General features: G+C 71.1%; 45 protein-coding genes, 10 tRNA genes and 1 other RNA gene (1 of these 56 running past the window's edge). 32 read left to right on the forward strand and 24 right to left on the reverse strand.

The genetic code is table 11. From position 1 onward, the window contains the following. Positions 1 to 9: 9 nt before the first annotated feature. From ACZ9QC_RS21980 to ACZ9QC_RS22000, 5 genes are all read left to right on the forward strand, one after another. A complete protein-coding gene (locus ACZ9QC_RS21980) occupies positions 10 to 918 on the forward strand; it encodes a bifunctional DNA primase/polymerase (protein WP_472914696.1) in 909 nt (302 codons plus the stop codon). Then, positions 915 to 1,265 (forward strand): hypothetical protein, encoded by a 351-nt coding sequence (locus tag ACZ9QC_RS21985; protein ID WP_472914697.1) that lies wholly within the window; start codon positions 915 to 917, stop codon positions 1,263 to 1,265. Before ACZ9QC_RS21980 ends, ACZ9QC_RS21985 begins: the two co-directional genes overlap by 4 nt. After that, positions 1,262 to 2,509 carry a DUF3631 domain-containing protein gene (locus ACZ9QC_RS21990; protein WP_472914698.1) on the forward strand — a complete coding sequence of 416 codons (1,248 nt, stop codon included), beginning with the start codon at positions 1,262 to 1,264 and terminating at the stop codon, positions 2,507 to 2,509. The genes ACZ9QC_RS21985 and ACZ9QC_RS21990 overlap by 4 nt, the downstream gene beginning before the upstream one ends. A 178-nt stretch (positions 2,510 to 2,687) precedes the next feature. Next, entirely contained in the window at positions 2,688 to 2,954 is a 267-nt protein-coding gene (locus tag ACZ9QC_RS21995) for a helix-turn-helix domain-containing protein (protein WP_472921760.1), read from the forward strand. An 8-nt stretch (positions 2,955 to 2,962) separates the two neighbouring features. Next, positions 2,963 to 4,222 (forward strand): tyrosine-type recombinase/integrase, encoded by a 1,260-nt coding sequence (locus tag ACZ9QC_RS22000; RefSeq protein WP_472914699.1) that lies wholly within the window; start codon positions 2,963 to 2,965, stop codon positions 4,220 to 4,222. A 79-nt stretch (positions 4,223 to 4,301) separates the two neighbouring features. Here ACZ9QC_RS22000 and ACZ9QC_RS22005 read toward each other — a convergent pair. Continuing rightward, a tRNA-Ser gene (locus tag ACZ9QC_RS22005) sits at positions 4,302 to 4,389 on the reverse strand. A 130-nt stretch (positions 4,390 to 4,519) separates the two neighbouring features. Here ACZ9QC_RS22005 and ffs point away from each other — a divergent pair. The 6 genes from ffs (at position 4,520) to ACZ9QC_RS22035 (ending at position 14,254) form a co-directional block, all read left to right on the forward strand. Then, positions 4,520 to 4,616: signal recognition particle sRNA small type (gene ffs, locus ACZ9QC_RS22010), an RNA gene on the forward strand. 46 nt (positions 4,617 to 4,662) lie between these two features. After that, the gene (locus ACZ9QC_RS22015; protein ID WP_472914700.1) at positions 4,663 to 7,230 is read left to right on the forward strand and encodes a DNA polymerase III subunit gamma and tau; all 2,568 of its coding nucleotides are present in this window, start codon (positions 4,663 to 4,665) and stop codon (positions 7,228 to 7,230) included. 110 nt (positions 7,231 to 7,340) lie between these two features. Continuing rightward, the gene (gene purD, locus ACZ9QC_RS22020; protein WP_472914701.1) at positions 7,341 to 8,594 is read left to right on the forward strand and encodes a phosphoribosylamine--glycine ligase; all 1,254 of its coding nucleotides are present in this window, start codon (positions 7,341 to 7,343) and stop codon (positions 8,592 to 8,594) included. A gap of 547 nt (positions 8,595 to 9,141) precedes the next feature. Then, a complete protein-coding gene (locus tag ACZ9QC_RS22025) occupies positions 9,142 to 11,391 on the forward strand; it encodes a hypothetical protein (protein WP_472914702.1) in 2,250 nt (749 codons plus the stop codon). Positions 11,392 to 11,704: 313 nt separating this feature from the next. Continuing rightward, on the forward strand, positions 11,705 to 13,234 hold the full coding sequence (locus ACZ9QC_RS22030; RefSeq protein WP_472914703.1) for a N,N-dimethylformamidase beta subunit family domain-containing protein: 1,530 nt from the start codon (positions 11,705 to 11,707) through the stop codon (positions 13,232 to 13,234). 120 nt (positions 13,235 to 13,354) lie between these two features. Continuing rightward, on the forward strand, positions 13,355 to 14,254 hold the full coding sequence (locus ACZ9QC_RS22035) for a phosphoribosylaminoimidazolesuccinocarboxamide synthase (protein ID WP_472914704.1): 900 nt from the start codon (positions 13,355 to 13,357) through the stop codon (positions 14,252 to 14,254). Between the two features lie 133 nt (positions 14,255 to 14,387). Here ACZ9QC_RS22035 and ACZ9QC_RS22040 read toward each other — a convergent pair. The 8 genes from ACZ9QC_RS22040 to ACZ9QC_RS22075 form a co-directional block, all read right to left on the reverse strand. Beyond that, positions 14,388 to 14,460, reverse strand: a tRNA-Gly gene (locus ACZ9QC_RS22040). 23 nt (positions 14,461 to 14,483) lie between these two features. Then, positions 14,484 to 15,116: a response regulator transcription factor gene (locus tag ACZ9QC_RS22045; RefSeq protein ID WP_230217225.1), complete on the reverse strand. Its 633-nt coding sequence runs from the start codon at positions 15,114 to 15,116 to the stop codon at positions 14,484 to 14,486. Further along, positions 15,113 to 16,519, reverse strand: a complete 1,407-nt coding sequence (locus tag ACZ9QC_RS22050; protein WP_472914705.1) for a sensor histidine kinase — start codon at positions 16,517 to 16,519, stop codon at positions 15,113 to 15,115. Before ACZ9QC_RS22050 ends, ACZ9QC_RS22045 begins: the two co-directional genes overlap by 4 nt. Before the next feature lie 13 nt (positions 16,520 to 16,532). Further along, entirely contained in the window at positions 16,533 to 17,327 is a 795-nt protein-coding gene (locus ACZ9QC_RS22055) for an ABC transporter permease (protein ID WP_472921761.1), read from the reverse strand. A 56-nt stretch (positions 17,328 to 17,383) separates the two neighbouring features. Further along, on the reverse strand, positions 17,384 to 18,502 hold the full coding sequence (locus tag ACZ9QC_RS22060; protein ID WP_472914706.1) for an ABC transporter ATP-binding protein: 1,119 nt from the start codon (positions 18,500 to 18,502) through the stop codon (positions 17,384 to 17,386). A gap of 147 nt (positions 18,503 to 18,649) precedes the next feature. After that, positions 18,650 to 18,722: transfer RNA gene (locus ACZ9QC_RS22065), tRNA-Gly, on the reverse strand. Between the two features lie 78 nt (positions 18,723 to 18,800). Next, positions 18,801 to 18,872 (reverse strand) — tRNA-Gly (locus tag ACZ9QC_RS22070). A 158-nt stretch (positions 18,873 to 19,030) separates the two neighbouring features. After that, positions 19,031 to 19,348 carry a histone-like nucleoid-structuring protein Lsr2 gene (locus ACZ9QC_RS22075; protein WP_215456724.1) on the reverse strand — a complete coding sequence of 106 codons (318 nt, stop codon included), beginning with the start codon at positions 19,346 to 19,348 and terminating at the stop codon, positions 19,031 to 19,033. 352 nt (positions 19,349 to 19,700) lie between these two features. Between ACZ9QC_RS22075 and purS the strand changes: the two genes are divergently transcribed. The 3 genes from purS to purL are packed head-to-tail and all read left to right on the forward strand — an operon-like array spanning position 19,701 to position 22,896. Beyond that, positions 19,701 to 19,964 carry a phosphoribosylformylglycinamidine synthase subunit PurS gene (gene purS / locus ACZ9QC_RS22080; protein WP_033526749.1) on the forward strand — a complete coding sequence of 88 codons (264 nt, stop codon included), beginning with the start codon at positions 19,701 to 19,703 and terminating at the stop codon, positions 19,962 to 19,964. Further along, the gene (purQ, locus tag ACZ9QC_RS22085; protein WP_184892151.1) at positions 19,961 to 20,641 is read left to right on the forward strand and encodes a phosphoribosylformylglycinamidine synthase subunit PurQ; all 681 of its coding nucleotides are present in this window, start codon (positions 19,961 to 19,963) and stop codon (positions 20,639 to 20,641) included. The genes purS and purQ overlap by 4 nt, the downstream gene beginning before the upstream one ends. Beyond that, entirely contained in the window at positions 20,638 to 22,896 is a 2,259-nt protein-coding gene (gene purL, locus ACZ9QC_RS22090) for a phosphoribosylformylglycinamidine synthase subunit PurL (RefSeq protein WP_472914707.1), read from the forward strand. The genes purQ and purL overlap by 4 nt, the downstream gene beginning before the upstream one ends. Before the next feature lie 109 nt (positions 22,897 to 23,005). On the opposite strand, the gene ACZ9QC_RS22095 is transcribed toward purL, so the two are convergent. Next, the gene (locus tag ACZ9QC_RS22095; protein WP_472914708.1) at positions 23,006 to 23,563 is read right to left on the reverse strand and encodes a L,D-transpeptidase family protein; all 558 of its coding nucleotides are present in this window, start codon (positions 23,561 to 23,563) and stop codon (positions 23,006 to 23,008) included. A gap of 60 nt (positions 23,564 to 23,623) precedes the next feature. Continuing rightward, the gene (locus ACZ9QC_RS22100; RefSeq protein WP_472914709.1) at positions 23,624 to 24,673 is read right to left on the reverse strand and encodes an ArsR/SmtB family transcription factor; all 1,050 of its coding nucleotides are present in this window, start codon (positions 24,671 to 24,673) and stop codon (positions 23,624 to 23,626) included. 144 nt (positions 24,674 to 24,817) lie between these two features. On the opposite strand from ACZ9QC_RS22100, the gene ACZ9QC_RS22105 reads away from it, so the two are divergent. The 4 genes from ACZ9QC_RS22105 (at position 24,818) to purM (ending at position 29,317) form a co-directional block, all read left to right on the forward strand. Beyond that, a complete protein-coding gene (locus ACZ9QC_RS22105; protein ID WP_472914710.1) occupies positions 24,818 to 25,615 on the forward strand; it encodes a maleylpyruvate isomerase family mycothiol-dependent enzyme in 798 nt (265 codons plus the stop codon). Between the two features lie 122 nt (positions 25,616 to 25,737). Continuing rightward, on the forward strand, positions 25,738 to 26,553 hold the full coding sequence (locus ACZ9QC_RS22110; protein ID WP_472914711.1) for an META domain-containing protein: 816 nt from the start codon (positions 25,738 to 25,740) through the stop codon (positions 26,551 to 26,553). A gap of 84 nt (positions 26,554 to 26,637) precedes the next feature. Continuing rightward, the gene (purF, locus tag ACZ9QC_RS22115) at positions 26,638 to 28,164 is read left to right on the forward strand and encodes an amidophosphoribosyltransferase (RefSeq protein ID WP_184892164.1); all 1,527 of its coding nucleotides are present in this window, start codon (positions 26,638 to 26,640) and stop codon (positions 28,162 to 28,164) included. Between the two features lie 67 nt (positions 28,165 to 28,231). Next, the gene (gene purM, locus ACZ9QC_RS22120; RefSeq protein WP_472914712.1) at positions 28,232 to 29,317 is read left to right on the forward strand and encodes a phosphoribosylformylglycinamidine cyclo-ligase; all 1,086 of its coding nucleotides are present in this window, start codon (positions 28,232 to 28,234) and stop codon (positions 29,315 to 29,317) included. Positions 29,318 to 29,549: 232 nt separating this feature from the next. Here the strand turns inward: purM and ACZ9QC_RS22125 are convergent, their stop codons facing one another. Together ACZ9QC_RS22125 and ACZ9QC_RS22130 are read right to left on the reverse strand one after the other, a co-directional pair. Further along, entirely contained in the window at positions 29,550 to 29,807 is a 258-nt protein-coding gene (locus ACZ9QC_RS22125; RefSeq protein WP_467330506.1) for a DUF3073 domain-containing protein, read from the reverse strand. A gap of 311 nt (positions 29,808 to 30,118) precedes the next feature. Then, entirely contained in the window at positions 30,119 to 31,213 is a 1,095-nt protein-coding gene (locus ACZ9QC_RS22130) for a Leu/Phe/Val dehydrogenase (protein WP_472914713.1), read from the reverse strand. Positions 31,214 to 31,436: 223 nt separating this feature from the next. Here ACZ9QC_RS22130 and ACZ9QC_RS22135 point away from each other — a divergent pair, with 223 nt between their 5' ends. Both ACZ9QC_RS22135 and bldC read left to right on the forward strand, forming a co-directional pair. Further along, the gene (locus tag ACZ9QC_RS22135) at positions 31,437 to 32,294 is read left to right on the forward strand and encodes a DUF8083 family protein (protein WP_472914714.1); all 858 of its coding nucleotides are present in this window, start codon (positions 31,437 to 31,439) and stop codon (positions 32,292 to 32,294) included. Between the two features lie 611 nt (positions 32,295 to 32,905). Continuing rightward, on the forward strand, positions 32,906 to 33,112 hold the full coding sequence (bldC, locus tag ACZ9QC_RS22140; protein WP_003949541.1) for a developmental transcriptional regulator BldC: 207 nt from the start codon (positions 32,906 to 32,908) through the stop codon (positions 33,110 to 33,112). 532 nt (positions 33,113 to 33,644) lie between these two features. On the opposite strand, the gene ACZ9QC_RS22145 is transcribed toward bldC, so the two are convergent. The 7 genes from ACZ9QC_RS22145 to ACZ9QC_RS22175 all read right to left on the reverse strand — a co-directional run bounded on the left by ACZ9QC_RS22145 (position 33,645) and on the right by ACZ9QC_RS22175 (position 40,396). Continuing rightward, positions 33,645 to 33,836, reverse strand: coding sequence for a DUF6274 family protein (locus ACZ9QC_RS22145; RefSeq protein ID WP_472914715.1), 192 nt, complete (start codon positions 33,834 to 33,836; stop codon positions 33,645 to 33,647). Positions 33,837 to 34,081: 245 nt separating this feature from the next. After that, positions 34,082 to 34,156: transfer RNA gene (locus ACZ9QC_RS22150), tRNA-Asp, on the reverse strand. A 100-nt stretch (positions 34,157 to 34,256) separates the two neighbouring features. Beyond that, entirely contained in the window at positions 34,257 to 38,234 is a 3,978-nt protein-coding gene (hrpA, locus tag ACZ9QC_RS22155; protein WP_472914716.1) for an ATP-dependent RNA helicase HrpA, read from the reverse strand. Positions 38,235 to 38,372: 138 nt separating this feature from the next. Further along, positions 38,373 to 38,446, reverse strand: a tRNA-Phe gene (locus ACZ9QC_RS22160). Positions 38,447 to 38,470: 24 nt separating this feature from the next. Then, positions 38,471 to 38,545: transfer RNA gene (locus tag ACZ9QC_RS22165), tRNA-Asp, on the reverse strand. Between the two features lie 36 nt (positions 38,546 to 38,581). Further along, positions 38,582 to 38,654: transfer RNA gene (locus ACZ9QC_RS22170), tRNA-Glu, on the reverse strand. 80 nt (positions 38,655 to 38,734) lie between these two features. Then, positions 38,735 to 40,396: a metallophosphoesterase family protein gene (locus ACZ9QC_RS22175; protein WP_472914717.1), complete on the reverse strand. Its 1,662-nt coding sequence runs from the start codon at positions 40,394 to 40,396 to the stop codon at positions 38,735 to 38,737. 74 nt (positions 40,397 to 40,470) lie between these two features. On the opposite strand from ACZ9QC_RS22175, the gene ACZ9QC_RS22180 reads away from it, so the two are divergent. The 6 genes from ACZ9QC_RS22180 (at position 40,471) to ACZ9QC_RS22205 (ending at position 47,460) form a co-directional block, all read left to right on the forward strand. After that, positions 40,471 to 40,821, forward strand: coding sequence for a metallopeptidase family protein (locus ACZ9QC_RS22180; protein WP_041819691.1), 351 nt, complete (start codon positions 40,471 to 40,473; stop codon positions 40,819 to 40,821). Between the two features lie 264 nt (positions 40,822 to 41,085). Continuing rightward, positions 41,086 to 41,613, forward strand: a complete 528-nt coding sequence (locus ACZ9QC_RS22185) for a hypothetical protein (RefSeq protein ID WP_472914718.1) — start codon at positions 41,086 to 41,088, stop codon at positions 41,611 to 41,613. 779 nt (positions 41,614 to 42,392) lie between these two features. Next, the gene (locus tag ACZ9QC_RS22190) at positions 42,393 to 44,621 is read left to right on the forward strand and encodes a DEAD/DEAH box helicase (protein WP_472914719.1); all 2,229 of its coding nucleotides are present in this window, start codon (positions 42,393 to 42,395) and stop codon (positions 44,619 to 44,621) included. A 159-nt stretch (positions 44,622 to 44,780) separates the two neighbouring features. Beyond that, entirely contained in the window at positions 44,781 to 46,358 is a 1,578-nt protein-coding gene (locus ACZ9QC_RS22195) for an amino acid permease (RefSeq protein WP_472914720.1), read from the forward strand. Positions 46,359 to 46,636: 278 nt separating this feature from the next. Further along, positions 46,637 to 46,709: transfer RNA gene (locus ACZ9QC_RS22200), tRNA-Lys, on the forward strand. 310 nt (positions 46,710 to 47,019) lie between these two features. After that, positions 47,020 to 47,460 (forward strand): hypothetical protein, encoded by a 441-nt coding sequence (locus tag ACZ9QC_RS22205; protein ID WP_472914721.1) that lies wholly within the window; start codon positions 47,020 to 47,022, stop codon positions 47,458 to 47,460. Between the two features lie 53 nt (positions 47,461 to 47,513). Here the strand turns inward: ACZ9QC_RS22205 and ACZ9QC_RS22210 are convergent, their stop codons facing one another. Together ACZ9QC_RS22210 and ACZ9QC_RS22215 are read right to left on the reverse strand one after the other, a co-directional pair. After that, the gene (locus ACZ9QC_RS22210) at positions 47,514 to 48,065 is read right to left on the reverse strand and encodes a DUF4232 domain-containing protein (protein ID WP_472914722.1); all 552 of its coding nucleotides are present in this window, start codon (positions 48,063 to 48,065) and stop codon (positions 47,514 to 47,516) included. A gap of 543 nt (positions 48,066 to 48,608) precedes the next feature. Then, complete coding sequence (locus ACZ9QC_RS22215) at positions 48,609 to 49,991, reverse strand: chloride channel protein (RefSeq protein WP_472914723.1); 1,383 nt, start codon at positions 49,989 to 49,991, stop codon at positions 48,609 to 48,611. A gap of 134 nt (positions 49,992 to 50,125) precedes the next feature. On the opposite strand from ACZ9QC_RS22215, the gene ACZ9QC_RS22220 reads away from it, so the two are divergent. The 3 genes from ACZ9QC_RS22220 to cyaB all read left to right on the forward strand — a co-directional run bounded on the left by ACZ9QC_RS22220 (position 50,126) and on the right by cyaB (position 53,549). Further along, positions 50,126 to 50,527 (forward strand): FtsX-like permease family protein, encoded by a 402-nt coding sequence (locus ACZ9QC_RS22220; protein WP_472914724.1) that lies wholly within the window; start codon positions 50,126 to 50,128, stop codon positions 50,525 to 50,527. Positions 50,528 to 50,683: 156 nt separating this feature from the next. Then, entirely contained in the window at positions 50,684 to 52,885 is a 2,202-nt protein-coding gene (locus ACZ9QC_RS22225; protein ID WP_472914725.1) for an outer membrane protein assembly factor BamB family protein, read from the forward strand. Between the two features lie 16 nt (positions 52,886 to 52,901). Then, positions 52,902 to 53,549 carry a class IV adenylate cyclase gene (gene cyaB / locus ACZ9QC_RS22230; RefSeq protein WP_472914726.1) on the forward strand — a complete coding sequence of 216 codons (648 nt, stop codon included), beginning with the start codon at positions 52,902 to 52,904 and terminating at the stop codon, positions 53,547 to 53,549. Positions 53,550 to 53,590: 41 nt separating this feature from the next. Here cyaB and ACZ9QC_RS22235 read toward each other — a convergent pair. Then, positions 53,591 to 53,664: transfer RNA gene (locus tag ACZ9QC_RS22235), tRNA-Met, on the reverse strand. 88 nt (positions 53,665 to 53,752) lie between these two features. Further along, on the reverse strand, positions 53,753 to 54,910 hold the full coding sequence (locus ACZ9QC_RS22240; RefSeq protein WP_472914727.1) for a dihydrofolate reductase family protein: 1,158 nt from the start codon (positions 54,908 to 54,910) through the stop codon (positions 53,753 to 53,755). Between the two features lie 48 nt (positions 54,911 to 54,958). Here ACZ9QC_RS22240 and ACZ9QC_RS22245 point away from each other — a divergent pair, with 48 nt between their 5' ends. From ACZ9QC_RS22245 to ACZ9QC_RS22255, 3 genes are all read left to right on the forward strand, one after another. Then, entirely contained in the window at positions 54,959 to 55,501 is a 543-nt protein-coding gene (locus tag ACZ9QC_RS22245) for a MarR family winged helix-turn-helix transcriptional regulator (protein ID WP_472914728.1), read from the forward strand. A 237-nt stretch (positions 55,502 to 55,738) separates the two neighbouring features. Further along, positions 55,739 to 56,398, forward strand: a complete 660-nt coding sequence (locus ACZ9QC_RS22250) for a GTP cyclohydrolase II (protein ID WP_472914729.1) — start codon at positions 55,739 to 55,741, stop codon at positions 56,396 to 56,398. A gap of 237 nt (positions 56,399 to 56,635) precedes the next feature. Continuing rightward, positions 56,636 to 57,425 carry the 5' portion of a PP2C family protein-serine/threonine phosphatase gene (locus ACZ9QC_RS22255; RefSeq protein WP_472921762.1) on the forward strand. Its footprint extends 314 nt past the window's final position, so 790 of the gene's 1,104 nt are visible here — the first part of the coding sequence; it begins with the start codon at positions 56,636 to 56,638; its stop codon lies off the right edge, out of view.

Genomic DNA, 57,425 nt, shown 5'->3' on the forward strand with positions numbered 1-57,425 from the left:
GTCTCTAGCATGACCCATGACCCCCGATCCGCGCTGCTACGCGCAGCGCTGGACGCCGCACAACGAGGGTGGCGCGTCTTCCCGCTGCGCCCCGGCACGAAGCGGCCCGCCCTTCACGGGGCCGACCGGTGCCGCACCACCGGCGACTGCGCTGGCGGTCACCTGAAGTGGCAGGAACGGGCGACCCTCGACCCGCACCGCATCACACAGTGCTGGGAGACCAGCCCTGCGAACATCGGCCTCGCCACCGGCCCCTCCGGGCTGGTCGTCGTCGACCTGGACGTACCCAAGGACCAGGACAACAGCAGTGCGGACGCGCCTGACGGCGCGACGACCTTCAAGGCGCTCTGCGAGCGCACCGGGCACACCGTCCCCGACACCTACCGCACCCGGACCGCGAGCGGCGGACAGCACCTGTACTTCACCGCCCCGGCCGGCGTCCGGCTGGGCAACACCGCGGGCACCCTCGCCCCGCTGGTCGACACCCGGGCATGGGGCGGATACGTCGTCGCCGCAGGCAGCGTGACCCCGGGCGGCTCGTACGAGACCGTCAACGACACCGCCCCGGCACCACTTCCGGGATGGCTGCTGGAGTTGCTGCGACCGGCCCCCGCACGCCCTGCGGCGCCCTTGCGGCTGCCTGCCGTCGATGGCAGCCGTGCTGCGCTGGCTGCGCTGGAAGCCGAATGCGCGGTCGTCACGGCGGCGCCGGACAAGCAGCGCAACATCACACTCAACCGGTGCGCGTTCAAGGTGGGGCGGTTCGTCGCGTGGGGCGACCTCCCCCGGCACGTGGCAGAAGACGCCTTCCAAGCGGCTGGAGAGGCCCGGGGACTCACCGCTGCGGAATGCCGCGCCACGATCCGCAGCGCCCTGGACAGCTCCCTGCGCAAGGCCCGCCCCCGGGAGACGGCATGAACACCCCTCCCCGCCGCCCCTTGGAAGGCCAACCGGCAACGAGCGGCCCGCGCCCCGCCGAACCGGCCGCTCCCGGACCGGCCGTAGGCGAGCCGAAAGGCGCCCGCAAGGGCGCCCCTACTGCTGTTCGCCCTGACCCTCGCCGCGGTGATGGCCGGTACCCCGTCGCGTGGCTGCACATCGTCGCGCCGCGCGGCGCCACGCCCACCGCCACCTCGAAGTGCCTGTGCGGCAGGGACCGCAGCGCCGTCGGCCGCGCCAAGGTGCTCGCCCTGATCGACGACCACGAAGCCCACCGCGACACCTGCCCGCTCCGCACTCCCCAGGAAGGAAGGGCCGCCGCATGACCGACCCGACCCCCACCACGACCGCCATCGACGGGGCCGCGCTGCTCGACGAGGTGGAAGCCTTCCACCGCCGCTTCAACATCTTCCCCACCGAAGCCGCCTACGTCGCCGTCGTGCTCTGGGACGCGCACGCCCACCTGATCGACTGCTTCGAGACCACGCCCCGGATCGCGTTCCTGTCCCCGGAGCCGGGATCGGGAAAGTCCCGCGCGCTGGAGATCGTGGAACTCCTCACCCCTCGCCCGGTCGCCACGGTGTCCGCATCCGCCAACGCCCTCTACCGGCTGGTCGACTCCGCCGAAGGACTGCCCACCGTGCTCTTCGACGAGGTGGACACCATCTTTGGCCCGAAGGCCGGCGCCGATGAGGCCCTGCGCGGATTCCTGAACGCCGGATACCGCCGTATCGGCGGTGCCCTGCGCTGCGTCGGAGACGGCTCCAACCAGAACGCGCAGGTCTTCGGTTCCTACTGCGCAGTCGCCATGGCCGGACTCGGTTCGCTGCCCGACACCGTGCTGACCCGCTCGGTCATCGTCCGTATGCGCAAGCGCGCCCCGAACGAAAAGGTCGAGCCCTACCGCCAGCGCATCCACGAGAAGCAGGGACACACCCTGCGCAAGCGGCTTGCCAAGTGGGCCGACACCGTCCGCGACCAAGTCGCCGATGCCTGGCCCGAAATGCCCGAGGGAGTCTCCGACCGACCCGCCGACGTATGGGAGCCCCTGCTCGCCGTCGCGGACGCGGCCGGCGGCGACTGGCCCAAGCGGGCCCGCGCCGCATGCCTGGAGCTGATCAGGACAGCCCACGACAACGACGAAGCCTCGCTCGGGGTCCGCCTGCTGACCGACCTGCGCGACAAGGTGTTCTGCGGCATCGACCGGATGCCGACCGGAGCCATCATCGAATGCCTGCTGCGCATGGACGAAAGCCCGTGGGGCGACCTCGACGACAAGCCGATCAACGCCCGCAGCCTCGCCCGGATGCTCGGTCAGTACGTCACCCCCGGCCTCAAGCCGATCAAGCCGCGCGGTATCCGCACCCCGTCCGGCTTCCCCAAGGGCTACTACGCGGAAGACCTCACGGACGCCTGGAACCGGTACTGCCCTCCGTCCCCCGGAGAATCCGCCACGTCCGCCACGTCCGCCACACCGCAGGTCAACGAGGGTGAACTCGTGGCGGATACCGCCACAGCCATCCGCCACACGCCTGCGGAAACCGCCACACAGCCCACCCTCGCCGGATAGCCCACCAGCACCTTCGAAGCCGCCACACCTGCCGGGTGTGGCGGCACCCATCCGCCACAAAACCGCTATCCGCCACACGATCAAGGCTCTGACCTGCGATGTGGCGGCGTGGCGGACGTGGCGGATTACCCAGAGGAGAGCCGGGAGGGCTCTCTTGGCCTTGAAGGAGTCGAGACCAGTGACAGGCGATCAGGCGCGCAAGCTCGCCGTAGTCCATTCCGAAGTGGCCCCCCCTGTAGACGACTTCGACCCCACTCTCCTCGCGGTGAGGGTGGAGGAAGCCGCTCGTCGGCTGAGCATTGGTCGAACCACGATGTACGCCCTCATTCGAGAGGGCGCCGTGCAGACCGTGCCGATCGGTCGGTCCCGTCGAGTTCCCGTCCAGGCGCTCAGCGACTACCTCGCTCAGCGCATGCAGTCGCGATCCACAAACGCAGTCGCGTAAGGAGTCCCATGGCCAAGCGCGCCAAGCGCCCCGACGGCGCATCGTCCATCTACTTCGGCAAAGACGGTTACTGGCACGGCCGCGTCACGGTCGGCGTTTGCGACGACGGAAAGCCCGACCGGCGCCACGTCAGCAGCAAGGTCAGCGAAGCCGAGGTCATCAAGAAAGTCCGTGCGCTGGAGAAACAGCGCGACGAGGGGAAGGTTCGTAAGCCCGGTCGACCGTGGACCGTCCAGGCATGGCTGCTGCACTGGGTGGAGGAGATCGCCAAGCCGTCAGTGCGGGAGAACACGTACGCCGGGTACGAGGTGGCCGTGCGGGTGCACTTGATCCCCGGTGTAGGTGCTCACCGGCTGGACAAATTGGAGCCTGAACACCTGGAACGCTTCTACACGAAGATGCAGGTCAACGGGAGCAAGGCCGCCACGGCTCACCAGGCGCACCGCACGATGCGGACGGCTCTGAACCATGCCCTTCGCCGCGGCCATGTGACCCGGAATGTCGCGACGCTCGCGGTGCCTCCGAGGATCGAGGAAGAGGAGGTGGAGCCGTACGACATCGAGGAAGTACAGCGCCTCCTCTCAGAGGCTGCCAAGCTGCGCAACAGTGCCCGTTGGTCCATCGCTCTCGCCCTGGGACTGCGGCAGGGCGAAGCCCTCGGACTGCGCTGGTCGGATGTCGACCTTCAGAACGGCATTCTCCGCGTGAGGAAAAACAGGCTGCGGCCGAAGTACCTCCACGGCTGCGGGGGAGACTGCGGCCGAAAGCCCGGGTACTGCAAACAGCGGGTCCGGAAGAACGAGGACACGGCCAACACCAAATCGCGGGCCGGCCGCCGGGTGATCGGTGTGCCCGGCGAATTGGTCCGGCTGCTGGAACTGCACCGCAAGGAGCAGGACAGGGAACGTCGGCTGGCCGCACAGGAGTGGCGCGAGACCGGTTTCGTCTTCACATCTCCCGTGGGTGAGCCGCTGGTACCCAGCACGGACTACGACGCATGGAAACAGCTACTCACCGATGCCAAGGTGCGGGACGGCCGGCTGCACGATGCCCGGCACACCGCGGCCACGGTCCTGCTCATCCTCGGCGTTCCGGAACGGGTCGTGATGCAGATCATGGGGTGGTCATCCACCGCGATGGCGGCCCGCTACCAGCACGTGACGGGAGGCATCCTGGCCGACGTGGCGCAGCGGGTCGGCGGTCTCATCTGGGAGGTGGCCAAGGCTGCCGACGAGAGCGGCCCGGAAGGCTCCGCAGAATCGCGTTGAGACTGTAGATGAGACTGCAACCGTCGAAGGGCCCCACCGCAAGCGGTGGGGCCCTTCGACATCGTGCCCGGTGAGGCACTGGCGGAGGATACGAGATTCGAACTCGTGAGGGGTTGCCCCCAACACGCTTTCCAAGCGTGCGCCCTAGGCCTCTAGGCGAATCCTCCGCCAGGAACATTACATGACGGCGGAGGGTGCTTGCGAACTCGTTCGACGGTCGGTGATCAAGGTGGGGGCGAGGCGGGAGCCAGGGGTGGGGAGGCGGGTCGGTGGCCCCCGGGGATCGGGTACGCTGGGGTCAGCCCCTCACGCGGCGCTATCTGACTGAACTCCCCCAGGGCCGGAAGGCAGCAAGGGTAGGTTGGCTCTGGTGGGTGCGTGAGGGGTCTTCGTCGTCTCGGGCGCCGGGTTTGTCAGTGGGCGCCTATAACCTCGTATGCGTGTCGTCTCTCGCGCTGTACCGCCGTTATCGCCCGGAGTCGTTCGCCGAGGTCATCGGGCAGGAGCATGTCACCGGCCCGCTGCAGCAGGCGTTGCGGAACAACCGGGTCAATCACGCGTACCTGTTCAGCGGGCCGCGCGGGTGCGGGAAGACGACCAGCGCGCGCATCCTGGCCCGCTGTCTGAACTGCGAGCAGGGCCCCACCCCCACGCCGTGCGGTGAGTGCCAGTCCTGCCAGGACCTCGCCCGCAACGGACCGGGGTCGATCGACGTCATCGAGATCGACGCCGCCTCGCACGGTGGCGTGGACGACGCCCGTGAGCTGCGGGAGAAGGCCTTCTTCGGACCTGCGAGCAGCCGGTACAAGATCTACATCATCGACGAGGCCCACATGGTCACGTCGGCCGGCTTCAACGCGCTGCTGAAGGTCGTCGAGGAGCCGCCGGAGCACCTCAAGTTCATCTTCGCGACCACCGAGCCCGAGAAGGTCATCGGGACCATCCGGTCGCGCACCCACCACTATCCGTTCCGGCTCGTCCCGCCCGGCACGCTCCGTGAGTACCTCGGCGAGGTCTGCGGCAAGGAGAAGATCCCGGTCGAGGAGGGGGTCCTCCCCCTGGTCGTGCGCGCCGGAGCCGGCTCCGTGCGTGACTCGATGTCCGTCATGGACCAGCTGCTGGCCGGCGCGACGGACGAGGGCGTGACCTACGCCATGGCCACATCGCTGCTCGGCTACACGGACGGCTCGTTGCTCGACTCGGTCGTCGAGGCCTTCGCCGCCGGGGACGGGGCCGCGGCCTTCGAGGTCGTCGACCACGTCATCGAGGGTGGCAACGACCCGCGGCGGTTCGTCGCCGACCTGCTGGAGCGGCTGCGGGACCTGGTGATCCTGGCCGCCGTGCCGGACGCCATCGACAAGGGCCTCATCGACGCCCCCGCCGAGGTCCTGGAGCGGATGCGGGCCCAGGCCGGCGTCTTCGGCGCCGCCGAGCTCAGCCGCGCCGCCGACCTCGTCAACGAGGGCCTCACCGAGATGCGCGGCGCCAACTCGCCCCGCCTCCAGCTCGAACTGATCTGCGCCCGCGTACTCCTCCCCGCCACCTACGGCGACGAACGATCCGTCATGGCCCGCCTGGACCGCCTGGAACGCGGGGTGAACTTCTCCGGCGGCGGCTCGGCCCCGGCCATGGGTTACGTGCCCGGGCCCGACGCGCACGGGGGAGCGGCCCAGCCCATGGGCATGGCTGCGCATTCGCAGGCTCCCTCGGCCCCGCAGGCTCCCTCGGCCCCGCACGGCGCCCAGGCTCCGGCCGTCGCGCAGGTTCCGCCGGGCGGTGGGGCCGCGGCGGCTCGGGCCGCGGTTCGCGGGGCGGGGGCCGGGTCCGCTCCCGGCTCCGGTCACGGCGGCGGAACACCGGGCGCGCAGGGTGCCGGCCCAGGCCAAAGCCACGGCCCCGTTCCCGGTTCCGGTTCGGACGGGTACGGCTCCGGCGGCGGCGCCGGAGCACCGGCAGCCGGCCCGGGCGGGAACGGCCCCGCCGGCGTGGCTCCCGCCGCACCCCACGAGGGTGCGCCCGTCGCCCCGGCCGCCGCCGCGAGCGGTGCCCCTGCCGGGCCCCCCACCACTCCCGCGCACGCCCAGCCGAGCGCGGGTTCCACGCCCCCCGCCCACCCCAACGCCCCGAGCGCCCCCGGTGGCGCCGCTCCCGGCTCCTGGCCCACCCCGGCCGCCGCGGGCAGCGGCCGTCGGCCCGGCGGATGGCCGACCGCCGCGCCCGCCGGTGGCGGCTCCGCGCCCGGCGCCCAGTCCCCGCCCGCCCCCGGCCCCGCGGCACCCGCACCCTCGGCCGCGCCCCCGGCGTACGCCCAGCCCGGTCCTCCCGCGGCGGGCCCGGCCCCGACCGCCGCCTACAACCCGGCCCCCGGTGGACCCGACCCCCGCACTCTCTGGCCCAACATCCTGGAGACGGTGAAGAACCGCCGCCGCTTCACCTGGATCCTCCTCAGCCAGAACGCCCACGTGGCCGGCTTCGACGGCACCACCCTGCAGATCGGCTTCGTCAACGCGGGCGCCCGCGACAACTTCGCGAGCAGCGGCAGCGAGGACGTCCTGCGCGCGGCCCTGGCCGAGCAGTTCAACGTGCACTGGAAGATCGAGGCCGTCGTCGACACCTCGGGCGGCTCAGCCCCGCCGGCCGCCCCCGGCGGATACGGGTCTCCCGCCCCGGCCGCAGGCGGCTACGGAGGCGGCGGCTACGGCGGTGGCGCGGGCGCCGGTGGCTACGGCGGCTCCCCGGCCCCGTCCACCCGCCCCGGCCCGCCCCAGGCGTCGGCCCCCTCCTCCCGCCCGGCATCCCCGGGTGCGGCCGCGCCCCACCAGTCGGCCCCGGCCGCTCAGCCCGCCGCCCCCGTGGCGCCCCCGGCTCCGGAGCCCCCGCCCGTCTCCCCCGAGGACGACATCCCCGAGGACGACGATCCCGACCTCGACGAGACCGCCCTCTCCGGCCACGACCTGATCGTCCGCGAACTGGGCGCGACGGTGATCGAGGAGATCGCGAACGAGTAGCGAGGAGGGGGGCGTCGCGCCGCGAGTCGTACGATCCGACGAACCCTCGCCGTCCCACCCTTCGGAAGCCCCCACAAAGCCCCCCACCCCCTCCGGCTAGGCTGACCCCCGTGAAGGTCCTCGTCATTGGTACCGGTGCTCGTGAGCACGCGCTGTGCCGTTCGCTGTCCCTCGACCCCGATGTCACCGCACTCCACTGCGCCCCCGGCAACGCGGGCACCGCGGAGGTGGCCGAGTCGCACTCGGTCGACGCGCTGGACGGCGCCGCCGTGGCCGCGCTGGCCACGCGGCTGGAGGCCGACCTGGTGGTCGTGGGGCCGGAGGCCCCGCTGGTCGCGGGTGTCGCCGACGCCGTGCGCGAGGCGGGCATCCCGGTGTTCGGTCCGTCCGGCGAGGCGGCGCAGCTGGAGGGCTCCAAGGCCTTCGCCAAGGAGGTCATGGCCGGGGCCGGCGTACCCACCGCCCGGTCGTACGTCTGCACGACGGCCGAGGAGATCGACGAGGCGCTGGACGCCTTCGGCGCGCCGTACGTCGTGAAGGACGACGGGCTCGCGGCCGGCAAGGGCGTCGTCGTGACGGCTGACCTCGGCCAGGCCCGCGAGCACGCGCTCGCCTGCGGCCGGGTCGTCATCGAGGAGTTCCTGGACGGTCCCGAGGTCTCCCTCTTCGCGATCACCGACGGCGTGACCGTCGTCCCCCTCCAGCCCGCGCAGGACTTCAAGCGCGCGCTCGACGGCGACGAGGGCCCCAACACCGGCGGCATGGGCGCGTACTCGCCGCTCCCGTGGGCCGATCCGAAGCTGGTCGACGAGGTTCTGGAGACCGTGCTCCAGCCGACCGTCGACGAGATGCGGCGCCGTGGCACCCCGTTCTCCGGCCTGCTCTACGCGGGGCTGGCGATCACCAGTCGAGGCGTACGGGTGATCGAGTTCAACGCCCGGTTCGGCGACCCGGAGACCCAGGTCGTCCTCGCCCGTCTCAAGACCCCGCTGGCCGGTGTCCTGCTCGCCGCCGCCAACGGCACCCTCGGCGACATCGAGCCCCTGCGGTGGAGCGCCGACGCGGCCGTCACCGTCGTCGTGGCCTCGCACAACTACCCCGGCACGCCGCGCACCGGCGACCCCGTCACCGGCCTCGACGAGGTCGCCGCGGTGGACGCCCCGCACGCGTACGTCCTGCACGCCGGCACCAAGCGCGCCGGTGCCGACGTCGTCAGCGCCGGCGGTCGTGTCCTCTCCGTCACGGCCACCGGCAAGGACCTCACCCAGGCCCGCGACCGCGCCTACACCGCCGTGGCCCGCATCGGCCTGGAAGGCTCCCAGCACCGCTCGGACATCGCGGCGAAGGCAGCGGCCGAGGCGTGACTGGCGGAGGCGTGACGGGCCGAGCCGTGACCCGCGGAGCCGTGACCCGCCGAGGCGTGACCGGCTAGCCGTTCGGTTGCCGGGCCGGTCGGTGGCTCGAAGCGGGAGGGCGCCTGCGACTTGCGCCGACCTCCCCGCACACACAACCGAACACATCCGCCCCCTTCGCGACATCTGCATGCGAAGCATCACCAACGGGTACGAACCCCAGGCCTCGGCATCCCTCGGAGACCCCCAGGAACCCCTGGAAAGTCCCTTGGAATCCGGGGCCCGATCCTTGCCCAGCGTCATTCACCTCTCCCCAAAGCCATTCCATCGAGTGAGCGATGGTCCATCCGGCTGACGGCGGCCGGGCCCCCAACTAGGGTGCGGCGCAAGCGTTCCGGCACTTGGCCCACCGGCATTGCGATGTCAGTGGTGGGTGCCACAGTGGGGGAGTGAGCAACGTCAGGGCATTCGGCGGCGACCACTTCGACGAGCAGTCGTCGCAGTTGTCGCGGTGCGCGCCACACGGGACAGCAGGGGGTGACGTCGGGTCGTGACCGGTATGGCAGATGGTGAGGAGGCGGGCGCGCGGGCCGCGCGCTCCCGGGCCCTCGCCGTGCTGCGGGTCCGCAGCAGGGCGCTGGCCGTGGCATTGCTGCCCGCGGCGGCCGCCGTCGTCCTGCTGGCCGGCAGATCGACCGGGCAGCTGACCGGCCCGGCCTGGTCCATGGCGAGCTGGATCGTCTCCGGCCTCGCCGTCCTCGTGCTCCTCGCCGCCGCCGGCATCGCGCTCGTCGTCGCCCGCGCCCGGCCCGCCGTGAGCCCCACGGTCTCGATCACCGAGCAGGCGGCGCCTGATCTCTACCGCCTGGTCCGGGACCTGGCGGACCGTCTGGACGTCCCGCACCCCTCCGCGATAGCGCTCACCCCGGACTGCGACAGCTGGCTGGAGGACCGCACCCACCCGTCCCACAGCTCGCCCGCGACCCGCGCGAAGACCGCCGGGCCCGAGTCGGCCGACCGGGGCGCCGGCGGCGCGGGCACCGACCGGGCCGACGAGATGACCGACGCCCGCGGATCCGCACCCGGCCTGCGCTCAGATCTGAACTCAGATCTGAACTCGGGCCCGCGTCCAGGTGCGGAGCCCGGACTCTCCTCTCCCCGCCGACACCGCCCACCCACCGCCCCGGTGCTCGTCATCGGCTCACCCTTCCTGTGGTGGATGCGGGTCGGGGAGCTACGAGCGGTGCTGGCCCCGGTCGTCGCCGGTACGGGACCCTCGGCGCACCCGGACATAGCTGCGGCCCGCCGTTTCGTGCGTGGACTGGACGCGGCCGTGGCCGTCACCTCGTCGCCGGCGCACGGCCCGCTCGTACGGTCGGTGCTGGCGGGGGTCGGCTGGGTCACCCGGCTGCTCCTGCGCGGTTGCCGGGGGCACGCGGCGGAGATGGAGCGCGGGGTCGCCGCCGCGGCGGCTGAGCGTGCACAGGCTGTGGACTACGGTCTGCGGATCGTCGCCCAGGAGCAGGTCGGCCTGGCCTACGCCGGCTGGGACCGCCTCCTCACCCGGGTCGCGCTGCCCGCCTGGCGGATGGGCCGCTGGCCGTCCCGTCTGGACGCGGGTGTCGTCGCCGCGCTCACGGAGCTGTCCCGCCGCGACCGCCTGGCCGAGGGCTTCGCCTCCCGGCTCGGCGAGCGCCCCGCCTGCGACCTCCTCGAAGAGCCCGGCACGGTCGATGAGGCCGCCTCCCTTCTCGCGGCCCGACTCTTCCACGGCGGCCCCGCCGAATCCGGCGCCGACTGGTCCCCGGTCGACTGGCACGAGTACCCGGACGAGGTCGTGGACCGCAAATGGCGCACCGACGCGGCCCGTCTCCACCGCGTCCTCGACACCCTGGGCGTCAGCCACACCGCGAGCGACCCGAGCCCGGACCCCACCGGCCCGGCTCCGGGCGGCCCCACTCTCTCCCGGGTCCTGAACCACCTGACGACCCCGACGACCCTGACGGGCCCCGCCCCGACCCCGGCCCCCGACCAGCCGCCCGTCGCCGCTACCGCCGCCAGGCACGAGCCGCCCGCCGGGGAAGCCGACGATCTCGGCCGGGGCCCCGAGGGCCCCCGATCCGACCGCCGACATGAACACAACCCCGCCCAGGAACCGAACCGGCACCACATATCCCACCTCGGCGGCGACGGCGACGGCGACGGCGACGGCGATGACGGCACAGGTGCCGATGCCGGCCACGGCGACGGCTCCGACGGCACAGGCGTCGATGCTGACCACGGCCACGGCCACGGCCACCGTACCGGCGCAGATATCGGCATCAACGCCGGCATCGACGCCGGCGTCGGCGGCGATCCCGACCTCGGCGAGGACGACGACGAACCCGGTCTGGCCAACGCCCGGTCCGCAGGCCTCGCCGCCGCGCTGACCGCCGAGTTGGCGCGGGAGGAGGCCACGGCCCCGGCTTCCGCGTCCTCCGCGGGCGGTGGCGCCGAGGCGCAAGGGCCGGATCGGGCGCTGTGGGACGACGGGCTGCTGCCGCTGTTCCCGATGCAGCCACCCCGCACGGGCCGTGAGCTGTTGGCGGAGCACGTCACCGCGATGGTCTGCTGCGCGGCGATGGACACAGCGGGCGCGACCCCGGGCCTGGACTGGCTGGACGGCCCCTCGCTCCTGGTCGGCGGCGAACGAGCGGCCGACCTCGCCCCCAGGGTCCTGACCCTCGTGGAGGACGGCGACCCCGTCCCCCTCCGCGACTGGCTCCGCCGCCTCGGCGTCCGTCCGGAGAAACCGGTCCGCCTGGTCTGAGGCGTGGGATTGCTGATGCGCGGGATGGTCTGCAGCACGGGATGGTCTGAAGCGCCGGACCGACTCACGGCCCGTCGAACAACCCACAGGACCGCCCCACCCGCGCCCGGACCGCCCCACCCGCGTCCGCACAGCACCGCCCACCCACTCAGCCCAACTCCCCACCCGGAGCCACCTGTTCCACTCTCGCCACACTCTCGCCAATTAGCAACGAACGGTGACGGAGCGCGTGCGTAATGTGATGTGCTGGGACCGATCGCGTACATAGCAAGGGCTTGCGAAATCTCACGGGGGACGAGGGAGGGGACTATTCATGGGCTCGGAGCACCACATCCGCCGTTGGGAGTCGGGCGCACTCGCCCACGCCGTGACGGACCCCTTCGGCCAGGGCCCCGTTCCCTGGCTACGGGGCAATGTCACGTACTTCGACGACACGGGCCAGGTCGTCCCCTGGTACGTGGAGCCGGGCCTGCCGGAGGCCGATGCCGACGCCCCGGCCAAAGGCGGCCGCACCCGCGCGCCCGCCCGAGTCCCCGCTCCCCGCACCGCACCGGGCGGCCCCCGCTCCGCCGACGACGTGCGCCGCCAGATCAAGGGCTTCACCGCGACCGGCGCCGCCGCCCCCGGCGAATCCATCGACTTCCACATCACCGTCGACCCGCCCCAGGAATTCGGCGTCGACATCTACCGCATCGGCCACTACAGCGGCGACGGCGCCGCGAAGATCACCACCAGCCCCCGTCTCTCCGGCATCGTCCAGCCCCCGCCCCTCACGGCCGACCGCACGGTCTCCTGCCATCACTGGTGGCTCTCCTGGCGGCTGCAGATCCCGGGCTACTGGAACACCGGCGCGTACGTGGCGGTGCTGACCACCGCCGACGGTTACCGCTCCCACGTGCCGTTCACCGTCCGCGACGACCGCCCGGCCGACCTGCTGCTCCTGCTCCCGGACATCACCTGGCAGGCCTACAACCTGTATCCGGAGGACGGGCGTACGGGCGCCAGCCTCTACCACGCCTGGGACGAGAACGGTCGGCTGCTCGGTGAGTCCGACGCCGCGACGACCGTCTCCTTCGACCGCCCGTACGCCGGTGCCGGCCTCCCCCTGCACGTCGGCCACGCCTACGACTTCATCCGCTGGGCCGAGCGCTACGGCTACGACCTGGCCTACGCCGACGCCCGCGACCTGCACTCCGGTCGCGTGGACCCGGCCCGCTACCGGGGCCTGGTGTTCCCGGGCCACGACGAGTACTGGTCGCCGCAGATGCGCCGCACCGCCGAACTCGCCCGGGACGGCGGCACCTCGCTCGTCTTCCTCTCCTCCAACACGATGTACTGGCAGGTGGAGCTGGGCCCGTCCCCGTCCGGGGCCCCCGACCGCCTCCTCACCTGCCGAAAACGCCGGGGTCCCGGCAAACCCGCACTGTGGCGCGAAATCGACCGCCCCGAGCAGCAGTTGATGGGCATCCAGTACGAGGGCCGGGTCCCCGACCCCCACCCCCTGGTCGTGCGCAACGCCGACCACTGGCTCTGGGACGCGACCGGCGCCCACGAGAACGACGAGCTGGAGGGCATGGTCGCCGGTGAGGCCGACCGCTACTTCCCGCGCACGCCGCTCCCCGAGCACCAGGGCCGTATCCTCCTCGCCCACTCCCCGTACCGGGACGCCCACGACGTCGTCCGCCACCAGGAGACCTCCCTCTACCGAGCCCCCTCCGGCGCCTGGGTCTTCGCGTCCGGAACGTTCGCGTGGTCCCCCGCTCTGGACCGACCGGGCCACGTCGACACCCGAGTCCAGCGAGCCACCGCAAACCTCCTGGACCGCATCTGCAAACGTGACTGAGTCCCGTACCGGGTCCACTTCCAGGTCCCGTGCCGACTCTCTGCGAGGCAACCCCGGGCAGGACCGGTCGCCCTCGTACGGGAGAATCGAGCCACTTGGACATCACCACGGGGAGGAACCGTGTCCGGATTCGTAGAAAAGCCCGAGCCGATCCAGGTTCCGGGCCTGGTACACCTGCACACCGGCAAGGTGCGCGAGCTGTACCAGAACGAGGCGGGCGACCTCGTGATGGTCGCCAGCGATCGAACGTCCGCGTTCGACTGGGTGCTGCCGACGGAGATCCCCGACAAGGGGCGTGTCCTGACGCAGCTGTCCCTCTGGTGGTTCGACCAGCTCGCCGACCTGGTCCCGAACCACGTCCTGAGCACTGAGCTGCCGCCGGGTGCCCCCGCCGACTGGGCGGGCCGCACCCTCATCTGCAAGTCGCTCACGATGGTCCCGGTCGAGGCCGTCGCCCGCGGCTATCTCACCGGCTCGGGCCTGGCGGAGTACAACGACTCCCGCACGGTCTGCGGCCTCGCCCTCCCCGAGGGCCTGGTCGACGGCTCCGAGCTGCCGGCGCCGATCTTCACCCCGGCCACCAAGGCCGCCGTCGGTGAGCACGACGAGAACGTGTCGTACGAGGAGGTCGCCCGCCAGGTCGGCGCAGAGACCGCCGCACAGCTGCGCCAGACGACGCTCGCCGTGTACAGCCGGGCCCGGGACATCGCCCGTGACCGGGGGATCATCCTGGCCGACACCAAGTTCGAGTTCGGCTACGAGGGCGACACCCTCGTCCTCGCCGACGAGGTGCTCACCCCGGACTCCTCCCGCTTCTGGCCGGCGGACCTCTGGGAGCCGGGCCATGCCCAGCCGTCCTACGACAAGCAGTTCGTCCGGGACTGGCTGACCTCGGAGGCTTCGGGCTGGGACCGCAAGAGCGAGCAGCCCCCGCCGCCGCTGCCCGAGGAGATCGTGGCCGCGACCCGCGCCAAGTACGTGGAGGCGTACGAGCGCCTGACGGGCATGAGCTGGAGCTAGGACCTGTTGCGAAAGTGGCGCCTGCCGTGCGACGCCCGGCAGGCGCTAGGCCGGACACGACCTGGCGCGCCGGGGCACAGCGCGCCGGACACGAAGAAGACCCCGGTCCAGTGGACCGGGGTCTTCTCTGCCGAGCGGACGACCAGGTTCGAACTGGCGACCTCAACCTTGGCAAGGTTGCGCTCTACCAACTGAGCTACGTCCGCGCTGCGCCGTGGCGCGAGGCCTACTATACCCAACCTCGCTCCCGGGCGAGCCGCACCGCCGCGTGCCGGTTCTCCACACCGAGCTTGGAGACGGCCGACGACAGATAGTTCCGGACGGTCCCCTGGGACAGCGCGGCCCGGTCGGCGATCTCCGCGACGGGCGCGCCGTCGGCGGCGAATTCGAGCACCTCGGCCTCCCGCGCGGTCAGCGGTGAGTCCCCGGAGGAGATCGCGTCGGCCGCCAACTCCGGGTCCACATAACGGTTCCCCGCGTGCACGGTCCGGATGATCTCCGCCAGCCGCTGGGCGCTGACGGTCTTGGGGACGAACCCGCGCACACCCGCTTCAAGCGCCCGCTTCAGATGTCCCGGCCGGCCATGACCGGTCACGATCAGCACGCGGCAGTCCGGCAGTTCGGCCCGCAGCGATGTGGCGACCCTCACACCGTCCGCGCCCGGCATCTGCAGATCCAGCACCGCGACATCCGGTTCGTGGGCCCGCGCCATCGCCAGCGCCTCCGGCCCGCTCGCCGCCTCCGCGACCACCACCAGGTCGTCCTCCAACCCCAGGAGCGCGGCCAGCGCCCCCCGGATCAGATGCTCGTCGTCGGCCAGCAGCAGCCGCACCCGCCGCCCCGCCTCCGCCACGTCGGTCATGAAGTGCTCTCCCGTACCGCGGCCGACCCGACGACGGCCCCCGCACCCCGCGCTGCCGCGCCCGCTTCCTGCGCCTGCGCTTTCGCCTTCGCCTTCGTCTTCGCCGAACCGGCAGTCTCCGCCGAATCCGTCGAGTACGCCGCCCCAGTAGCCCCAATGGCCCCAGTAGTCCCAATGGCCCCCGTAGCCAGCGGCACCCGGGCCACCACCCGGAACGCCTCGCCGCCCACCGGACCCGCCTCCAGCGTCCCGTCCACGACCGCCAGCCGCTCCCGCAGCCCGGCGAGCCCCGATCCGGCGCGGGAACCGGACCCCACCTCCTCCTGGCCGCCGCCCACCCGGATCCCGTCGTTCTCCACGGTCAGCACCACCTGCCCCTCTCCCACCCGCAGTGCCACAGCGCACTGACCGGCGTTCCCGTGCCTCAGCACGTTCGTCGTCGCCTCCCGCACCACCCAGGCGAGCGCGGACTGCACCTCGCCGGGCAGCCCGGCGGTGTCCGCCCCGTCGACCGAGCAGTCGATGCCGGCCGCCGCCAACACGCCCCGCGCACCGGAGAGTTCGACCCCGAGGTCGGCCTCCCGATACCCCCGTACGACCTCCCGCACCTCGCGCTGCGACTCCTGGGCGATCCGCTGGACCTCGATCATCTGCTCGATGGCCTCGGGCCTTTCCCGGCGGGCCAGTTGGACGGCCAGCTCGCTCTTCAGAGCGATGACCGCGAGGTTGCGGCCCATCACGTCGTGCAGGTCACGTCCGAAGCGCAGCCGCTCCTCGGCGACGGCGAGACGGGTGCGGGTGTCACGTGCGTCGTCGAGTTCGTAGACCGCCCTGAGGAGCCAGACGGAGAAGACGGCGGTGAAGGCGAAGAACGAGGTGCAGACCAGGATCAGGACCGTCGCGGCCAGCGCGTCGCCCGCGTCCGAGCCCAGGGCGAGGGCCAGTGCTCCGGAGCCGCCCGCGAAGCCCGCGATCAGGTGGAGCACGCGCCGCCGCTCGCGGATGCCGAGCGCGATGAGGCCGAGGCCGAACATCAACACCCCGGCGAACATCGAGCCCAGCACGGTGGCCGTGGCCTCGTCCTTCTCACGGTCGCCGAGAGCGAACGCGAGGGTGCCGAGCACCACGCTGACCACGCCGAGGGCCCACATGAGCCGCAGGGGCTGCTCGCGGGTGCCCCGCACCCAGTCGAGTGCGTGCGCCGCGGTCGTCGAGCCGAGTGCCGCGTGCACGCCGACCAGCACGAACAGCCAGCTCGACTGCGACAGCGGAGCCTGGCTCAGCAGGGGCAGTCCGAACGCGACGATCTCGAACACCGCGAACGAGTGGAACGACCACCGCGTGTACGTCTCCACCTTGGCCGGTGTGCTCTTCGCGCGCCACCAGGCCCCGGGCCCCCGCATGGCTCAACTCCCCTCATCGGCGCGGTTCCCAGCGGAACCACCGCCGTACAGCAAACACCGCGAGCACGGTCCAGGCCAGTGCGGTGGCGACGGCGCCCAGGGCGTCGTACGCGGACAGGTCGCCGGTCCAGCCGCCGCGCACCAGCGTGATGACGGGGCTGAGCGGCAGCAGTTCGCAGAGGGACGCCACACGGTCGGGCAGCACTTCGAGCGGCACGGTGATGCCCGACCCCAGCAGGGAGACGAACATCAGCGGCAGGCTGGTGACCTGGGCGCTCTCGGCTGTACGGCTGAGGCTCGCGGTGACCGCCGCCAGCGCCACGCACATCACGACACCGAGCAGCAGACCCAGGACGGCCAGGTGGGGCGCGGGCGGCGCTCCCAGGTCGAGCAGGATCGTGCACCCGATCGCGAGGAGCAGGCACTGCACGAGGGCGATGCCGACGGCGGGCAGCGCGGCCCCGACCAGGATCTCCGGATCGCGCAGCTCACCGGTCCGCAGCCGCTTGAGGACGAGTTCCTCGCGGCGTACGACGTAGATGTTGGTGAGAGCGGTGTAGACCGCGAAGAGCAGGGAGAAGCCGACGGCGGCGGCGAGGACGACCATCCCGACGCTCAGCCCCGCTTCAGCCAGGTCCATCTGGTCCGTCGCCGAGCTGACGCTGAGCGGCAGCAGCAGCGGGACGAACAGCGCCGTGATCAGCGTGGCCCGGCTGCGCCCCAGCAGCGTCAGCTCGGCGCGGGCGAGCGCGGTCATCCGGCCCCGCAGGGTGGTGGTCCCGGTGGTGACGACAGCCCCCGCACCCATCGTGCCCACGCCCGCACCTGTCGTGCCCGCGGTCGTGCCCTTGCCTGTGGTCGTGCTCATGCCCTCGTCCCGCCCTTGCGCGATCCCATGCCCGAAAGGAGCCCCGAGCCCGTACGCGATCCGGTTCCCGCCCCGGCGCCCGGACCGCTCCCCTGTCCCTGGCCGGCCCCCGGCCCACTGCCGGACTCCGCACCCGCACCCGCACGCGCGGCCCCCGCCGCCTCCGCCGTCTCCCGCGCGATCCGCAGGAACGCCTCCTCCAACGAGGCGGACCGCACCTCCAGCCGGCGCAGTTCGACCCGGGACCGCTCGGCCCACAGCAGCAGCCCGGTGGCCGCCCGCTGCAGTTCGTCGGTGCGCAGTACGACCACGCGGTCGTGCTCCTCGTGCCCGGTGACACCGAGTTCGCCGAGCGGTGGCAGATCGCCGAGGAAGTACCCGGTGGGCAGTTCGAAGGAGATACGGGACGGCTGGGACGAGGTCACCTCGGCCGGTGTGCCGGTCGCGGCGACGACGCCCTCGTGGAGGATGGCGAGCCGGTCGGCCAGGTCCTCCGCCTCCTCCAGGTAGTGCGTGGTGAGCAGCACGGTCGTCCCCGCGTCGCGCAGCTCCCGCACCAGCCCCCAGGTGTCCTGGCGGCCCTCCGCGTCCAGCCCGGTGGTCGGCTCGTCCAGGAACAGGACCTCGGGGCGCCCGAGGAGCGCGAGCGCCAGGTCGAGGCGCCGCTTCTCACCCCCGGACAACTGCTTGACCCGTACGCCTGCCCGCCGCCCGAGCCCGACGATGTCCAGCGCCTCGCCGACGGGCCGCGCCCCGCTGGTGCAGCCGGCCCACATCCGTACCGTCTCCGCGACGGTCAGCTCCGAGGGGAAGCCGCCTTCCTGGAGCATCACGCCGATCCGGGGGCGTACGGCCGCGCGTTCCCCGTGGGGGTCGTGCCCGAGGACCCGCACCCGGCCGCCGGACGGCGGTGCGAGGCCCTCCAGCAGTTCGACCGTCGATGTCTTCCCCGCGCCGTTGGTGCCGAGCAGCGCGAAGAGTTCTCCCCGGCCGACGGAGAAGGTGATCCCCCGTACGGCCTCGAAACCGCCCCCGTACACGCGCCGCAGGTCGGTGACCTCGATCACGTTCTCGTGATCGTGGGTGCTCACGTCCTCGTGCCCGTTCGTTTTCATGTCTCCAGCGTCCCGGCGGCACGGGACGGGAGGCAGTGCGCGGTGTCATCACTCGGCATGACAAATGTCAGACGAAAGATCAGGAGCTCTACGGTGGGCGAACACGAAGAAGACCCCGGTCCAGTGGACCGGGGTCTTGCTTTCCAGAGCGGACGACGAGGCTCGAACTCGCGACCTCAACCTTGGCAAGGTTGCGCTCTACCAACTGAGCTACGTCCGCATTGCCTCCGACCGGCTCCCACCGATCGGCGCGTTGACCACATTACCTGATCCACTGGAGTGGTCGGTAAGCGATCAGAGCGGGTGACAGGAATTGCACACTGCGCCTTCCCCCTGGAAGGGGGATGTTCTACTACTGAACTACACCCGCGTGACTCCGGTGAGCCGGGCCTTTCGGCCTTGCCCCTCGGCGTGCTCCAGACTCTAGCTGATCCGCCGGGGGGCAACGCAAGTCGGTTGCCCCCGGGGTCCAAGTCGGCCGCCCCCGGGGCCCGCTGACGGACTCTGAGGGCGGCCGGCGCCGGGCGGCTACTGCGCCTCGGCGAACGCCTCGTAGACCTTCTTGGGGATCCGGCCGCGCGCGGGGACCTCCAGCTTGTTGGCCTGGGCCCAGGCGCGCACGGCCGCCGGGTCCGGGGCGACCTGGGTCTGCTTGTACGCCTTGCCCGACTTCGACCGCTTGCGGCCGGCCTCGACGTAGGGCGCGAGCGCCTTACGCAGTTTCTTGGCATTGGCTTCGTTCAGGTCGATCTCGTACGACTTGCCGTCGAGTCCGAAGGCGATCGTCTCCGCCGCTTCCGAGCCGTCGATGTCGTCGGAGAGAGTGACCACGACACGCTGCGCCACGAATATCGGTCCCTTCGTGCGACATCTCTCCGTCGACGTGCCCTGACGTCGGGGAGATGTCGGCTGTCCGGCTGTTAATTGGGCAAAGTATCGGCTATTGCCAATTCATTTGTACAGTGCCCGGCATTGCAATGTGAAGACAGACTTAATCCGCCCGCGTGTCCCTCGCGCAATAGGGTTCCGGGATCTTTCCCGGAAGTTTTCGTCAGGGTGATCGTCCGATACCTGATCGTGACCGCCATCACCGGCAATCCCTGTAGTTTCCTACGAATCTACCCGCGTAGAAATTTTGTACGGGTAGTCTGAAGGCACCTGTAGGAACCTGCTCAGCACCACAACACCGGGAGTGCCAGTGGCACGCGTCGTAGTCGACGTCATGCTCAAGCCGGAGATCCTCGACCCCCAGGGCCAGGCGGTGCAGCGCGCGCTGCCGCGCCTCGGTTTCGAGGGCGTCTCCGACGTACGTCAGGGAAAGCGATTCGAACTGGAAGTTGACGGACCGGTGGACGACGCCGCGCTCGCCCGCATCCATGAACTGGCGGAATCCTTCCTCGCCAACACCGTGATCGAGGACTTCACCGTCAAGGTGGAGGAAGTCGCGGAGGTCGGAAAGTGACCGCACGTATTGGTGTCGTCACTTTTCCCGGCAGCCTCGACGACCGGGACACCCAGCGCGCGATCAGGCTCGCCGGTGCCGAACCCGTCGCTCTCTGGCACAAGGACAAGGACCTCCACCAGGTCGACGCCGTGGTGCTGTGCGGCGGGTTTTCCTACGGTGACTATCTGCGTGCCGGAGCCATCGCGCGCTTCTCGCCGGTGATGGAGACGCTCATCGAGCAGGCGAAGGCCGGACTGCCGGTCCTCGGCATCTGCAACGGCTTCCAGATCCTCACCGAGGCGCACCTCCTGCCGGGCACGATGCTGCGCAACGACCACCTGCACTTCATCTGCCGTGACCAGAAGCTGCGGGTGGAGAACGCCGAGACCGCCTGGACGACCGACTACACGGCCGGCCAGGAGATCCACATCCCGCTGAAGAACAACGACGGCCAGTACGTCGCCGACGCGTACACGCTCGACAAGCTGGAGGCGGAGGGCCGTGTCGCCTTCCGGTACCTCGACTTCAACCCCAACGGCTCCCAGCGGGACATCGCCGGCGTCACCAACGAGGCCGGGAACGTCGTGGGCCTCATGCCGCACCCGGAGCACGCCGTGGAGCCGCTGATCGGCACCGGCCGCACCGACGGCCTCCCCTTCTTCACCTCGATCCTCAAGAAGCTGGTCAACGTATGAGCCGGACGCCTCTGGACACGGTCGAGCACGCGGCCGCGACCCCCGACGTCGAGCTGCCCTGGGCCGAACTGGGCCTGAAGAAGGACGAGTACGAGCGCGTCGTCGAGATCCTCGGCCGCCGGCCCACCGGTGCCGAGCTCGCCATGTACTCGGTCATGTGGTCCGAGCACTGCTCGTACAAGTCGTCGAAGGTGCACCTGCGCCAGTTCGGCGAGAAGGCGCCCCAGTCCGACGCCCTGCTCGTCGGCATCGGCGAGAACGCGGGCGTGGTCGACGTCGGCCAGGGCTACGCGGTCACCTTCAAGGTCGAGTCGCACAACCACCCCTCCTACGTCGAGCCCTACCAGGGCGCGGCCACGGGTGTCGGCGGCATCGTGCGCGACATCATCGCGATGGGCGCCCGCCCGGTGGCCGTCGTCGACCCGCTGCGCTTCGGCGCGGCGGACCACCCCGACACCAAGCGCGTCCTGCCCGGCGTCGTCGCCGGCATCGGCGGCTACGGCAACTGTCTGGGCCTGCCGAACATCGGCGGCGAGGTCGTCTTCGACGCCTGCTACCAGGGCAACCCGCTGGTCAACGCGGGTGCCATCGGCGTCATGCGGCACGAGGACATCCACCTCGCGAAGGCCTCCGGCGCCGGTAACAAGGTCATCCTCTACGGGGCCCGCACGGGCGGCGACGGCATCGGTGGTGCCTCGATCCTGGCGAGCGAGACCTTCGACGACGCCAAGCCGTCCAAGCGCCCCGCCGTCCAGGTCGGCGACCCGTTCCAGGAGAAGCTCCTCATCGAGTGCACCCTGGAGGCGTTCAAGGAGAAGCTGGTCGTCGGCATCCAGGACCTCGGCGCGGCGGGCCTGTCCTGCGCGACGAGTGAGCTGGCGTCGAACGGCTCCGGCGGCATGCGCGTCACCCTCGACGACGTGCCCCTGCGCGACTCGACCCTCTCGCCCGAGGAAATCCTCATGAGCGAGTCGCAGGAACGCATGTGCGCGGTCGTGGAGCCCGAGAAGGTCGACCGCTTCCTCGCGATCTGCGACAAGTGGGACGTCATCGCCACGGTCATCGGCGAGGTCACCGACGGCGACCGCCTGGAGATCTACTGGCACGGCGGCAAGATCGTCGACGTCGACCCGCGCACGGTCGCGCACGACGGCCCGGTCTACGAGCGCCCGTACGCCCGCCCGTCCTGGCAGGACGAGCTCCAGGCGGACGACGCGAACAAGCTGCCGCGTCCGGCGACCAGCGAGGAGCTGCGGGAGCAGGTCCTGAAGCTGGTGGCCTCCCCGAACCAGGCCTCCAAGTCCTGGATCACCAGCCAGTACGACCACTTCGTGCAGGGCAACACGGTCCTCGCCCAGCCCGAGGACTCCGGCATGATCCGCGTCGACGAGGAGAGCGGCCTCGGTGTCGCCATCGCGACCGACGGCAACGGCCGCTACGCCAAGCTGGACCCGTACCACGGCGCCCAGCTGGCCCTGGCGGAGGCGTACCGCAACGTCGCCACCACCGGCGCCAAGCCGCTGGCCGTCTCCGACTGCCTGAACTTCGGCTCGCCGGAGGACCCGGCGGTCATGTGGCAGTTCGCCGAGGCCGTACGCGGTCTGGCGGACGCCTGCCAGCAGCTGGGTACCCCGGTGACCGGCGGCAACGTCTCCCTCTACAACCAGACGGGCGAGGTGGCCATCCACCCCACCCCGGTCGTCGCGGTCCTGGGCGTCATCGACGACGTGGCCCGGCGCACGCCGGTCGCCTTCCAGGAGGAGGGCCAGCTGCTCTACCTGCTCGGCGACACCCGTGAGGAGTTCGGCGGCTCGGCCTGGTCCCAGGTCGTCCACGACCACCTCGGCGGACTGCCGCCGCAGGTCGACCTGGAGCGCGAGCGTCTGCTGGCCGAGATCCTGATCTCCGCCTCCCGCGACGGCATGATCGACTCCGCGCACGACCTCTCCGACGGCGGCCTGATCCAGGCGGTCGTGGAGTCGGCGCTGCTCGGCGGCAAGGGCGCGCGCCTGATCGTCCCGGACGGTCTGGACGCGTTCACCTTCCTCCTGTCGGAGTCGGCCGGGCGGGCCGTCGTGGCCGTCCCCCGCTCCGAGGAGGTCCGCTTCAACGACATGTGCGGCGCCCGGGGGCTCCCGGTCACCCGCATCGGCGTCGTGGACGGTGACACGGTCGAGATCCAGGGCGAGTTCACGCTCACCCTGGAGGAACTGCGCGTCGCCCACGAGGGCACGATCCCGGCGCTGCTCGCGTAGCCGCCGTCGAGGTCGTGGTCGTACCGCCGCTCGTACGGCGTGCGGGCCGCCGCCCCAGGTATCCCTCGTATGCCTGGGGCGGCGGCCTTGCGTCAGCGGTGGTGGCGGGTCAGCTGACGACGGTGAGCTGGGTCGGGAAGCCGACGCTCTTGGCCTTGTTGTAGACGGCCTTGATGTCCACCGGCTTCAGCTTGATGCAGCCCGCCGACTTGTAGTCGTTGTCGCCGTCCCAGCGGGTGGCCTCCGTGTTGCCGGGGTTCCCGTTCTGCTTCATCTCGCTGTGGATGAACAGCTCGGTTCGGTTGGTGCCGTCGGAGCACTTCTTGTTCTCCAGGGCGAAGGCGTAGCCCTTGATGAGCGACCCGTTGTAGGTGGTGTAGTACTTCTTGATCTTGTACTTGCCGTTCGGCAGCCACCCCACGTTCTTCTTGCAGCTGTCCGTGCCGTGTCCCGACCCGGCCCGCCAGTTGGCGATGGCCCGCTCCGGCTTCTCCGGCCGCCGCTCGATCAGGTAGAGCCGCGAGTCCGTGTTCTTGTACTTGTCGAACTTGAAGTAGTACGTGGACTTCTCCTGGGCGCCGCTCGGCGCCGCCTGGGCCGGCGTCAGCCCGGCGATGAACCCGCCGAGCGCGAGAACGCTGCCGGCGACGGCAACGCGCTTGGTCATACGCATGGTTGTTCCTCCCGTTTCGGTGGCGCGCTGTGTCTCCGCGCCGTGCTGATCCCCTCAGCACGGCTCAACGGTGCCAGCGGCCCCGGCGGCGGAGCCATGACTTTCGACGCGCCTCGAAACACGCTGTTCGCGCCGGTCACGGCCCAGCAGAGCCGCTCCGGTCGGGGTGAGGGTGTGCAGCACCTTGTTGGACCGGCGCCGACTGATCACGAGGCCCGCGTCGCGCAGCACGGTCGTGTGGTGGGTGGCCGTGGCGGGGGAGATGCCCAGGATGCGGGCGAGTTCGCAGGTGGTGGCGCCATGGGCGAGCGTCCGCAGCGCGGCGGCCCGGGTCCGGCCGAGCAGCGTGGCGAGGGACGCGTCCGTGGGCCGCTCCGGCGCGGACGTCCGCTCGTGGAGCAGGGGGTAGATCAGCGTCGGCGGTAACTCCGGGTCCGCCAGGGAGGTCGGGGTGCGCCAGCAGAAGTACGACGGCAGCAGGCGCAGCCCGCGCCCGGCGAGGTGCAGATCGCGGTCCTCGCAGTACTCGACCTCCAGGACCGGCGGGCGCCAGCGGATACCCGGGGCCAGGCCGGAGAGCAGACCGTCGACCCCGCCGTCCAGGAACGCCCGGGTGCGCAGGGCGCGTTCGCTGTCCACGCGGGACCGCATGACGTCGTGGTGCGGGGCGACGACCGCGTCGTGGTAGGCGCGCAGCACCTTGGTGAACTCGCGCAGCCGGTCCGGCTCCGCGAGCCCGGCGGTCCAGGCGGGTGCCCCCACGAGGCGGTGGAGCGTCCGGATCTCGTGTCGTATCCGCTCGCGCGGGGTGTCGAGGATCGCGGCGAGGCCCTGCTCGAAGCCCTCCCCGGCCTCCGGCGGCGTGACGAAGTCGGGAAAGTAGACCGCGCGCGGCAGCACGGGCATGAGCACGTTCCGTACGGCCCTGCCCAGCGCGGTGCCGACCAGCCCGGCGCGCGCGTCGCGGTGCCACTCCGCGTAGGCCCAGCGCCCGGCCGTGCTCCGCAGGCGGTGCAGGCTGGTGACGAGTTCCCAGAGCGGGTCCGGCCCCGTCGCGACCGTGACCCGGCCCAGGTCCTCCGGTCCGAAGTGAATGCGCAGCATCGTCGACGTCCCCCGTTCGTTCCGTGTACACGGCATTCACCTCGTAGTGGAGGATGCGGGCATCGGTACGGGCAAACCGGCGCGACCGGCGTGCACAGGACCTCGACGCCCCCTCCGCCCCGGGCCGCCGCATACGCTCACCCCATGCCTCCCGCCAGGAAACGCCCCCGCACCTACGACCCCGCCAAGACCCGCAAGGCCGTCCTGGCCCAGCTCGGGCACGTACGGGAAGCCGTGGGCGGCCTCTCCGCGGAGCGGCTCGCGGCGCCGACCCGGCTCGGGGAGTGGACGGTGCGGGACCTGGCCGCTCACCTCACGATGGCGGTGGAGAGCGTCAGCCGGGCCCTGGCGCGGCCCGAGCCCCCGAAGGCCGAGCTGAACCCCCTCGACTACGCCTCCGTGACCGCCGCCCACGCCGCCGCCATCGCCGAGGGCAGCCACGGCCTGGCCGAGGCGAACCCGGACCTGGGTGCCCTCTACGCGGGCGTGGAGCAGCGGATCACCGAAGCCCTGGCCGCCACCCCACCGGGCCGGATCATCGACACCCGGGCCGGCGGCATGCTGCTCGACGACTACCTCCTCACCCGCACCATCGAACTCGTCGTCCACACCGACGACCTGAACGCGGCCGTCCCCGGCCTGGACGTCCCGTACGACCGGCACGCCCTCGCCACCTGTGTCCGGCTGCTCGCGGACACCCTCGCCGCCCGGGCGCCCGGCGGCTCGACGGAGGTGCGGATCCCGCCCTACGCCGTGGTGCAGTGCGTGGAGGGGCCCCGGCACACCCGGGGCACCCCGCCGAACGTCGTCGAGACCGATCCGCTGACCTGGATCCGGCTCGCGACCGGACGGGTGGAGTGGGCCGCCGCCCTGGACGAGGCCAAGGTCAGCGCGAGCGGCGAGCGGGCGGACCTCAGCGGGCTGCTGCCCTTGATGCGCTGAGGACCGCCGACCCGGTGACCTGGGCCCGCTGGGCCCCATGACCTGCGCCGGCTGGACCCCATGACCTGGGTCCGCCGGACAACTCGGTGGAACCACCCACGCACCCCACCCGTCCCACTGCCATGGACAAGCGACTGACCCTCACCGCCCTGGCCCTGCTCCCGCTCCCGCTGCTCGCGGCCTGCGGCACCGAGTCCGGCGACTCCGGCAGCGGCAACGTCGGCTCGGCCGCCACGAAGTCCGCGGTCACCGGAGTCCGCTGGAAGGTCGACAGCCTCACCGTCGGCGACAAGACGGAACAGGCCCCCGACGGCGCCTGGCTCAGGATCGCCGACAACGGCGAGGTCGACGGCAACTACGGCTGCAACACCTTCGGCTCCACCGCCGCCTTCAAGGACGGCGGCATCGACTTCGAGACCGCCCGGTCCACCGAGATGGCCTGCGGCGAGGCCCCGATGAAGTTCGAGGAGAGCTTCGCCCGCACCCTCGACACCGAGAAGTTCACGGCCGAGACCACCGACGGCGGCAAGCTCACCCTCACCACGGGGGACGGCGACACCGTGAAGCTGAGCGAGGAGAAGCCCGCGGAGCTGTACGGCACGAAGTGGCGGATCGATTCTCTGCTCGACCACGACGTGGCCACGTCCCTCCCCGAGGCCGCCCAGGGCAAGGCCTGGTTCACCCTCGACAAGAAGGCGGGCACCCTCAGCGGGAGCGTCGGCTGCAACGAGATCTCCGCGAAGGCCACGGTGAGCGAGGGCGAGATCACTCTCGGCAATCCGCGGACCACCCGCAAGATGTGCTCCGACTCACTCATGGCCGCCGAACGCAGCCTCCTGGAGCTCTTCAAGGGCACGGTGAAGTATCGGATCGATCACCGCAGTATCACGCTGACCAGCGAAAACAACGTGGGTGTCGGAGCCGTCGCCGACAAGTGACGTGCGACGGCCCGTAGTCGGGGACCGGGGCGGGCGAGATCACCGGATTCGGACCGGTGCGCGATCTCGCCTACACTCGGTGGCGTGCCACGTGGTGACGGACGACTCAACCACGACCTTCTCCCCGGTGAGAAAGGCCCCCAGGACGCTTGTGGCGTCTTCGGTGTCTGGGCCCCGGGTGAAGAGGTCGCGAAGCTCACTTACTTCGGGCTCTACGCCCTCCAGCATCGGGGCCAGGAATCCGCGGGTATCGCGGTCAGCAACGGCTCCCAGATTCTCGTCTTCAAGGACATGGGCCTCGTTTCCCAGGTCTTCGACGAGACCTCGCTCGGTTCCCTCCAAGGTCACATCGCGGTCGGTCACGCCCGCTACTCGACCACCGGTGCCTCCGTGTGGGAGAACGCCCAGCCGACGTTCCGTGCCACCGCGCACGGCTCCATCGCGCTCGGCCACAACGGCAACCTGGTCAACACAGCCCAGCTCGCCGAGATGGTCGCCGACCTGCCCAAGCAGGAGGGCCGTACGCCGCGCGTCGCGGCCACCAACGACACCGACCTGCTCACCGCGCTCCTCGCGGCCCAGGTCGACGAGGACGGCAAGCCGCTGACCATCGAGGAGGCCGCCCACACGGTCCTCCCGCAGGTGCGCGGTGCCTTCTCCCTCGTCTTCATGGACGAGCACACCCTCTACGCCGCCCGTGACCCGCAGGGCATCCGCCCGCTGGTCCTCGGCCGGCTGGAGCGCGGCTGGGTGGTCGCCTCCGAGTCCGCCGCCCTCGACATCTGCGGCGCGGCGTACGTCCGCGAGATCGAGCCGGGCGAGTTCATCGCCATCGACGAGAACGGTCTGCGCAGCTCCCGATTCGCGGAAGCGAAGCCCAAGGGCTGTGTCTTCGAGTATGTGTACCTGGCCCGCCCGGACACCGACATCGCCGGCCGGAACGTGTACCTCTCCCGAGTGGAGATGGGCCGCAAGCTGGCCAAGGAAGCCCCGGTCGAGGCCGACCTGGTCATAGCGACCCCGGAGTCCGGCACCCCGGCCGCCATCGGCTACGCGGAGGCCTCGGGCATCCCGTTCGGTGCGGGTCTGGTGAAGAACGCGTACGTCGGACGTACGTTCATCCAGCCCTCCCAGACGATCCGCCAGCTCGGTATCCGGCTGAAGCTGAATCCGCTCAAGGAAGTCATCAAGGGCAAGCGCCTGGTGGTCGTCGACGACTCGATCGTCCGCGGCAACACCCAGCGCGCCCTGGTCCGGATGCTCCGCGAGGCGGGCGCGGCGGAGGTCCACATCCGGATCTCCTCGCCCCCGGTGAAGTGGCCCTGCTTCTTCGGCATCGACTTCGCCACCCGCGCCGAGCTCATCGCCAACGGCATGACCATCGACGAGATCGGCACCTCCCTGGGCGCCGACTCCCTGGCCTACATCTCCATCGACGGCATGATCGAGGCGACCACCATCGCCAAGCCGAACCTCTGCCGGGCCTGCTTCGACGGCGAGTACCCGATGGAGCTGCCGGACCCCGAGCTGCTCGGCAAGCAGCTCCTGGAGACCGAGCTGGCGGCAGGTCCCGCCGCCACCGCCGCGGCCGACGCGATCCGTCGCCCGTAAGACTGCCCGTAGACGGCCGGTGACACCTGCTTGCCTGCCGCCGTACGACACGAAAGTTCTCACCGTCATGTCTGAGACAACTGGTGCCAGCTACGCAGCTGCTTCTTACAAAACAGCAGGTGTCGACATCGAGGCGGGCGACCGCGCCGTAGAGCTGATGAAGGAGTGGGTGAAGAAGACCCAGCGCCCCGAGGTCCTCGGTGGCCTGGGCGGCTTCGCCGGCCTCTTCGACGCCTCCGCCCTCAAGCGGTACGAGCGCCCGCTGCTCGCCTCCGCCACGGACGGCGTCGGCACGAAGGTCGACATCGCGCGTCAGCTGGGCGTCTACGACACCATCGGCCACGACCTGGTCGCCATGGTGATGGACGACATCGTGGTCTGCGGCGCCGAACCGCTGTTCATGACCGACTACATCTGCGTCGGCAAGGTCCACCCCGAGCGGGTCGCCGCCATCGTCAAGGGCATCGCCGAGGGCTGTGTCCTCGCGGGCTGCGCCCTGGTCGGCGGCGAGACGGCCGAGCACCCGGGTCTGCTCGGCCCGGACGACTTCGACGTGGCCGGTGCCGGCACGGGCGTGGTCGAGGCCGATCGCCTGCTCGGCCCGGATCGCATCCGTACGGGTGACGCCGTGATCGCCATGGCGGCCTCGGGCCTTCACTCGAACGGGTACTCGCTGGTCCGGCACGTCCTGCTCAACCAGGCCGGTCTCTCCCTGGACGCCGAGATCGCCGAACTCGGCCGCCCCCTCGGCGCGGAGCTGCTGGAGCCCACCAAGATCTACTCGCTGGACTGTCTGGCGCTCACCCGCACCACCGAGGTCCACGCCTTCAGCCACGTCACCGGCGGCGGCCTCGCCGCCAACCTGGCGCGGGTGATCCCCGACACCCTCCACGCCACGGTAGACCGCTCCACCTGGACCCCGGCCCCGATCTTCGACCTGGTCGGCAGGACGGGTCAGGTCGAGCGCCTGGAGCTGGAGAAGACCCTGAACATGGGCGTGGGCATGATCGCCATCGTCCCCCAGGAGTCGGCGGACGTGGCCCTGACCACCCTGGCGGACCGCGGCGTCGAGGCCTGGGTCGCGGGCGAGATCACCGACCGCGCCGACCACACCACGGGCGCGGAACTGGTGGGCGACTACGCCCGAGGCTGACCGGCGAGGCGTTCAAGCAGCGCCGTTCCGGGCACGCCAAAAGCGCCCCCGATGGGCCGAAGGCCCAAAAGGGGCGCGGGGAACGGCGCGACCAGCCACGACGAACCCGCAGCCGCGAACGCACAGTGGCCCCCGAGCTACTGTGCGCCCGGCACTCCCAGCGGAGCGAACACGCACAAAACCCGGTCCGGCGGAGCAACCCGCCCGGACCGGGTGAAGCGCGGCTGGATCGTCAAGCGCCGCGACGATGAGAGGCGGGACCGGACTGCTCGTCCTCGTCGTCCTCATCGTCGTCGTTGTAAAGATCCGCGTACTGGGCGTACGGGTCGTCGTCGTCTTCGTCGTCCTCGAACGGTTCGCCGTTCGGAGGTTGGCTCGAAGTCGATGCGCCCAGCTCGCTGGCCAGACGCGACAGGTCAGTCCCGCCGCTGTTGTACTTCAGCTGGCGGGCGACCTTCGTCTGCTTGGCCTTGGCCCGGCCGCGCCCCATGGCTCGACCCCCTCGGTGACGGGGCTCGACGGCCCCAGAGTCTTGACACGCGTTCATGATCTGGAACGGGCTCTCCGTGGAGAGACCGGTCCGTAGGGCTTCCACGGTACCTGAGCCCACGCCCATACGGTACGTCGCCCGCAGGACGTGCCCGTGCCCAGAACCTGCGAGGAGCCCTTTCCCCGCTGGTCAACGGTGATTTTAACCGTTTCTGGACGGGCGACCCGCCGACGGAAGTGAGAGTTCTCTCTAAAGCCGCCGGCGGGTACCGCCGACGCCGCGCGCAAGTCGCCCGGCGTCGGCCCGGAGGCTCAGCGACGGCGTGCCGCGGCCGCCTCGTGCATCCGCTGCTCGGCGATCCGGTCGGCCGCGGCGGCCGGCGGAATACCGTCCAACTTCGCACGTGCGAAGATCGCCAGGGTGGTGTCGAAGATCTGCGCGGCCTTCGCCCTGCACCGCTCGAAGTCGAACCCGTGGAGCTCGTCGGCGACCTGGATGACTCCGCCGGCGTTCACCACGTAGTCGGGCGCGTAGAGGATCCCGCGGTCGGCGAGGTCCTTCTCGACGCCGGGGTGCGCGAGCTGGTTGTTGGCCGCGCCGCACACCACCTTCGCGGTCAGGACGGGCACGGAGTCGTCGTTGAGGGCCCCGCCGAGCGCGCAGGGCGCGTAGATGTCGAGCCCCTCGGTCCGGATGAGCGCGTCGGTGTGCGCGACGGCGGTGACCCCCTCCGGGTGCCGGTCGAGGATCCGCCGTACGGCGTCCTCGCGCACGTCGGTGATCACGACCTCGGCGCCTTCCGCCCGCAGATGCTCCACGAGGTGGTGGCCGACCTTGCCGACGCCCGCGACACCGACCCTGCGGTCGCGCAGCGACGGATCGCCCCAGAGGTGCTGGGCGGAGGCCCGCATGCCCTGGTAGACGCCGAAGGCGGTGAGGACGGACGAGTCGCCGGCGCCGCCGTTCTCGGGGGAGCGGCCGGTCGTCCAGCGGCACTCGCGCGCCACGACGTCCATGTCGGCGACGTAGGTGCCGACGTCGCACGCGGTGACGTAGCGGCCGCCGAGGGAGGCCACGAACCGTCCGTAGGCGAGCAGCAGGTCCTCGCTCTTGATCCGGTCGGGGTCCCCGATGATCACGGCCTTGCCGCCGCCGTGGTCGAGACCGGCCATGGCGTTCTTGTACGACATGCCGCGCGCGAGGTTCAGGGCGTCGGCGACGGCCTCCGCCTCGGTCGCGTACGGGTAGAAGCGCGTGCCGCCGAGTGCGGGGCCGAGCGCGGTGGAGTGGAGGGCGATGACGGCCTTGAGGCCGCTGGCCCGGTCCTGGCAGAGCACGACTTGCTCGTGACCGCCCTGGTCCGAGTGGAACAGGGTGTGCAGGACGCCGTCAGATACTTCGGTCACTGTGGTGACTCCTGGGTAAGAAGCGGCGGTTGGTGACAGGCTCCCGTACGGGTGGCGGGGTCTGTGAGCATGAGATTAGAGCCTGCGTCCGCCGTACAGCGGCGCAGCATCAGGATCACCCCCCGGCCGGAGTACGGACGTGGTGCGATCCGCACAGTTTTCCGGGCCGCCCGTGTGCGGGTTCCGCAGGTTTCCCCGGTGGCAGCCGGGGGAGGGAGCAGGCGTGCCCAAGGTGTCCTCGGTGATCGTCCCGTACGCGTCCTACCTCCGCGTGTACGAGCCGCTGGCGGCCTTCCCCGAGCCCGAGCGCGGCCACTGGGCCCGCTACGCCCGGCGCCCCGACCGCCCCTCGTACCAGGACGAGCTGCGCCGCTCGCTGGCCGACCTGCTGCCGACCCCGCCGGTGCCGGTGCCGGTGCACGAGAGCGACGACGCCTTCGTGCTGGAGGTCGACGGGGTCGTCTGTGTCTGTCCCTGGCGGACCCGGCTGCGGGGCTGGCAGGCGCTCGGCGACCTGGCCGAGGAGCTGCCCGCCCCCGTCCTGGACGCGGTGCTGCCGCCGCTGGTGCGCCACCAGGCGAGCCAGGACTACGAGCGCTGGATGGCCGGCAACCCCGACGCCCGGCCGTGGATCCGCACCGCGACCTGGCAGGTGCCCCTGAGCTGGTTCGTCCTCGTCTCGGACGAGGAACGGACGTACGAGAAGGGGTCGGGCGAGAAGGGATCCGGCGAGATCTCGCCGGTGCTTCGCTATCGCACTCCCATGGTGCAGGCCCGTCGGCGCGTGGCGCGGGGGCTGCGGACCCTGCGGGACGCCATCGACGAGGGCCCGCTCATCGACGGTCTGATCGACGTGGGCCGCTGGCTGGAGGAGTTCCACCCGCGTTCGCTCGTCGAGCTGGACTACGGCGGCCTCGTGCACGTCCTGCCCGCCGACGAGCTGGACGGGGACCACTCCGCCGCCGACGTCGCCGAGGGCATCGAGGCCCTGCGGGGCGGGGACGGCCTCGCCGCCGGGGAGGCCTATGGGCGCCTGGTCGAGCGCTGGCGGGCGGTACGGGACCGGCGCTCGGCGAACTGAACCGGGCCTAACCGGTTGAACCGGCTCAACGTCGTGTCCGTACTTGTGACTTGTGGGGCCGATGGGAAAAGGCTTTCCACGAAGGCCGAACCATGGTGAACTGTCCACCCTTGACCCAAGCTTGACGCAGCGCACTGACCTGCGCGTGTCATCGTGGGACGTAGGTCCCGTTCCGGGCTTTTGTGTCAAGAAGCCGCCAAGCGTGACGGATTGCACTTACGCGGGCCTTGCCTCTTACGCACCTCCTCGTGTCAAAATAGGACAAGGAGCCCGGGGGAGGCTCCTTCTGCCCACGTATGGGTGGAATCTCAGCATTGCACGCTATTGGGGGGTCTCGTGACTCCTGCATGCCACTGTGACTGATCGTCACAGTGGCGTGACTGTCCGCTATGGCATGGTCCATCGGCATCCGTCGCTGATGAACACCTGGGAGGGCAATTCCATCGGTTTGGCCGACGCGGCTGGACGGATGGTGTAGTTGTAGTGCCGAGGACAAGCCGTTCGTCCTATAACCGACTCGACTCGCGTCCGCCATTTCGGGCAACGCGGGTCAAGGTGCAGAATTTAGAGGAAAGAACCGAGAAGGTTCGGTTCTCCCGAGGAGGCCGCTCATGACCGCTCGCACCCCTGATGCCGAGCCGCTGCTGACCCCGGCTGAGGTCGCCACCATGTTCCGCGTCGACCCCAAGACGGTCACGCGGTGGGCGAAGGCCGGCAAGCTCACGTCCATCCGCACGCTCGGCGGACACCGCCGTTACCGCGAGGCTGAGGTCCGCGCACTGCTCGCGGGTATTCCGCAGCAGCGCAGCGAGGCCTGAACCCTCGCATGAAAGGGCATTTCGGCTGGTCCCCCAATCGGCCGGAAGCCTGAAAGCACCGCTCAGCAGCTTCAAGCGACGCGGGTTCTGCCCCAACAGTTCCCACGCCCGAGCCATACAGAGCTTTCCGGGAGGCCCAGGCTTCCCGGGTATTCGTCAGGCAAGCACCAAGGGTGCGTCGTAGATCGCGCTGGACTCCGCCGGGTCCAGCGCGATCTTTTTTGTGCGCGGACCAGGGGTCGGCGCCGGCCGTGTCGGGGGTTCCGGGTCCGGAAGCGGCGAGTTGTGAGCGGGCTTGTCGGACTCTGGGGAGGGGTGTCGGATCTCCTGTGCAGGACCCCGGGGGCTGGTGCAATTGCACATATTAAATTGACCAGTTGTAGGGGGCCGGTAAGAACCGGCGTTCCGAAAACTCGTTCAGTGACACCCGTCACACACCGGGCTGCTTGTTGCCCGGGCGACATCTGCGGTAAAGGGGGCGGGAGTTGAGCGTGGCAGGCCCTCGCCGAGTGTTTTCCCTGCGGGACGCGTCTCACGCCTTGGCGGGCGTCTCGCCCTCCGTCGGGCCGTCGGCGGCGTCCTCGCCGCCCGTGGGGTGCTCCGTCGCCAGCCGCAGCAGCCGGTGGCAGATCGGGCAGTGATGGGTGAGGTGGCGGTACGAGGAGGCGGCCGACAGGTGAGCGCGGAGTAATGCGCGGGTCTCGTGCCGAACGGACGCCGCCATACGCCACCTCCGGGGTCTCTGGGCCCTGAACTCTGAGGTACCGGCGGAATGTGACGCCGTCAACCCCCGCGGCGTCGCGGGAGGGGCCACAGGCTCCCGCCAGGGGTGCGGGGAACCGCGCGATCGGCCCCATGGGACCCGCGTCTTCCCAACAGCCTCAGTGTCCCGAGCTCTTGGGTGATCGCCCGCCGCCGCACACGGAAGAGGCCCGCATCCTCATCGGATGCGGGCCTCTCGCGATCGTGCGGTCCTGACGGGATTTGAACCCGCGGCCTCCACCTTGACAGGGTGGCGAGCACTCCAAACTGCTCCACAGGACCAGGTTTCGCAGTCCGCGCCTTGTTGCCGCGCTGGCCTGCGAGAAGAGACTGTACAGGAGCGGTGGCCCCGCGGTCGAACTCACCCGGCGTACATGGCCGATTACGGAACCGCCGCGTCGATCGCCTTCACGATCCGCTTGTCGGAGACGGGGTAGGCCGTGCCCAGGGCGTGCGCGAAGTAGCTGACCCGCAGCTCCTCGATCATCCAGCGGATCTCCGTCACCGAGGAGGGCACGGGCCGCCCCTGGGGCAGCTGTTCCAGCAGCCAGGCGTACTCGTCGCGCATCTCGTGGACCTTCTCCATCCGGGAGGTGTCCCGCTGGACGCCGGTCGGCATCTGCTGCAGCCGGCGGTCGGCCGCCACCAGGTAGCGCATCAGGTCGGGCAGACGCCGCAGCCCCGCCTCCGTGACGAACCCGGGCTTCACGAGGGCGTCCAGCTGCCCCCGTACGTCCGTGAGGTTGGCGAGGAGAGCCGGGCTGCGGGTGGACTTCAGACGGCGTTCACAGGCCTGCCAGGCGGCCAGCACCTGCTGCACCTGGCCGACCGTGCGGACCGTGGTGTCGACGATCTCCGCGCGCACCTTGTCGTACAGCTTGCGGTACGACGACTCGTCCCACGCCGGCCCGCCGAAGTCGGCGATCAACTTGTCGGCCGCAGCCATCGCGCAGTCGTCGAAGAGCGCCTGGATCGAACCGTGCGGGTTCGCGGACAGTGCCAGCTTCTGTGCGTTGGTGAGCTTTTCGCTCGCGAACTTCGCAGGGTTGACCGGAATGTTTCGGAGGATGAGTCTCCGGGTGCCCTTCCACATCGCCTCCGCCTGCTCCGCCTCCGTGTCGAAGAGGCGTACGGAGACGGTGTTCGCCGTCGGGCCGTCGTCCACTAGGGCGGGATAGGCCTTCACGGGCTGCCCGGCCCTGCGGGTCTCGAAGACCCGGGTGAGCGAGCCGATCGTCCAGTCCGTCAGACCCGTCCGCTCCACGGACTCGCCGCCCTGGCGCTCGGCGGTGGCCGCGGCCGCCTGGGAGAGGGCCTGACGCGCCTTCGGCTTCAGCCGCAACCGCAGCGACTCCAGGTCCTTGTCCTCGGCGAGCTTCCGGCGCCGCTCGTCGACGATCCGGAAGGTGATCTTCAGATGGTCGGGGACCCGGGACCAGTCGAAGTCCTCGGGGGTCAGCGGCACCCCCACCATGCGCTTGAGCTCGCGGGCCATCGTCACCGGCAGCGGCTCCTGGAGGGGGACCGCCTGGTCCAGGAAGCGCCGGGCGAAGTTCGGCGCCGGTACGTAGTTCCTGCGGATGGGCTTCGGGAGGGAACGGATCAGCTCCGTCACCACCTCCTCCCGCAGGCCCGGGATCTGCCAGTCGAAGCCCTCGTCGGTGACCTGGTTGAGGACCTGGAGGGGGATGTGGACCGTCACACCGTCCGCGTCGGCGCCCGGCTCGAACTGGTACGTCACCCGGAACTTCAGCTGTCCCTGGCGCCAGGAGTCCGGATAGTCCGCCTTGGTGACCGCCTCGGCGGACTCCCGGATGAGCATCTCCCGCTCGAAGTCCAGGAAGTCCGGCTGCTCGTGGCGTTTGTGCTTCCACCAGGAGTCGAAATGGGCGCCGGAGACGACATGCTCGGGGACCCGCTGGTCGTAGAAGTCGAAGAGCGTGTCGTCGTCGACCACGATGTCCCGGCGCCGCGCCCGGTGCTCCAACTCCTCGACCTCGCTGAGGAGCTTGCGGTTGTCGGCGAAGAACTTGTGGTGCGTCCGCCAGTCGCCCTCGACGAGCGCGTTGCGGATGAACAGCTCGCGGCTGGCCTCCGCGTCGATCCGGCCGTAGTTGATCTTCCGCTGGGCGACGATCGGTACGCCGTACAGCGTGACCTTCTCGTACGCCATCACGGCCGCCTGGTCCTTCTCCCAGTGCGGCTCGCTGTACGTGCGCTTGAGGAGGTGCCCGGCGAGGGGTTCGACCCACTCGGGCTCGATCCTCGCGTTGACGCGGGCCCAGAGGCGACTCGTCTCCACCAGCTCGGCGGACATCACGAAGCGCGGGGGCTTCTTGAAGAGGGCCGAGCCCGGGAAGATCGCGAACTTGGCGTTCCGGGCGCCCAGATACTCGTTCTTCCCCGTGTTCCGGCCGCCCTCGCTCCCGGCGTCCTTCACGTCCTTCATGCCGATGTGCGAGAGCAGGCCGGCGAGGAGGGAGACATGGATGTGCTGTTCCGGGGCGTCGTCCTCGTTGAGATGGATGTCCATCTGCTTGGCGACCGTGCGCAGCTGGCTGTAGATGTCCTGCCACTCACGGATGCGCAGGAAGTTCAGGTACTCCTGCTTGCACATCCGCCGGAACGACGACGAGCCGCGCTCCTTCTGCTGCTCGCGTACGTACCGCCAGAGGTTGAGGAAGGCGAGGAAGTCGCTGGTCTCGTCCTTGAAGCGGGCGTGCTGCTGGTCCGCCTGGGCCTGCTTGTCGGCGGGGCGTTCACGCGGGTCCTGGATGGAGAGCGCGGCGGCGATCACCATGACCTCGCGGGCGCAGCCGTTCTTGTCGGCCTCCACGACCATGCGGGCCAGGCGCGGGTCGACGGGCAGCTGGGAGAGCTTGCGGCCCATCGGGGTGAGGCGCTTGCGTACGTCCTTCTGCGCCGGGTCGAGCGCGCCGAGCTCCTGGAGGAGCTGGACACCGTCGCGGATGTTGCGGTGGTCCGGCGGGTCGATGAAGGGGAACTTCTCGATGTCGCCGAGGCCGGCCGCGGTCATCTGGAGAATGACGGAGGCGAGGTTCGTCCGGAGGATCTCCGCGTCCGTGAACTCGGGGCGGGCCTCGAAGTCCTCCTCGCTGTAGAGGCGGATGCAGACACCGTCGGAGGTACGGCCGCAGCGGCCCTTGCGCTGGTTGGCGCTGGCCTGGGAGATCGCCTCGATCGGGAGGCGCTGGACCTTGGTGCGGTGGCTGTAGCGGCTGATGCGGGCGAAGCCCGGGTCGATGACGTACTTGATGCCGGGGACGGTGAGGGAGGTCTCGGCGACGTTCGTGGCCAGAACGATCCTGCGACCGGTGTGCGGCTGGAAGACGCGGTGCTGCTCGGCGTGCGAGAGCCGGGCGTAGAGCGGGAGGACTTCGGTGAAGCGGTAGTTCTTCTTGTTCAGGGCGTCGGCCGTGTCCCGGATCTCGCGCTCACCGGAGAGGAAGACCAGGATGTCGCCCTTGCCCTCGCCCTGAAGCTCCTCGACCGCGTCGCAGATGGCGGTGATCTGGTCGCGGTCGGAGTCCTCGGAGTCCTCTTCGAGGAGGGGGCGGTAGCGCACCTCCACGGGGTACGTCCGGCCGCTGACCTCGACGATCGGAGCGTCGCCGAAGTGGCGGGAGAAGCGCTCGGGGTCGATGGTCGCGGAGGTGATGACGACCTTGAGATCGGGGCGCTTGGGCAGCAGCTGGGCGAGGTAGCCCAGCAGGAAGTCGATGTTGAGGGACCGCTCGTGGGCCTCGTCGATGATGATCGTGTCGTAGGCGCGCAGCTCGCGGTCCGTCTGGATCTCGGCGAGCAGGATGCCGTCCGTCATCAGCTTGACGAAGGTGGCGTCCGGGTTGACCTGGTCGGTGAAGCGCACCTTCCAGCCGACGGCCTCACCGAGCGGCGTCCGCAGCTCCTCGGCGACGCGTTCGGCCACCGTACGGGCGGCGATACGGCGGGGCTGGGTGTGCCCGATCATGCCGCGCACGCCACGCCCCAGCTCCATGCAGATCTTCGGGATCTGGGTCGTCTTGCCGGAGCCGGTCTCGCCCGCGACGATGACGACCTGGTGGTCGCGGATGGCGGCCGCGATCTCGTCCTTCTTCTGGCTGACGGGCAGCTGCTCGGGGTACGAGATGGCCGGCACGCGTGCGGCGCGCTCGGCCATGCGGGACTCGCCCTTGGCGACCTCCGCCTCGATCTCGGCGAGAACGGCGGCCCGGGCCTCGGGCTTACGGATCTTGCGCGCGCCTTCGAGTCTGCGTCCGAGCCGGTGCGCGTCGCGCAGGGAGAGCTCGGCCAGACGGGGGGCGAGGGCGCCGAAGGCGGGGGCGGGGTGAGTGGACATACGCGACCCAGGATCTCACCTCCGGGAAACGCGGGGCGAACGCTTTTGCGCGGGGCCGTCACGGCGCACCGCGCACGCGTCCGCCGCCGTACACGCGAAGACCCCCTCCGGTTGCCCGGAGGGGGTCTTCGTTCGCTGTGGCTGGGGCCGGGGTCGAACCGGCGACCTATCGCTTTTCAGGCGATCGCTCGTACCAACTGAGCTACCCAGCCGCGATGTTTCACGTGAAACACCAGCGGTCCTGACGGGATTTGAACCCGCGGCCTCCACCTTGACAGGGTGGCGAGCACTCCAAACTGCTCCACAGGACCAAGGATGCGTACGACAGTGTCGCACACGTTCTTGCGTGCCCCCAACGGGATTCGAACCCGTGCTACCGCCTTGAAAGGGCGGCGTCCTAGGCCGCTAGACGATGAGGGCTATCGGCCCGCCTGGGCGCTTCTCAGCGCGTCGGGGACGTGAGAAGCATATGGGATGGCGGGAGGTATCGCCAAAACGGTTTACGGGCCGCCGGTGGGCTCGTCCGTCGACCTGGTCCCGGAGGGTGACGGGGACCGGTCGTCCCCGGGTTCGGCCCCCGGCTGGTTCTCCTTCGGCAGGTGGCGGCTGACCTCGGCCGTCGTCAGGCCCAGCCCGCCGAGTTCGATCTCGTCCCAGGCCTGCAGGCGCCGGGTGTCGCGGTCGAGGTACAGGACCGAGGCCTGGATGGGATCGGGGTACTTGCCCTCCACGGCGCGCAGACCGCTGCCGCCGGTAGAGCCCTCGATACGCAGACGGGTTCCCCGGTCGAGGACCTCCATCTCCTGGTGGTGCACATGCCCGGCCAGCACGAGCGGGACCTGGCCGTCCGTCTCCCGGGCCGCGTCCGGGTTGTGGGCGACCGCGATGTCCACGGGACTGCCCGCCGCCCGCTGGGCGCGCAGCGCGTCCGCCAGCTGCCGTCCGGCCACCTCCTCCGAGGGCAGGCCCGCCTTGTCGGTCGAGCGGTCCGGGGTGAACTGCGGGTCCCCGATCCCCGCGAAGCGCAGCCCGCCGACGGTCACCGCCCGGCCCTCGTCGAGGACGTGCGTGTTGTCGATGCCCTCCAGATAGCGCTGCGTCTCACGCGAGTCGTGGTTGCCGCGCACCCAGACGTACGGCGCGCCGAGGTCGGCGATCGGGTCCAGGAACGCGTTCTCGGCGGCGCTGCCGTGGTCCATGGTGTCGCCGGAGTCGACGATGACGTTGATCTCGTACTGCTCCACCAGCGAGGCGATGATCTTCCAGCTCGCGGGGTTCAGATGGATGTCGGAGACGTGCAGGACGCGGATGGTCGTGGGGTCCGGCTGGTACGCGGGGAGCGTGGACGTGACGTCGTACAGCTTGGTCACGTTCGTCACCAGGCGGGCCAACTCCTTCTGGTAGATGTCGAATTCCGTGACGATGCTGCGCGCGTTGCCGACCAGGGAGGGCGCGGAGGAGAGCAGGCCCGAGAACTTGGGTTCCAGGACGGAGTTGGGGTTCCAGGTGGCGGCGGCCGTGCCGCCGGCGCCGGCCAGCAGGGCCAGGGCGAGACCGCCCGCGGCGAGGGCGCGGCGGGGGCGGCGGAACACGGCGAGGCCGAGCGTGGTGGCCCCGACGACGACGGCGACGCCCGACCGTACGGCCAGGTCGACGGTGCCGTGCTGCACGTCGGAGGCGATCTCCTCCTGCAGTCCGGAGATCCGCTCGGGGTGGTCGACCAGGGCCTGGGCGCGCTCCGGGTCGAGCTGGTCGACGTTCACGTCCAGGCGTACGGGGGCGTTGTGGCTGGACAGTTCCAGGGCGCCGAGGGGAGAGACGTTGATCTTCGTGCCGCCGGTGAGGGACGGGCGCAGGGTCATCGTCGTGTTCATCGGGCCGACGGGGGTGCGGACGTTCCCGACGATCAGCAGGCCCAGCCAGGCGCCGAGCAGCACGACCGCGACGAGGCCCAGTGCGCGTCCCCAGGGGTGGGGGTGGTGGACCAGTTCGAGGGTCGGCTGGGTGCGGCGGGAGCGGTAGTGCCGGGCCAGGGCACGAGGGGCCCGTGGCATGGCCCGGGAGACGCGGCGCAGAGCGGTCCGCAAGACGGTCCTCATGGCGGTGTCGGGGGTGTGGGCGTCGGCGGTGCGGTTGGCTGGGTCGGCGGGGACGCGTGCCATTGGTCCCGTATGCCCAGGGGCGAGGACGGATATGCGGGGGGCGGGTGGCGGGGGTCGTGCATGACAATGGCTGTGTGCTGGAGATGACGCGCGAGGAGTTCGAGGAACTGGTCGCCGAGGCGTTGGACCGGATTCCGCCGGAGCTGACACGGCTGATGGACAACGTGGCGGTGTTCGTGGAGGACGAGCCGCCCGCCGACGATCCCGAGCTGCTCGGGCTGTACGAGGGGACTCCGCTCACGGATCGGGGGGAGTGGTACGCCGGGGTGCTGCCGGACCGGATCACGATCTACCGGGGGCCGACGCTGCGGATGTGCGACTCGCGGGAGGACGTGGTCGCGGAGACCGAGGTGACCGTGGTGCACGAGATCGCGCACCACTTCGGGATCGATGACGCGCGGTTGCACGCGCTGGGGTACGGATAGTTGTTCTTGGGGCGGGCCGCTAGTTGTTTGTGGGGCGGGCCGCCGTTTTTGGGTGCACGCCGCCGTCTTGGGTGCGGGGGCTGTGCGGGTGGGGCGGCCGTTCCGGGTGGGTGGGCTGGAGCGGTGGGCTCGTGCGGGTGGTGGGGGCTGGTCGCGCCGTTCCCCGCGCCCGTTCGGGGCGCTGCCGGTGGGCGCGTGTCCTCTTGTGGGCGGCGGGAGTTGGGCAGGGGGACTCCTCACTCGCCCCCCTCGGAGGTGGCCGCCGTGCGCGCCTTGAACGTATCCGCCCGTCTGGCCGCCACGGTCCTGGCCGTCGCGGCAGCCGGCGGCTGTATGAGCGTGGGGGACGACGGGCGGAAGCCCGGGCCGTCGCCGTCCGTGGGGCAGCTGGGCGGGGAGAAGCCGGACGGGGGCTCCGCCGTGACGGGCGGAGGCGGTACGGGGTACCAGTCCGGGCAGGGCAAGCGCCGTGGTTCCGCCTCGCCCGACCCCTCCGCTGCCGAGTCCGAGTCCGCCTCCCCGTCGGCGTCCGGGCTGGCGAAGCCGTCTGGCAAGGCGGCGCCCAAGGGGGGCAAGGACGAGGGGAAGGGGGAGCGGCCGGAGAAGCCCGAGCCGACGAAGGGCGAGCCGACTCCCACGCCGACGGTGGTGCCGCCCGAGCCGGAGCCGACGAAGCCGGCGGAGCCCCCGCCGTCGCCGGAACCCTCGGCCGAGCCGTCGTCGTCCGCGCACGAACAGGGTGCACAACTGATGGAACGCGAGCCGGCACCCCAGGCGGGCAACACGGCGTAGGCCTCCGGCGGTTGGGCGGATGGGTGTTGTGCATGTGGGTGGGGGAGCTGGGAGCGCGCGGGCGGGTTGGGCCGGGCCTGGTCGGGCTGTCGGGGTGGGCGCGGCGCGGGGTGGCGTCGATCGGGCGCGGGGTGCGATCGGTGGGGGGCGGCGACGAGGAGGCGGGCGGGGTCCGGTCGGGGCTGGGCTGAGTCACGCCCTGGCGGGGCTTCGGTGCGGCTCGCGGCGGGAGCCCGCGCTTTGGGGCCACCGGTTCTGCGGCGTCCCACCGCCTGCGCGGTTGGTCCTGTCGCGCCCGCTGAAGGCGCAGCCTTGGGTCGCACCGGTCTTGTCGCGTCGCCACCAGCCGGGACGGGTGGTCCTGCGCCACGTCCGCCGGAGGCGCCGTGCTGGAGGCCGCCGCTGCTGCGGGCGCTGCCCCGCGTCCGCCGGAGACGCTGCGCTCCGGCCCCGCTGGTTCAGTGGCGTTGTTCACTGTCCACACGGGTCTCGCCCCAGCCCCCGCCAGCGTTCCTCCCCCGTGCCCTGCGCCCCGCCCTCCGCGCCCTCGCTGATCGGCCGTACCTCCCTGACCTGCGGCTATCTGCTCAGTTTGCCTTGGGGGGTGGTGGGTGCGTATGGTGGTAGATCGTTTGATCCCATTTGCCCGGCGCCACCGCAGAGCGCGCCGTGTGGCGCGTACTCTCCCTTGCCGTGGCGGACCGCATAGAGGCGGTCGTGTGCGAATCACGGAGTTGACGGGCGCGTGCCGACGAGACTCCGGAAGGTTTCGCATACGCATGTCCATTTCCCTTACTGATCACGCTGTCGTGCCCGAGAACGGCGAGAACGGCGAGAACGACTCCGTCGAGACGGCGGCCCCCGAGGCCACCTTCGCGGACCTCGGTCTTCCCGAGGGCGTCGTGCGCAAGCTCGCCCAGAACGGCGTGACCACCCCCTTCCCGATCCAGGCCGCGACCATCCCGGACGCCCTGGCCGGCAAGGACATCCTCGGCCGTGGCCGCACCGGCTCCGGCAAGACCCTCTCCTTCGGTCTGCCGACCCTGGCGCGTCTCGCCGGCGGCCGCACCGAGAAGCACAAGCCGCGCGCCGTCATCCTCACCCCGACCCGTGAGCTCGCGATGCAGGTCGCGGACGCCCTCCAGCCCTACGGCGACGTCCTCGGCCTCAAGATGAAGGTCGTCTGCGGCGGTACGTCGATGGGCAACCAGATCTACGCCCTGGAGCGCGGCGTCGACGTCCTCGTCGCCACCCCGGGCCGGCTGCGCGACATCATCAACCGCGGCGCCTGCTCCCTGGAGAACGTCGAGGTCGCCGTCCTCGACGAGGCCGACCAGATGTCCGACCTGGGCTTCCTGCCCGAGGTCACCGAGCTGCTCGACCAGGTCCCGGTGGGCGGCCAGCGGATGCTGTTCTCCGCCACGATGGAGAACGAGATCTCCACGCTGGTCAAGCGCTACCTGAGCAACCCGGTCACGCACGAGGTCGACAGTGCCCAGGGCAACGTCACGACCATGTCGCACCACATCCTGATCGTGAAGCCCAAGGACAAGGCGCCGGTCACCGCCGCGATCGCCGCCCGCAAGGGCCGCACGATCATCTTCGTCCGCACCCAGCTCGGCGCCGACCGTATCGCCGAGCAACTGCGTGACGCCGGTGTGAAGGCCGACGCGCTGCACGGCGGTATGACGCAGGGCGCGCGGACCCGCACGCTGGCCGACTTCAAGGACGGTTACGTCAACGCGCTCGTCGCGACCGACGTCGCCGCCCGAGGCATCCACGTCGACGGCATCGACCTCGTCCTCAACGTGGACCCGGCCGGCGACCACAAGGACTACCTGCACCGGGCCGGCCGTACGGCGCGTGCCGGGCGTACGGGCACGGTCGTGTCCCTCTCCCTGCCGCACCAGCGCCGCCAGATCTTCCGGCTGATGGAGGACGCGGGCGTCGACGCCGGGCGTCACATCATCCAGGGCGGCACGACGTTCGACCCCGAGGTGGCCGACATCACGGGCGCCCGGTCGATGACCGAGGTCCAGGCCGAATCCGCCGGCAACGCCGCGCAGCAGGCCGAGCGTGAAGTCGCTCACCTCACCAAGCAGTTGGAGCGGGCCACGCGCCGCGCCGCCGAGCTGCGCGAGGAGGCCGACCGGCTGACCGCGCGTGCCGCCCGGGAGCGGGGCGAGGACCCGGATGCCGCCGTCGCGGCCGCGGCCGCCGAGGCCTCGGAGACCACCGTCGCCGTCGTCGAGGCGGACGGTGCCTCGCCGGTCGAGGCCCCGGCCGCGATCGTCGAGCAGCCCGTGCACGAGCGTCCGGCGTACGACCAGCCGCGCCAGCGCCGCGAGGAGCGGGGCAACGGCTACGAGCGTCGTGACAACGACCGTGGCGACCGTGGCGGGTTCCGCCGTGACGACCGGCGCGACGGTGAGCGCGGTGGCTTCGACCGCCGTGACGACCGTCGGGACGGCGACCGTGGCGGGCGTTCCTTCGAGCGTCGTGACAACGACCGTGGTGGCTTCCGCCGGGACAACGACCGTGGCGGCCGTTCCTTCGAGCGCCGCGACGACCGTGGCGGCTTCCGTCGGGACAACGAGCGCGGTGGGTTCGAGCGTCGTGACGGCGAGCGTGGTGGCCGTTCCTTCGACCGTGACCGCAACGACCGTGGCGGCTTCCGTCGGGACAACGAGCGCGGTGGGTTCGAGCGTCGTGACGGCGAGCGTGGTGGCCGTTCCTTCGACCGTGACCGCAACGACCGCGGTGGCTTCCGCCGGGACGGCGACCGTGGCGGCCGTTCCTTCGAGCGTCGTGACGAGCGCGGTGGGCACCGGGGCAGTGACCGTCCCTTCAACCGCGACCGCCAGGGCGACCGTCCGGGCTTCCGCTCCGGCGGCCACGAGCGCCCGTACGGCCGTCGTGACGACCACCGCGGCACCGGCACCGGCACCGGCACCGGCTCCTCCTTCGGCCGTCGTGACGACAAGCCGCGCTGGAAGCGCAACGGCTGACGGTCGCCGCACAGGCGTAACGGCTGACGCCAGCTGACTGAGAGAAGGGCCCGTACGACTTCGGTCGTACGGGCCCTTCGGTTTCCCCCTCCTTCCCCCGCCGGTTTTCGGCCACGGTGTGGCGCATGTCACGCCCCCGGGAAGGGAATTGCTGGGGGCATGACAGATGACGACATAGCCCGTGGGGCAGCCGGGGCTTCGGCTCCGGACTCTGTGTCGGTCTCGGTGTCCGACGAGGAGCGGTTGGCCCAGCTGGGCTACACGCAGGTCCTCGCCCGCCGTATGTCCGCGTTCTCCAACTACGCGGTCTCCTTCACGATCATCTCGGTCCTGTCCGGCTGTATGACCCTCTATCTCTTCGGCATGAACACCGGCGGGCCCGCGGTGATCACCTGGGGCTGGGTCGCGGTCGGTCTGATGACGCTCTTCGTGGGTCTGGCCATGGCCGAGATCTGCTCGGCCTACCCGACCTCCGCCGGCCTGTACTTCTGGGCGCACCGACTGGCGCCGCAGCGCAGCGCGGCGGCCTGGGCGTGGTTCACGGGCTGGTTCAACGTGCTCGGCCAGGTGGCCGTGACCGCCGGCATCGACTTCGGCGCGGCGTCGTTCCTGGCGGCGTACCTGAACCTGGAGTTCGGCTTCGAGGTGACCCCGGGCCGGACGATCCTCCTCTTCGCCGCGATCCTGCTGCTGCACGGCCTGCTGAACACCTTCGGTGTCCGGATCGTCGGTCTGCTGAACAGCATCAGCGTGTGGTGGCACGTGGTGGGCGTGGTCGTCATCGTCGGCGCGCTCGTCATCGTCCCGGACAGCCATCAGTCGGCGTCCTTCGTGTTCACCGAGTTCGTCAACGAGACGGGCTGGAGCAGCGGGCTGTACGTGGTGCTGCTGGGGCTGCTGATGGCGCAGTACACCTTCACCGGGTACGACGCCTCGGCCCATATGACCGAGGAGACGCACGACGCGTCGACGGCGGGGCCCAAGGGCATCGTCCAGTCCATCTGGACGTCGTGGGTGGCGGGCTTCGTCCTCCTCCTCGGCTTCACCTTCGCCATCCAGTCCTACGACGGCGCGCGCGAGTCGGCGACCGGGGTGCCGCCCGCGCAGATCCTGCTGGACGCGCTCGGCGCGACCGGCGGCAAACTGCTCCTCCTCGTCATCATCGGAGCGCAGCTCTTCTGCGGCATGGCCTCCGTCACCGCCAACAGCCGCATGATCTACGCCTTCTCGCGCGACGGGGCGATCCCGTTCTCGCACGTCTGGCACACGGTCAGCCCCCGCACGCGCACCCCCGTGGCGGCGGTCTGGCTGGCGGTGGGCGGCGCGCTGCTCCTCGGCCTCCCGTACCTGATCAATGTCACGGCGTACGCCGCCGTCACCTCCATCGCGGTGATCGGCCTCTACATCGCGTACGTCATCCCGACCCTGCTGCGGCTGCGCAAGGGCGACGCGTTTGAGCGCGGGCCCTGGCACCTGGGCCGCTGGTCGCGGGTGATCGGCGTCGTCGCGGTGGTCTGGGTCCTCTTCATCACCGTCCTGTTCATGCTTCCGCAGCTCTCCCCGGTCACCTGGGAGAACTTCAACTACGCCCCCGTCGCCGTGCTCGTGGTGCTGGGCTTCGCGGCGCTGTGGTGGGCCGTCTCCGCCCGGCATTGGTTCCTCAACCCCGAGCACGATAGGAGCGTGGCCCGTGAGGCGGCACAGAAGACGACGCCGGAGCCGATCGTCGACCCGTGATCCGTCGTGACGTCGTGAATTCGTGGCGGCGTGACGTCGTGGCGGCGTGAGTTCGTGGCCGGGCCCGGCCCGGCCCCTGCCGTTCGGTCGGTGCGGCTCGCCGCCGTTCCGTGGCGCGGGGAGGGGGCCCGGCCCGGCCAACTCGCCCGACTTCCGCCGATCTTCCGCCCGTTCTGTTCTGCGGCGGACCTTTTTACGGCCCTCCGACGCGGCCGGGTACCGATACCCGATCGGACTCCCGGCCACGTCCGGCTATGCTCGGGGAGGCAACATCGCCTGGGCCCTTAGCTCAATTGGCAGAGCAGTGGACTTTTAATCCATTGGTTGTGGGTTCGAGTCCCACAGGGCCTACGGTTCGCGGGCAGGAGATACCCCTTCTGACCTGCGGCGCAGCGTCCGAGCCGACTTCGGTCGGGTCGGGCGCTGTGGCGTTTCCGGGGCGACTGGCCCGAACAAGCCCTCGCCCATGTCACCCGCCGGCTACGCGGCACCAGCGGCCCGCCGCCAGGTGCGTGCCCCTCCGCCTTGTCTCGATCTATCGAGGCCGACGCGCTCTGTCGCCAACTGGTGCCGTGCCCTACCGTCAGCGCATGGGGGACCGTGGTGGTGGAAAGCCGATGAAAGAGCCTGGCGTCGAGAACGATCTCGCAAAGGGGGTTCGGTGGAAGCTGAGTTGATGGCACTTGCTGCCGCGGGAGCCACGGCATTCGTTCAGCAGATGGCGGCGGACTCCTGGACACAGGCCCGTGACCGCATGGTCTCGTTCTTCTCGCGTCACCGTGGTGGTGAGGAGGACGTGCTGGAGGGGGAGCTGGAGACGTCGCGTGGCGAGCTGACGGCGGCGCTGGAGGCCGGTGACGAGCAGACCGCCCTGGACGTGGAGTCGGAGTGGCGAACGCGATTGCGTCGCACTCTGCGGTCCAACCCGGACGCCGCGTCCGAGCTGCGGTCGATACTCGACGACTTGATGCCCGGCGGGGCGGGGCAACAGGCCGCGGATGTGCACAACACGATCAGTGGTGGCGTTCAGCACGGCCCGGTGATTCAGGCAGGCAACGTGGGTTCGCTTCATTTCTCGGGGCACGAGCCGCACCTGTCCTGAACACCGGGCCTACGGTTCGAGGGGCGTGCATCCCCTCCGACCTGCCGTACGCGCTACCAGGCGAGGGCGTCCGACGCGTTGTCCTGCCAGTAGGTGACGGTGGCGGCGCTGTTGAAGAAGACACCGCCCTTGGACAGCTTCAGGGCCTTCTCCGCGCCTGTCGCGCCGCCCTTCTTGTCGGCGAAGATCACGCCCAGGGTCTTGACGCTGCTGCCGCCCTCACCGTCAGGGGAGTACGTCGTGATGCCGGCGTACGCGGACTTGCCGGGCTTGAGCATCAGCACGGACTGCGGCGTCGTCTCCTCGGCCCACGCCACCGGAGCCTGGGCGTCCGCGCCGGCCCTGAGGAACGGGGCGCTGTAGACGTAGCAGGGCTTCGAGCCGGTGTTGGTGGCCTTGAGCAGCAGGTGGTTGATCGGGCGGGTCGGCGTGGAGACGGTCACCTCGGTGTTCGCCGCGGTGCACGTGACGATCGAGGGCGCCTTCTTCTGCGTGGCGGCGGAGGCGGTCTGCCCGGCGCCCTGGAAACCGACCACCGCGAGGGCGGCCGCGACGACCATGGAGGAGGCGGCTGCTCGGGCGGCGAAACGAGTGGTGATACGCATGAGGGACTGCTTTCTCTGAGCATTCGGAAGAGGGCCGTCGTACGGCGAACCGGCGCAGGGGCGCCCCTGTTCGCTCGTGCCGATCACGAAGGCCCCGCCCGTTCCGGTGGGGCGCCGTGGTGGCGATGACCCAAGACTGTGCCCCGCGCCGTCCCAGCCGCCATTCCTCCGGGATCTTCGGGACACTGGAACGCTCAGAACGCCTCTGACCTGCGCATACGCGGCACTTCTGGAACGCCGGACGGGATAGCGGCAGGGGGCCGAACGGCGCTGCCAGGGCGCGGAACGGCCGCGGCGGTCGTGCATGGCGGCTGCCGTGGCGCTCGCCGCGGCGCGCGAGGACGTGAGGAGCGGCTCCATGGCGAAGCTGAGGCGGAGCGAGGTCGAACGGCACCCAGCGATCAGGGGCTGATCGAGTCGCAGGAGATCCTGGGGCCGCTTGCGTGACCGTACGCGGTGGAGCCGAGAGAGCCGAGGGAGCCGAGAGAGCCGAGAGAGCCGCGGGAGCCCGCGGAGGCCACGTCGGCAGGGAGGTCCCGGAGGTCATGGGGCAGCGGAAGGGGGCCTGGAAGGCGGCGTGGGAGAGGGTGGTCCGTGAGACGGAGCCTGAGGTGAGGTTGGTGGCGGCGTCAGCCTCGCCGTAGTGACGTACGAGACCACCACCGCGACGATCACCAGCGGCATGACCGTGATCCCCTGGGACCCGATCAGCAGCGTGGCCAGCATGACGGAGACCAGCGGGAGTCGCAGCATCGCGGCGCTCATCGCCCCGATCCCCATCGCGAACCCCGCGACCAGGCTCAGCCCCGGCAGATGGGAGCAGAGGATGCCGCCCGCCGCTCCCACGAACATCGCGGGGAAGATCGGGCCGCCCCGAAAGGCGCTGAGCGACGCGCAGTAGGCGAGGCCCTTGCACAGCACCAGCAGCGTCAGCGCGCCCACCGAGTACGTGGCGCTGTGCGTGAGGAAGGGGCCCAGCGCGGTCTGCCCCGAATACAGCACGTCGGTGGCCGGTTTGCCGGTGCTCTCCGCGTAGCCGATCGCCAGTCCCGCCACGACCAGGCCGATGACGACCGAGGCCGTCACCCGTCGCCGCTCGACGCGCGTCCTGAGCCGGACGGCGAGCCATCGGACACCCGCGGCCGCCAGCGCGGCCGCCAGTCCGATGAGCAGGGCCCAGCCGAACTCCGCCGCTGTCGGGCGTACGGCTTCGGGTACGTCGCGCAGGGTCAGGGAGTAGGTGCCGAGTCCGGTCCAGGAGCCCAGCCCGACGAAGACGAGCGCGCCGATGCCGGCGGCCAGCAGGCCGGGCACCAGCACCGTCGTCATCATCACCCCGCCCAGCCCGGACGCCTCCATCAGGAGGAACGCACCGAGCAGAGGCGACCCCAGCAGCGAGCTGACGGCAGCGAAACTCCCCGCCGCGCCCAGCACCGTGCTCATCTGCTCCGGCGGATCGCGTCTGACCAGCCGGACGGCACCGGCGGCGAGCCCGCCGCCGAGTGCCAGGAGGGGTGCCTCGGGCCCGAGGACGGCCGCGAAGCAGAGCGTCGCCAGGGCGGCGAGAAAGATGCCGGGCAGTTCGACGGGCGGGGGCGCACCGGCGGCCTGAAAACCGGCGGTCGGTTCATGTCCGCCGTGCCCCGGCAGGTACCGGACCGTCAGCCCCACCAGCAGGCCGCCGACGGCGAGCAGCGGCAACGGCCACCACAGCGGCGTGCCGTCGAACCCGAGCGCCTCCGGCAGATCCCGGTAGATCAACGGCTGGACCTCACCGACCAGCGCCAGAAATCCGAACGCCACCACGGACACGGGTACGCCGATCAGCGCGGCCATCGCCAGAAGCATCAGGTAGGCGCGGCTCCGGAGAAGCGCCGTCGGATCCGGCGGCTTCACGGCCCCGGCCCCGGTCGGGTCGACCGGCACGCGCTCCACCTCCTCGCATTGCGATCCGCGTAACGCGGAGCTGCGCATCGAGCCCGCCGCGATCGGCGCGGTTCCGAGCGTGGCATGCCGTTCTCCGCCCGGCATTTCGGTGCTGGTCGTCGTCACGCTCAGGTGTGAACAACGCCGACTGTCTGGTGGCTGAATCGGGCGGCGGACGGATACGCGGGCCGGGTCGGTCGGCGGACAGTACGCGGGCTCGGGTCGGGCAGTTCGCCGTGCTGCGGATCCTCGGGGCAGGGCGGCCCGAGCTGCGGTGGATCCTGCTCGGTGAAGCCCTGCCCTCGGGTGGGGCGGCCGGGGTGATGGGCGTGCTCGTCGGTACGGCCCGCGTCCGTTGCGTCGGCCGGTCCCCCAGCGATCTGCTCGGCCTGCCCGGCACCGCCGCAGGCGCCCTCCCCGGACCGGCCCGGGCCGCGCTGCTGCTCCCGCCGTCGACCTGGCCCCAGGCACCCTGCCTCGGCAGCCGCGGAGTCCTCGGCAGGGCTCCCTACCTCACGGCACGGGCGCACGCCTGACGGGCACGCCTACCCCGCCGACGCATGGAAGCGGGAACCTTCGCGTGTCCGGGGCGCGTCCGAGCGCTCAGTGAGGTGCGGATCTCGCGTGTGGCGGACATCATGGACGGCGAGGCATCCGGGGGGTGGATCGCCCCAGAAGGGGGCAGGGGGCCCATGGCGCAGGCGTTGGAAAGCGGTGACCCTCGGCAGGTGGGCCCGTACCGGATCGTGGGCCGTCTCGGCGCGGGTGGGATGGGGCGGGTCTACCTCGGGCTCTCGCCGGGCGGGCGCGCGGTCGCCGTCAAGACCATTCGGCCCGAACTGACCTACGACCCCCAGTTCCGGCAGCGGTTCGCCCGGGAGGCCGATGCCGCTCGGGCTGTCAGCGGGGCCTTCACCGCCGCGGTCGTCGACGCTGATCCGTACGGCGACCCGCCGTGGCTGGCCACCGTCCATGTCGCCGGCATCTCGCTCGACGACACCATCGCGCGCCACGGACCGCTCCCCGAGGCCTCGGTGTGGGCGCTGGGCGCCGGCCTGAGCGAGGCACTCCAGGCCATCCACACCGCGGGGCTCGTCCACCGGGATCTGAAGCCCTCCAACGTGCTGCTGGCCCCCGACGGTCCCAAGGTGATCGACTTCGGGATCGCGATCAGTGCCGGGTCGAGCTCGCTCACCCGCAGCGGCGCCGTCATCGGCACCCCCGCGTTCATGTCGCCCGAGCAGCTGACGGGCGGTCGCGCCGGTCCGGCCTCCGATGTGTTCGCCCTCGGTGGCGTACTCGTCTTCGCCGCCACCGGCGCGGGCGCCTTCGGGGCCGGCCCGTCGATCGGCGTCGGCTATCGCGTGGTGCATGACGAGCCGAGCCTGTCCGCCGTCCCGGCTGGCCTGCGTACGCTCCTCGGTCGTTGTCTCGACAAGGACCCGACCCGTCGGCCCACCGTCGCCGAGCTCCTCGCCGAGTTCGCCGGCCGCATCCTCCCGGGGCCCGATGCGGCGTACGGCACGGACACCGTCACCCTCGCTCTGCACGACGGCGCCTGGCTGCCCGCCTCCGTGGCCTCTTCGGTGCGTCGCGCCGGGGAGAGAGAGGACGCCGGCGGGCCGGGGAGCGGGAGCAGGCCGGGTGTGGTCGGTGCCCCCGGCCCCGTGGTCCCGGACGGCCCGCCCACCCGGCGTGACGAGCAGGCTCCGCCGGGGACGCAGCCGTCGGTGGGCCCGGCGGCCGGCGCCGTCGCCTCGGCCCCCGACCGTGGGGCCGGGGCCCCGACCCGCCGCCGGGTGCTGGCCGTGCTCGCCGGAGCGGGTGGTGTCGCCGCCGTCGGTGTCGGCACGTATCTGCTGGGGCGTGGTGACCAGGACCGCGACGACAAGTCCGGCAACGGAACCCTGAAGGACCCGGAGGGTGTGCCGACCCCGGGGCGGCTGAGATGGGAGCGCGGCACCGGAGGCCCGGTGGCGCCAGCGCTCCTCGCCACGGGCGGGCTGGTGTACGCCGGCAGCAGGGACGGGACCATGTACGCGCTGGACGCCGAGACCGGCAGGCCGCGCTGGCAGTTCGGCACGGGCAACGGCGTCTACACCTGCCCCGCCGTGGCCGGTGGTCTCGCCTATTTCGGCAGCGCGGACTACCACCTCTACGCGGTCGAGGTGAAGACCGGCGAGCAGCGCTGGCAGTTCAGCGCCGGCGGGGAGGTCAACTCCTCACCGGTGGTCGCCGGGGGAGTGGTCTACGCGGGCAGTGACGACGCGCGGCTGTACGCCGTGGACGCCCGTTCCGGCGAGCGGAAGTGGACGTACGCCACCGGGGGCCGGGTCCGTTCCTCCCCGGTCGTCGCGTGGAACAAGGTCTACGTCGGCAGCGAGGACGCGCGGCTGCACGCCGTGGACGCCGCGACGGGCGAACGCCGCTGGGCCTTCGAGACCGGCGGCGACGTCAAGTCCTCACCGGCCGTCGCCGACCGCGTCGTCTACGTGGGCAGCTACGACGGCAACCTGTACGCCGTGAACTGCGACACCGGCGAACGTCTCTGGACCTTTGCCACCCGCGGCGGGGTCGGCTCCTCGCCGGCGGTGTCCGCAGGTGTCGTCTACGTCGGCAGCGACGACGGCAACCTGTACGCCGTCGACGCCCGCACCGGGAAGCAGAAGTGGAAGTTCACGGTCGGCGCCGTCGTGTACTCCTCACCGGCCGTCCTCGGCGACGCCGTGTACGTCGGCAGCAAGAACGGCAACCTCTACGCCGTACGGAGGGACACCGGCAAGCCCCTGTGGACGTACCGCACCGGCGCGGACGTCCGCTCCTCACCCACGGCGACCGACGGCACGGTCTATGTCGGCAACGACAGCGGCACGGTCTTCGCGGTCAACCGCTGAGAGGGGAGGGACGAGTGTGATCGAGGCGGAGTTGAAGGCCCGGGTGCGTGCGCCGGAGGCGGTCGCGCGGGCGCTCGACGAGCGGGGCGAGGGGCGGTCCGAGACCTATCAGGACACGTACTACGACCTGCCGGACGGCAGTCTGGCCGCGCGGGACGAGGAGCTGCGGCTGCGGTTCCTGGCCGATCACGGCACGGGCGACCGGCGCACCCTGCTCACCTTCAAGGCGGCGGCCGTGGACGACGCGTCCGGTTCGAAGCCGGAGTACGAGACGCGGGTCGGCGACTCGCAGACCGCGCACGCCATCCTGGAGCACCTCGGCTACGTACCGGCGATCGTGTTCGAGAAGCGCTGCCGCAGCCACGCGTTCGAGGCGTACGGCCGGCCGATGCTCGCGACCCTCGTCCGGGTCCCCGAGCTGGACGGGACGTTCCTGGAGATCGAGACCCTGGTGGAGGAGGAGGCCGAGGTCGGCGCGGCCCTCGACGACATTCGCGCGGTGTTGGAGGAGCTGGGTGTCTCCCCCGAGGACCTCACGCGAGAGCTCTATACGGACGCGGTGGCGGCGGCCCGCCGTACCTCCGGGGGCGGGAAGGGGATGGGGATGGGGACCGGGAAGAGGACGGGGATCGGGAAAGGGAACGGGAACGGGACAAACACCTGAGGCCCGGAATCCTTGTCGGATTCCGGGCCTCAGGTCTTCAGTAGCGGGGACAGGATTTGAACCTGCGACCTCTGGGTTATGAGCCCAGCGAGCTACCGAGCTGCTCCACCCCGCGTCGTTGAAACCAGTGTACGCCATCCGCGGGACCCCTGAGCACACGGTTAACGGCGGCCCCCGTCCGGCGGTCGTCGCTGCGGTCCCGCTCAACCCAGCAGATGCGCGTTCGGTGCCTTCGCCCGCTCCTCGTACTCCGGCACCACGACCACCTCGGCCCCCTCCGCCGACAGCACCGCGTTGCCCGCGGCCGCGTCCTCGACGAACGTGTCCGGCTCGCGCCAGGCCGTGACCACGCGGCGGACGCCCGCGTCGAGGACCAGCCGGGCGCAGGGCGCGGGCCGGGAGGCGCGGCGGGCGCACGGTTCGAGGCTGCTGTAGACCGTGGCGGTGGCGAGGCGCGGGTCCGCGGGGTCGAGCTTGGCGAGGGCGGCCTCCTCGGCGTGGACCAGGGGGTCGTCACCCTCGCGGGAGTGGCCGCGGGCCAGTTCCGTACCGTCGGCCGCGACCACGACCGCCCCCACGCTGAACGCGGTCCGCGAGGGCGGGCACGCGGCGGCCAGGGTGCAGGCGAGGTCGAGCCAGTGCCGGTCGGCGGGGGAGACGGCCGGGCCGGTGCCGGGGACGGTGGGGGCGTAGCGGATGAGGACGACGTCGCCGACCGGACGGGTCTCCAGCAGCCGCAGCCGGCTCTTCGGCCCTCCGGGGTACGCGCCCGTCCCGAACAGCCGGGGTGCGTCCGCCTCGCCCACGAAGAGCGGTGCGACGGCCAGCTGCACCTCGTCCGCGAGCCCCTGCTGCAGGAGCTGGGTGTGGACCCGGCCACCGCCCTCCACCATCAGGCGGCGCACACCGCGTACGTCTCCGAGGTGGTCGAGGACGGCCGTCCACTCCAGCTCGGGGCCTACGGAGACCACGGCCACGCCGTTCGGCCCCGTCGGCAGGCCCAGCCCGTGCAGCCGTGCCGCGCCCTTGTCGGTCGTGTACACGACCTTCTCACCGCCCGTGTGCCAGAACTGGGCCGCCGGATCGAGTTCGCCGGAGGCGCTGACCGTGACCTTCAGCGGGTACTCGGGGAGCCCCGCGGCGATCCGTGCCGCGCGTCGCTCGGGGGAGTTGACCAGCAGCCGGGGGTTGTCGGTGCGCAGGGTGCCGGCCCCGATCAGGATGGCGTCGCTGGCCGCGCGCACCTCGTCGACCCGGTCGAAGTCGGCCGGGCCGGAGAGCAGCAGCCGCTCGGGTCCGGTGTCGTCCAGGAAGCCGTCGAGGGAGACGGCGGCGGACAACAGGACGTAGGGCTGGGGCATGGACGCGCTCCCTTGGTTCAAGTTTTAAACAATAACTACACTGTACGTATGACGACCCGCTGGCTCACCCCCGACGAACAGCGTGCCTGGCGCGCCTACGTCGCCGCGAGTTCCCTTCTGGAGGACGCGCTCGACCGGCAGCTCCAGCAGGAGGCCGGCCTGCCGCACCTCTACTACTCGGTGCTGTCCGCCCTCTCCGAGGCGCCGGAGCGCCGGATGCGGATGACCGAGCTCGCCGAGCGGCTGAAGATCACGCGCAGCCGGCTGACGTATGTCGTGACCAGGCTGGAGAAGGACGGCGTGGTGCGGCGCGAGGACTGCAAGTGGGACAAGCGCGGCAGTGTCGCCGTGCTCACCGACGAGGGCATGACCCTGCTGGAGCGCACGGCGCCGGGCCATGTCGAGACGGTGCGGCGTGCCGTCTTCGACCATCTCAGCCCCGAGCAGATCGGCCAGTTCGAGGAGATCTGCGCGGCCATCGCGACGGCGATCCAGGGCGGGGATTCCCGGACGGCCCCCGCCTCGGACGACCTCCCGTGGCGCCGCCGCGCCTGCTCGTCCGGCCAGCAGGACGAGGGCAATCGTGCGTGACGGCCGAGCGGACGGCGTGTGACGGCCGAGGGGACCGCGTGACAGTCGGCCAGGGCCTCGCGCGTGACGGCCGGGCAGGGCCTCGCGTGTGACGGTCGAGCGTGGCCTCGCGTGACGGGAATGTGACGTATCCCCAATCCTGTTGCTTGAAATTTGAAGCACGGGTTAGAGTCACTGCGAGCGCTGTGCTTCAAAACTGAAGCACAGTGACGCCCGCACCAGGACCGGAGAACCCGCATGCCCGACTTTCCCGCTGCCACCCCGCGTGCCCGCGTCCGGGTACCGCTGCGCTTCCACGACGGCTACGGCGTCGACGCCGAACTGGTCACCTTCCACGACCTCGTCGACGGCCGGGAGCACCTGGCGGTCGTCCTCGGCGACCCCGCCCCCGGCACGGCCCCGCTGGTCCGGCTGCACTCCGAGTGCCTGACCGGCGACGTGTTCGGCTCGGCCCGCTGCGACTGCGGTCCGCAGCTGCGCGAGGCGGTGGAGCGGATCGCCGACCGCGGCGGTGTCCTCCTGTACCTCCGCCAGGAGGGCCGGGGCATCGGCCTCTACAACAAGCTCGACGCGTACGCCCTCCAGGACCAGGGCCTCGACACCTACGAGGCGAACGCGGCGCTCGGGCTGCCGGAGGACGCCCGCGACTACACGGCGGCGGCCCAGATGCTGGGTGCCCTCGGCATCGACGAGCTGGACCTGCTCTCCAACAACCCCGACAAGGCGCAGCAGTTGCGCGACCTCGGTGTGGCCGTGCGAGACCGCGTGCCCACGGGCGTCTTCACCACCGCCCACAACGTCCGCTACCTGCGCGCCAAGGTCCTCCAGACCCAGCACACCCTCCCCCTGCACGAGCTGACGGGCGCGACAGGACTGACCGGCCTCTCGGCGGGCTGAGCCTCGTCCGGCTTCCCGACGGCCTCGACCGACCCGCCCGCCCTCCTGATGGGCTGAGCACCTCCCGGCCTCCCGATGGCTGGGCGCGCCCGGCCTCCCGATGGGCTGAACCCGTCCGCCCTCCGCGTCCCTCCACCCCCCCGTCTCCCCCGCTAGCCCACTCGGCCCCGCCGACTCGCCGCGTCGTCCGTCCCCGGAAACCCTGTAGCCGTGGGGCAGCGAGAGGGCGCGGAGGGTATGCGGAAGCCGGGCGGGCGGCGGTTCTCGTACGCCCGTACGCTCGCCCGTGTTCTTCCCGTGCTGCTGATCGCCGTCGGCCTCTTCTACGACCACTTCACGCCGCGCGAGTTCACCGCGGTCCCCTTCTTCACCGCCGCGCCCCTGGTGGCGGCCCCGCTCTTCTCGCTGCGCGGCACGGTGGTCATCGGCGCTGCGTCGGTGGTCGGCATCACCGTCGTACGGCTCTACTACGACGACGCCGGCCCCGAGGACGCGATCACCGAGATCGTCACGGTGACCACCGTCGCCGTACTGGCCGTACTGATCAACCGCCTCGCACGCCGCAGCGACGCCCGGCTCGCCACCGCCCGGGAGATCGCCGAGGCGGCGCAGCGGGCCGTGCTTCCGGTGCCGCAGGAGCGGATCGGCGGGCTGGAGATCGCCGCCCGGTACGAGGCCGCGCAGGCCGGGGCGTCGATCGGCGGCGATCTGTACGCGGTGCAGGACTCGCCCCACGGCGTACGGCTCTTCGTCGGCGACGTACGCGGCAAGGGGCTGGGGGCGGTGTCCGCGGTGGCGGTGCTGATCGGGGCGTTCCGGGAGGCGGCCGAGCAGGAGGCGACGCTCGAAGCGGTGGCCCAGCGGCTGGAACGGGCGCTGGCCCGGGAGGGGACGCGGCGGGAGGCCGCGCGGAGGGACGAGGCGGTGGAGTACGAGGGGTTCGTGACGGCCGTGCTCGCGGAGTTCCCGCACGGCGCGGGCCGCGCCCGGATCGTCAACCGGGGCCACCCCTCGCCCCTGCTGCTGC

The sequence above is a fragment of the Streptomyces sp. HUAS MS02 genome, assembly GCF_055702265.1.

Bases quoted from the DNA above. Each gene is read 5' to 3' on its own strand.
- ACZ9QC_RS22245 (WP_472914728.1), top strand. From the start codon at position 54,959: ATGACGACCCGCTGGCTCACCCCCGACGAACAGCGTGCCTGGCGCGCC.
- ACZ9QC_RS22125 (WP_467330506.1), bottom strand. From the start codon at position 29,807: ATGGGGCGCGGCCGGGCCAAGGCCAAGCAGACGAAGGTCGCCCGCCAG.
- purL (WP_472914707.1), top strand. From the start codon at position 20,638: ATGAGCCGGACGCCTCTGGACACGGTCGAGCACGCGGCCGCGACCCCC.
- ACZ9QC_RS22050 (WP_472914705.1), bottom strand. From the start codon at position 16,519: ATGCGGGGGCCCGGGGCCTGGTGGCGCGCGAAGAGCACACCGGCCAAG.
- ACZ9QC_RS22055 (WP_472921761.1), bottom strand. From the start codon at position 17,327: ATGGGTGCGGGGGCTGTCGTCACCACCGGGACCACCACCCTGCGGGGC.
- purM (WP_472914712.1), top strand. From the start codon at position 28,232: ATGTCTGAGACAACTGGTGCCAGCTACGCAGCTGCTTCTTACAAAACA.
- ACZ9QC_RS22045 (WP_230217225.1), bottom strand. From the start codon at position 15,116: ATGACCGACGTGGCGGAGGCGGGGCGGCGGGTGCGGCTGCTGCTGGCC.
- bldC (WP_003949541.1), top strand. From the start codon at position 32,906: ATGACCGCTCGCACCCCTGATGCCGAGCCGCTGCTGACCCCGGCTGAG.
- ACZ9QC_RS22100 (WP_472914709.1), bottom strand. From the start codon at position 24,673: ATGCTGCGCATTCACTTCGGACCGGAGGACCTGGGCCGGGTCACGGTC.
- ACZ9QC_RS22095 (WP_472914708.1), bottom strand. From the start codon at position 23,563: ATGACCAAGCGCGTTGCCGTCGCCGGCAGCGTTCTCGCGCTCGGCGGG.
- ACZ9QC_RS22000 (WP_472914699.1), top strand. From the start codon at position 2,963: ATGGCCAAGCGCGCCAAGCGCCCCGACGGCGCATCGTCCATCTACTTC.
- ACZ9QC_RS21990 (WP_472914698.1), top strand. From the start codon at position 1,262: ATGACCGACCCGACCCCCACCACGACCGCCATCGACGGGGCCGCGCTG.
- ACZ9QC_RS21980 (WP_472914696.1), top strand. From the start codon at position 10: ATGACCCATGACCCCCGATCCGCGCTGCTACGCGCAGCGCTGGACGCC.
- ACZ9QC_RS22105 (WP_472914710.1), top strand. From the start codon at position 24,818: ATGCCTCCCGCCAGGAAACGCCCCCGCACCTACGACCCCGCCAAGACC.
- ACZ9QC_RS22060 (WP_472914706.1), bottom strand. From the start codon at position 18,502: ATGAAAACGAACGGGCACGAGGACGTGAGCACCCACGATCACGAGAAC.
- ACZ9QC_RS22025 (WP_472914702.1), top strand. From the start codon at position 9,142: ATGGCAGATGGTGAGGAGGCGGGCGCGCGGGCCGCGCGCTCCCGGGCC.
- ACZ9QC_RS22175 (WP_472914717.1), bottom strand. From the start codon at position 40,396: ATGGCACGCGTCCCCGCCGACCCAGCCAACCGCACCGCCGACGCCCAC.
- ACZ9QC_RS22225 (WP_472914725.1), top strand. From the start codon at position 50,684: ATGGCGCAGGCGTTGGAAAGCGGTGACCCTCGGCAGGTGGGCCCGTAC.
- ACZ9QC_RS21985 (WP_472914697.1), top strand. From the start codon at position 915: ATGAACACCCCTCCCCGCCGCCCCTTGGAAGGCCAACCGGCAACGAGC.
- ACZ9QC_RS22250 (WP_472914729.1), top strand. From the start codon at position 55,739: ATGCCCGACTTTCCCGCTGCCACCCCGCGTGCCCGCGTCCGGGTACCG.
- ACZ9QC_RS22190 (WP_472914719.1), top strand. From the start codon at position 42,393: ATGTCCATTTCCCTTACTGATCACGCTGTCGTGCCCGAGAACGGCGAG.
- ACZ9QC_RS22195 (WP_472914720.1), top strand. From the start codon at position 44,781: ATGACAGATGACGACATAGCCCGTGGGGCAGCCGGGGCTTCGGCTCCG.
- ACZ9QC_RS22210 (WP_472914722.1), bottom strand. From the start codon at position 48,065: ATGCGTATCACCACTCGTTTCGCCGCCCGAGCAGCCGCCTCCTCCATG.
- ACZ9QC_RS22030 (WP_472914703.1), top strand. From the start codon at position 11,705: ATGGGCTCGGAGCACCACATCCGCCGTTGGGAGTCGGGCGCACTCGCC.
- ACZ9QC_RS22240 (WP_472914727.1), bottom strand. From the start codon at position 54,910: ATGCCCCAGCCCTACGTCCTGTTGTCCGCCGCCGTCTCCCTCGACGGC.
- hrpA (WP_472914716.1), bottom strand. From the start codon at position 38,234: ATGTCCACTCACCCCGCCCCCGCCTTCGGCGCCCTCGCCCCCCGTCTG.
- ACZ9QC_RS22110 (WP_472914711.1), top strand. From the start codon at position 25,738: ATGGACAAGCGACTGACCCTCACCGCCCTGGCCCTGCTCCCGCTCCCG.
- ACZ9QC_RS22145 (WP_472914715.1), bottom strand. From the start codon at position 33,836: ATGGCGGCGTCCGTTCGGCACGAGACCCGCGCATTACTCCGCGCTCAC.